The 44,132-nt window shown below is 61.0% G+C and carries 45 protein-coding genes (1 of these 45 running past the window's edge); 26 read left to right on the top strand and 19 right to left on the bottom strand.

The features are described 5' to 3' along the window. Positions 1-81: 81 nt before the first annotated feature. The 3 genes from E4P00_RS13450 to E4P00_RS13440 all read right to left on the bottom strand — a co-directional run bounded on the left by E4P00_RS13450 (position 82) and on the right by E4P00_RS13440 (position 3,032). Positions 82-723, bottom strand: a complete 642-nt coding sequence (locus E4P00_RS13450; protein ID WP_032879283.1) for an oxidoreductase — start codon at positions 721-723, stop codon at positions 82-84. A gap of 29 nt (positions 724-752) precedes the next feature. Continuing rightward, the gene (locus E4P00_RS13445) at positions 753-2,471 is read right to left on the bottom strand and encodes a C13 family peptidase (protein WP_248131710.1); all 1,719 of its coding nucleotides are present in this window, start codon (positions 2,469-2,471) and stop codon (positions 753-755) included. A 105-nt stretch (positions 2,472-2,576) separates the two neighbouring features. After that, the gene (locus E4P00_RS13440; protein ID WP_005791783.1) at positions 2,577-3,032 is read right to left on the bottom strand and encodes a MaoC family dehydratase; all 456 of its coding nucleotides are present in this window, start codon (positions 3,030-3,032) and stop codon (positions 2,577-2,579) included. A 185-nt stretch (positions 3,033-3,217) separates the two neighbouring features. Between E4P00_RS13440 and E4P00_RS13435 the strand changes: the two genes are divergently transcribed. From E4P00_RS13435 to E4P00_RS13420, 4 genes are all read left to right on the top strand, one after another. Continuing rightward, positions 3,218-3,571, top strand: coding sequence for a CidA/LrgA family protein (locus E4P00_RS13435; RefSeq protein ID WP_005791782.1), 354 nt, complete (start codon positions 3,218-3,220; stop codon positions 3,569-3,571). After that, complete coding sequence (locus E4P00_RS13430) at positions 3,568-4,284, top strand: LrgB family protein (RefSeq protein WP_005791780.1); 717 nt, start codon at positions 3,568-3,570, stop codon at positions 4,282-4,284. Before E4P00_RS13435 ends, E4P00_RS13430 begins: the two co-directional genes overlap by 4 nt. Positions 4,285-4,306: 22 nt before the next feature. After that, a complete protein-coding gene (locus E4P00_RS13425; protein ID WP_032879285.1) occupies positions 4,307-4,897 on the top strand; it encodes an LON peptidase substrate-binding domain-containing protein in 591 nt (196 codons plus the stop codon). Positions 4,898-4,997: 100 nt separating this feature from the next. After that, positions 4,998-5,213 (top strand): hypothetical protein, encoded by a 216-nt coding sequence (locus tag E4P00_RS13420; RefSeq protein ID WP_032881203.1) that lies wholly within the window; start codon positions 4,998-5,000, stop codon positions 5,211-5,213. Here the strand turns inward: E4P00_RS13420 and E4P00_RS13415 are convergent. Together E4P00_RS13415 and E4P00_RS13410 are read right to left on the bottom strand one after the other, a co-directional pair. Next, a complete protein-coding gene (locus E4P00_RS13415; protein ID WP_032879286.1) occupies positions 5,207-6,523 on the bottom strand; it encodes a bifunctional DedA family/phosphatase PAP2 family protein in 1,317 nt (438 codons plus the stop codon). The two genes, E4P00_RS13420 and E4P00_RS13415, sit on opposite strands and share 7 nt — an antisense overlap. 141 nt (positions 6,524-6,664) lie before the next feature. Then, entirely contained in the window at positions 6,665-7,348 is a 684-nt protein-coding gene (locus E4P00_RS13410; protein WP_005791771.1) for a DNA-3-methyladenine glycosylase, read from the bottom strand. Between the two features lie 174 nt (positions 7,349-7,522). Here E4P00_RS13410 and E4P00_RS13405 point away from each other — a divergent pair, with 174 nt between their 5' ends. The 13 genes from E4P00_RS13405 (at position 7,523) to E4P00_RS13345 (ending at position 20,004) form a co-directional block, all read left to right on the top strand. Continuing rightward, positions 7,523-8,788, top strand: coding sequence for a glutamate-5-semialdehyde dehydrogenase (locus E4P00_RS13405; RefSeq protein WP_005791769.1), 1,266 nt, complete (start codon positions 7,523-7,525; stop codon positions 8,786-8,788). Beyond that, positions 8,788-9,432 carry a nicotinate-nucleotide adenylyltransferase gene (nadD, locus tag E4P00_RS13400; RefSeq protein WP_032879289.1) on the top strand — a complete coding sequence of 215 codons (645 nt, stop codon included), beginning with the start codon at positions 8,788-8,790 and terminating at the stop codon, positions 9,430-9,432. Before E4P00_RS13405 ends, nadD begins: the two co-directional genes overlap by 1 nt. 66 nt (positions 9,433-9,498) lie before the next feature. Then, positions 9,499-9,993, top strand: a complete 495-nt coding sequence (rsfS, locus tag E4P00_RS13395) for a ribosome silencing factor (protein WP_003176298.1) — start codon at positions 9,499-9,501, stop codon at positions 9,991-9,993. Positions 9,994-10,002: 9 nt separating this feature from the next. After that, positions 10,003-10,470, top strand: coding sequence for a 23S rRNA (pseudouridine(1915)-N(3))-methyltransferase RlmH (rlmH, locus tag E4P00_RS13390; RefSeq protein WP_003176297.1), 468 nt, complete (start codon positions 10,003-10,005; stop codon positions 10,468-10,470). 15 nt (positions 10,471-10,485) lie between these two features. Beyond that, positions 10,486-12,384, top strand: a complete 1,899-nt coding sequence (gene mrdA, locus E4P00_RS13385) for a penicillin-binding protein 2 (protein WP_032879291.1) — start codon at positions 10,486-10,488, stop codon at positions 12,382-12,384. Positions 12,385-12,415: 31 nt separating this feature from the next. Continuing rightward, a complete protein-coding gene (rodA, locus tag E4P00_RS13380) occupies positions 12,416-13,519 on the top strand; it encodes a rod shape-determining protein RodA (protein WP_050549432.1) in 1,104 nt (367 codons plus the stop codon). Between the two features lie 17 nt (positions 13,520-13,536). After that, complete coding sequence (gene mltB, locus E4P00_RS13375; protein ID WP_005791758.1) at positions 13,537-14,547, top strand: lytic murein transglycosylase B; 1,011 nt, start codon at positions 13,537-13,539, stop codon at positions 14,545-14,547. After that, positions 14,547-15,551, top strand: coding sequence for a septal ring lytic transglycosylase RlpA family protein (locus E4P00_RS13370; protein WP_103734857.1), 1,005 nt, complete (start codon positions 14,547-14,549; stop codon positions 15,549-15,551). The genes mltB and E4P00_RS13370 overlap by 1 nt, the downstream gene beginning before the upstream one ends. A 180-nt stretch (positions 15,552-15,731) precedes the next feature. Then, the gene (locus E4P00_RS13365) at positions 15,732-16,889 is read left to right on the top strand and encodes a D-alanyl-D-alanine carboxypeptidase family protein (protein ID WP_005791754.1); all 1,158 of its coding nucleotides are present in this window, start codon (positions 15,732-15,734) and stop codon (positions 16,887-16,889) included. A gap of 85 nt (positions 16,890-16,974) precedes the next feature. After that, positions 16,975-17,256 (top strand): DUF493 domain-containing protein, encoded by a 282-nt coding sequence (locus tag E4P00_RS13360; protein ID WP_005791752.1) that lies wholly within the window; start codon positions 16,975-16,977, stop codon positions 17,254-17,256. Next, the gene (gene lipB, locus E4P00_RS13355) at positions 17,256-17,903 is read left to right on the top strand and encodes a lipoyl(octanoyl) transferase LipB (protein ID WP_032879294.1); all 648 of its coding nucleotides are present in this window, start codon (positions 17,256-17,258) and stop codon (positions 17,901-17,903) included. The genes E4P00_RS13360 and lipB overlap by 1 nt, the downstream gene beginning before the upstream one ends. A gap of 25 nt (positions 17,904-17,928) precedes the next feature. Continuing rightward, complete coding sequence (gene lipA, locus E4P00_RS13350; RefSeq protein ID WP_164699560.1) at positions 17,929-18,930, top strand: lipoyl synthase; 1,002 nt, start codon at positions 17,929-17,931, stop codon at positions 18,928-18,930. 153 nt (positions 18,931-19,083) lie between these two features. Beyond that, positions 19,084-20,004, top strand: a complete 921-nt coding sequence (locus tag E4P00_RS13345) for an LD-carboxypeptidase (protein WP_248131707.1) — start codon at positions 19,084-19,086, stop codon at positions 20,002-20,004. Positions 20,005-20,072: 68 nt separating this feature from the next. On the opposite strand, the gene E4P00_RS13340 is transcribed toward E4P00_RS13345, so the two are convergent. The 5 genes from E4P00_RS13340 to leuS form a co-directional block, all read right to left on the bottom strand. Beyond that, a complete protein-coding gene (locus E4P00_RS13340) occupies positions 20,073-21,398 on the bottom strand; it encodes a lytic murein transglycosylase (RefSeq protein ID WP_032879301.1) in 1,326 nt (441 codons plus the stop codon). A 62-nt stretch (positions 21,399-21,460) separates the two neighbouring features. Beyond that, positions 21,461-21,625 carry an alternative ribosome rescue factor ArfA gene (gene arfA / locus E4P00_RS13335; RefSeq protein WP_003176285.1) on the bottom strand — a complete coding sequence of 55 codons (165 nt, stop codon included), beginning with the start codon at positions 21,623-21,625 and terminating at the stop codon, positions 21,461-21,463. A 214-nt stretch (positions 21,626-21,839) separates the two neighbouring features. Next, positions 21,840-22,877: a DNA polymerase III subunit delta gene (gene holA, locus E4P00_RS13330; protein WP_005791737.1), complete on the bottom strand. Its 1,038-nt coding sequence runs from the start codon at positions 22,875-22,877 to the stop codon at positions 21,840-21,842. Positions 22,878-22,916: 39 nt separating this feature from the next. Next, a complete protein-coding gene (gene lptE / locus E4P00_RS13325; RefSeq protein WP_078822416.1) occupies positions 22,917-23,522 on the bottom strand; it encodes an LPS assembly lipoprotein LptE in 606 nt (201 codons plus the stop codon). Between the two features lie 89 nt (positions 23,523-23,611). Continuing rightward, positions 23,612-26,218 (bottom strand): leucine--tRNA ligase, encoded by a 2,607-nt coding sequence (leuS, locus tag E4P00_RS13320; RefSeq protein WP_005791732.1) that lies wholly within the window; start codon positions 26,216-26,218, stop codon positions 23,612-23,614. Positions 26,219-26,479: 261 nt separating this feature from the next. Here leuS and E4P00_RS13315 point away from each other — a divergent pair, with 261 nt between their 5' ends. Together E4P00_RS13315 and E4P00_RS13310 are read left to right on the top strand one after the other, a co-directional pair. Next, positions 26,480-26,797 carry a hypothetical protein gene (locus tag E4P00_RS13315; RefSeq protein ID WP_005791730.1) on the top strand — a complete coding sequence of 106 codons (318 nt, stop codon included), beginning with the start codon at positions 26,480-26,482 and terminating at the stop codon, positions 26,795-26,797. 97 nt (positions 26,798-26,894) lie between these two features. Beyond that, the gene (locus tag E4P00_RS13310) at positions 26,895-27,656 is read left to right on the top strand and encodes a YdcF family protein (RefSeq protein WP_005791728.1); all 762 of its coding nucleotides are present in this window, start codon (positions 26,895-26,897) and stop codon (positions 27,654-27,656) included. Between the two features lie 111 nt (positions 27,657-27,767). Here the strand turns inward: E4P00_RS13310 and lnt are convergent, their stop codons facing one another. From lnt to miaB, 5 genes are all read right to left on the bottom strand, one after another. Beyond that, the gene (lnt, locus tag E4P00_RS13305) at positions 27,768-29,291 is read right to left on the bottom strand and encodes an apolipoprotein N-acyltransferase (protein WP_032881204.1); all 1,524 of its coding nucleotides are present in this window, start codon (positions 29,289-29,291) and stop codon (positions 27,768-27,770) included. A 273-nt stretch (positions 29,292-29,564) separates the two neighbouring features. Beyond that, positions 29,565-30,404 (bottom strand): HlyC/CorC family transporter, encoded by an 840-nt coding sequence (locus E4P00_RS13300; RefSeq protein ID WP_005791724.1) that lies wholly within the window; start codon positions 30,402-30,404, stop codon positions 29,565-29,567. A 42-nt stretch (positions 30,405-30,446) separates the two neighbouring features. Then, positions 30,447-30,905 (bottom strand): rRNA maturation RNase YbeY, encoded by a 459-nt coding sequence (gene ybeY, locus E4P00_RS13295; protein ID WP_078822414.1) that lies wholly within the window; start codon positions 30,903-30,905, stop codon positions 30,447-30,449. Beyond that, a complete protein-coding gene (locus E4P00_RS13290) occupies positions 30,898-31,902 on the bottom strand; it encodes a PhoH family protein (protein WP_248131705.1) in 1,005 nt (334 codons plus the stop codon). Before E4P00_RS13290 ends, ybeY begins: the two co-directional genes overlap by 8 nt. Positions 31,903-32,132: 230 nt before the next feature. Beyond that, positions 32,133-33,461 carry a tRNA (N6-isopentenyl adenosine(37)-C2)-methylthiotransferase MiaB gene (gene miaB / locus E4P00_RS13285; protein WP_005791718.1) on the bottom strand — a complete coding sequence of 443 codons (1,329 nt, stop codon included), beginning with the start codon at positions 33,459-33,461 and terminating at the stop codon, positions 32,133-32,135. A gap of 130 nt (positions 33,462-33,591) precedes the next feature. Between miaB and E4P00_RS13280 the strand changes: the two genes are divergently transcribed. The 6 genes from E4P00_RS13280 to E4P00_RS13255 all read left to right on the top strand — a co-directional run bounded on the left by E4P00_RS13280 (position 33,592) and on the right by E4P00_RS13255 (position 39,569). After that, positions 33,592-33,918, top strand: a complete 327-nt coding sequence (locus tag E4P00_RS13280; protein WP_003194436.1) for a DUF1820 family protein — start codon at positions 33,592-33,594, stop codon at positions 33,916-33,918. Positions 33,919-34,141: 223 nt separating this feature from the next. Continuing rightward, positions 34,142-36,196, top strand: a complete 2,055-nt coding sequence (locus tag E4P00_RS13275; protein ID WP_216092152.1) for an NAD(P)-binding protein — start codon at positions 34,142-34,144, stop codon at positions 36,194-36,196. A 38-nt stretch (positions 36,197-36,234) separates the two neighbouring features. Continuing rightward, on the top strand, positions 36,235-36,993 hold the full coding sequence (locus tag E4P00_RS13270; RefSeq protein WP_032879309.1) for a transporter substrate-binding domain-containing protein: 759 nt from the start codon (positions 36,235-36,237) through the stop codon (positions 36,991-36,993). 30 nt (positions 36,994-37,023) lie between these two features. Then, entirely contained in the window at positions 37,024-37,740 is a 717-nt protein-coding gene (locus E4P00_RS13265; RefSeq protein WP_005791712.1) for an ABC transporter permease subunit, read from the top strand. Next, positions 37,737-38,447 carry an ABC transporter permease gene (locus E4P00_RS13260; RefSeq protein WP_032879313.1) on the top strand — a complete coding sequence of 237 codons (711 nt, stop codon included), beginning with the start codon at positions 37,737-37,739 and terminating at the stop codon, positions 38,445-38,447. The genes E4P00_RS13265 and E4P00_RS13260 overlap by 4 nt, the downstream gene beginning before the upstream one ends. Positions 38,448-38,456: 9 nt before the next feature. Next, complete coding sequence (locus tag E4P00_RS13255) at positions 38,457-39,569, top strand: succinylglutamate desuccinylase/aspartoacylase family protein (protein ID WP_032879315.1); 1,113 nt, start codon at positions 38,457-38,459, stop codon at positions 39,567-39,569. On the opposite strand, the gene E4P00_RS13250 is transcribed toward E4P00_RS13255, so the two are convergent. The 4 genes from E4P00_RS13250 to E4P00_RS13235 all read right to left on the bottom strand — a co-directional run bounded on the left by E4P00_RS13250 (position 39,570) and on the right by E4P00_RS13235 (position 43,107). Beyond that, on the bottom strand, positions 39,570-40,124 hold the full coding sequence (locus tag E4P00_RS13250; RefSeq protein ID WP_124379558.1) for a tetratricopeptide repeat protein: 555 nt from the start codon (positions 40,122-40,124) through the stop codon (positions 39,570-39,572). A gap of 226 nt (positions 40,125-40,350) precedes the next feature. Further along, entirely contained in the window at positions 40,351-41,634 is a 1,284-nt protein-coding gene (hemL, locus tag E4P00_RS13245; protein ID WP_057012857.1) for a glutamate-1-semialdehyde 2,1-aminomutase, read from the bottom strand. 19 nt (positions 41,635-41,653) lie between these two features. Next, positions 41,654-42,277, bottom strand: coding sequence for a thiamine phosphate synthase (gene thiE, locus E4P00_RS13240; RefSeq protein WP_032879317.1), 624 nt, complete (start codon positions 42,275-42,277; stop codon positions 41,654-41,656). A 32-nt stretch (positions 42,278-42,309) separates the two neighbouring features. Further along, the gene (locus tag E4P00_RS13235; protein WP_216092149.1) at positions 42,310-43,107 is read right to left on the bottom strand and encodes a hydroxymethylpyrimidine/phosphomethylpyrimidine kinase; all 798 of its coding nucleotides are present in this window, start codon (positions 43,105-43,107) and stop codon (positions 42,310-42,312) included. A 275-nt stretch (positions 43,108-43,382) separates the two neighbouring features. Between E4P00_RS13235 and E4P00_RS13230 the strand changes: the two genes are divergently transcribed. Next, on the top strand, positions 43,383-44,132 hold the 5' portion of the coding sequence (locus tag E4P00_RS13230) for a hybrid sensor histidine kinase/response regulator (protein ID WP_103734848.1). The gene runs 1,650 nt beyond the window's last position; 750 of the gene's 2,400 nt are visible here — the first part of the coding sequence; its start codon is at positions 43,383-43,385; the stop codon falls past the right edge of the window.

The following is a 44,132-nucleotide window of genomic DNA, read 5'->3' as shown; positions in this document are numbered from 1 at the left end:
GGGCGCCATCATAGCGCCCTATTGATGTGTCCAAATTCATTAGGCCAGTTCAAGCCCCCTCCCACATTTGGATTGGCGTTCTTACTTGCCGAGCTTGCGCAGCTCATCCGACTCCACCACCCGTACGCCATCCTGTTCTTCCAGCGCCAGGCGCCACATGGCGCGAGCCAGTTCGCAGACTTCGATGCCGTGGTACTTGCCCGGAATCAAACGCGACAACGGCCCGGCCAGCTGTTCGGCCAGACGCGGTTCCAGCCGCTCCCCCAGCAGCAAGGAAGGTCGCACGATGGTCAGTTGCGGCCAGTCCTGGGCTTTGAGTGCCTGCTCCATTTCGCCCTTGACTCGGTTGTAGAACACTGAGGATTTCGGGTCGGCGCCGATCGCACTGATCACGATCAGATGCCGCGCACCCAGTTCCCGAGCGCGCTTGGCGAAGGCCACCACCATGTCCAGATCGACCGCACGGAACGCCGTTTCCGAGCCGGCTTTCTTGATCGTGGTGCCCAGGCAGCAAAAGGCAATGTCCACCCGGCCGCTCAGTTGCGGCAGGAACACTGCAGGGTCGCCCACCGGGTTTTCCAGGCGTGGGTGTTCAGCCAGCGGCTTGCGGCTCGGCGCCAGTACACGGGTCACGGTGGGTTCGTTGAGCAGGCGATCAAGCAGGTGTTCGCCGGTGAGGCCAGAGGCCCCGGCCAGCAAGATATGCTGAGGTGTCAGGTACATGATGTTTCCCCCTTGTTACACGTTACAGCTTAGTTGCCTTTGGCTTCCTTGCTATTCATTGAGACGCTTTCGAGCGCCTTTCGTGCCTGCTGTTTGCGTAATAGTTGCCAATGGGCGATCACGCCTTTGGGCGCCCATATCTGCGGTTCTGAGGCTTCGAAGTTGTTCGCCTGTTCGCGTTCGGCCACATGCAGTTGTGCCAGTTTGAACGCGTGTTGCAAATCGTCCGTTTGGTTGAAGGCTTGTGCGAAAAGGGCATCGCCAAAGTAGGTAAAGTCCGCCTCTTCTGAACAGCCAAAGGACACGCGATCCGCACGGGATGCCGTCATGATCAGCGTGCGCTCATCTTTCAGGGCCGGAATGAAACCGCCGGAGTAGCAGGCGGAAATCACGATGATCTTGTCGCGGTTTTTCAACGGCGCCAGCACGGCGGCCAGTTCATCGGCGGGCAGGTCGGCCAGTTCCATGCGCGGCTGGTCGAGCACCAACTCATGTTCATGGGTGCCGTGGCTGGTCAAGTAGATGAACACCAGGTCTTCGGGCCCGGTACGTTCGGCCAGGGTTTGCACGGAACGCCGCAGGCTTTCGCGGGTGGCCAGCGGACGGTCGGCGATGTGGTCACGGTGGTTGACCAGGCGGACCTGCCCGCGCGCGCCGAAGCGGGTGGTGAGCAGGTTGCTGACGTAATCGGCTTCGCGCAGAAACACGCTTTGCTTGCCGTCACCTGCCAACGCCAACGTATAAAGCTCGACGGCAGGTGTCGAGGCCGGAACGGCGGCCAGGGCCTCGTCGAGCAAGCGGCCTTGGGCCAATAGGCCGGTTTCCAGTGGGTCGGGCAGCAACTTGCCATCGGCATCGCGCACGCGCAGGCCATTGACCCAGGTGCCGGCCTGCACGGTGCCGTCGGTGAGCACGAGGGTGCCACGCCCCTGATAGTTGTCGCTGTCGAAGCCACCGATATAGAAGCTGCCATCGGTGAGGTTCAGGCGCCCCTCACCGGTAAAGCGCCAGTCACTGAACTGACCGACGTAGTGGCTGCCATCGGCGCCAATCAATTCGCCTTTGCCACTGAGGGCGCCTTCCTTGAACTGGCCGACCCATACGTCGCCGTCGGCGTTTTCATAGCGGCCTTTGCCGTTGAGTTGGTTCTGCTTGAATTGGCCGATATAGATATCGCCCTCAGCGCTATTGAAGGTGCCATTGCCTTCCAGTTGGCCATCGACAAAGTGGCCGCTGAACTGATTGCCGCTGTCGTCATTGCGCTGGCCTTCACCATTGGGCTTGCCGTGGGCAAATTGGCCCTGGTACTGGCTGCCATCGGCCAATTCCAGGCGACCGAGGCCTGCGTACTGGTCGTCCTTGAACTCGCCGCGATAGGTCATCTGCCCTTCTTTGAGGGTGCCTTCGCCATCGCGTCGACCGTTCTTGAAGCTGCCGACATAGCTGCTGCCCGTGGTAGTCAAGCTGCCCTGGCCATCAAACAGGCCCTGCTGGAACTGGCCTTTATAGACTTCGCCATTGCTGCCATGCCATTCGCCCTGGCCGTGCCACTGGCCTTTATCGAACTGGCCGGCGTACCAACTGCCGTTGGGGTAGTCCACGCGGCCCTGGCCTTGCAGCAGGCCGTTGACCACATCGCCACGGTAGCGGCCGCCATCGGGCAGGCGCGCATCGGGCGGCAACAGCGATTCGCCGTCTCCGCAAGCGGTCAGCAACAGGGCAAGGGCAAGGGGAGCGAGTGGGCGCATAGCGGGATCCGGATAATTGAGCGCCGAGTATGCCGCAGCCGCGAGATTCATACATAAATTTACATACACTGTGGCAAGGTTTATTGCCTCGCCACAGGGTCGGCCTTACACGAAGCAGAGTGACAGCGACTCGGCAATATAGGCAGGTTTCTCCTGGCCTTCGATTTCCAGGGTGGCGGTGGCCTTGAACAGCCATTGGCCGGGTTTTTTCTCGGTGACGTCGGTGAGCGTGACGTTCAGGCGCACCTTGGAGTCGACCTTCACCGGCTGGATGAAGCGCACACTGTCCAGGCCGTAGTTGACGGCCATTTTCAAGCCCTCGGGCATGATCAGGATGTCTTCCATCAGCTTGGGCATCAGTGACAGTGACAGGAAACCGTGGGCGATGGTGCTGCCGAACGGGGTTTGTGCGGCCTTGACCGGGTCGACGTGGATGAACTGATGATCGCCGGTGGCCTCTGCGAACAGGTTGATGCGCGCCTGGTCGATGGTGAGCCATTCGGAACGTCCCAGTTCCTTGCCGACATAATCTTTGAGCTGCGCTACGGGTACATAGGGCATTGCGTCTCTCCTGGGTTCATCATTTTTATCCCCCGTTGATAAGGGGTTTTATATGGGATACAGAGAACCAATGTAGATCATCATGGGCAAATGGCCCGGTCAACCCAACATGCTTTTGGCGAATGCCTGGGCATAGGGCGGGCGTGCTTATAATGCGCATGGGCTTTGAGGGGGGAGAGAGCGGGATGCTGTTACGTGGCCTGACTTGGCTGGTGCTGTTTCAATTGATCGGTACGGCGATCAATCATTTGCTGTTGCCGGTACTGCCGGGGCCGATCATCGGGCTGCTGCTGATGCTGGGCTTTCTGGTCTGGCGCGGTGAAGTCGGCGAGCCGCTGAGCCTGGCGGCTGGCAGCCTGTTGCGTTATCTGCCGTTGCTGTTGGTGCCGCCCGCCGTGGGAGTGATGGTCTACGCCAAGGACATTGTCGCGGACTTCTGGGCTATCGTCGGGGCGCTGGTGTTGTCGCTGGTGATCGCCATGGGCTTTGTCGGTGTGCTGATGCAGCAGATGGTCAGGCGCAAGGAGAAGGACCAATGATGCTTGACTGGCAGGGCGCCTGGACGGCGGTCATTCATCATCCGTTGTTCGGCATCGGTATCACCCTGGGCGCCTATCAGCTGGTGCTGGCGGGGTATGAGAAAACCCGCTGGATCTTCCTGCAACCGGTGCTGGTGTCGATGTTGCTGGTGATCGGTGTGTTGCTCGCCTGTGGCCTGAGTTACGCCGAGTACCGCGAAAGCACCGAGATCATGGGGATCCTGCTGGGGCCTGCGACGGTGGCATTGGCGGTACCGCTTTATCTCAACCTGCGGCGGATTCGCCAATTGTTCTGGCCGATTTTTACTACGCTGGTGGTAGGCGGGGTGTTGGCTACCGGCTTGTGTGTGCTGTTGGGGTGGTGGTTTGGTGCCGAACACAGGGTGCTGATGACCATGGCACCCAAGTCGGTGACGTCGCCGATTGCCATGCTGGTCGCCGAACAGATTGGTGGCGTGGCGGCATTGGCGGCAGTGTTTGTACTGATCACCGGGGTGGTCGGCGCGATGATCGGCCCGGCGTATCTGTCGCGCCTGGGCGTGCACAGCCCTGAAGCGCGGGGCATGGCGCTGGGCATGACCGCCCATGCGGTCGGCACCTCGGTGGCCCTGCAGGAAAGCGAAGAGTGCGGCGCCTTTGCGGCGCTGGCCATGAGCCTGATGGGCGTGGCGACGGCGGTGTTTCTGCCGTTGGCCGTGTCGGTAATTGTTTAACCCGGGTTTTAAGGAAACCGTTATGAGTCTGGCGCTGTTCCCACTCAACACTGTGCTGTTCCCAGGCTGCACCCTCGACCTGCAGATATTCGAGGCGCGCTACCTGGACATGATCAGTCGCTGCATGAAAAAGGGCGAAAGCTTTGGTGTGGTGTGCATCTTCAATGACCAGGAAGTGGGCATAGCCCCGGACGGCTACGCGCTGATCGGCTGCGAAGCGTTTATTCGCGACTTCAAACAGCAGGACAATGGCCTGCTGGGGATTCGTGTCGAGGGTGGCCGGCGTTTCCGCGTACTAGACGTCACGGTGCAGAAAGATCAATTGCTGGTGGCCGAGGTTAAATGGTTGGAGGAGATGCCGGATCGGCCTCTGGAAGAAGAGGACGCCGACTTGCTGGCGCTGCTGGAGGCCCTGGCGGAGCACCCGATGGTGGCTTCGCTGGAGATGAACGCCCATGCCGAAAGCCAGCAGGCCCTCGGCAACCAACTGGCGTACCTGCTGCCGTTTACCGACGCCGATAAGGTCGACTTGCTGCGAATTGACGATCCGCAGCAGCGGCTGGATGCCATTCAGATGTTGCTGGATGAATTGCAGGGTGAGTTGTTCACCTGAGATACAGAATTTTCTGCGGTTGCTTTCGGATTTTGCTACGTCATTTCAGGCGCGGCGCCTGCAATATTTTCCGATCACACCATAATGATCGGGGATGACCATGATTCGTCTGACACCATCGGAACAAGTCGCCTGGGACACGTATTTTGTCAGCGTGACCACGCAATTGCTCCAGCAGGACGCCACCCGGGGCGCAGAGTACATCGCAGAGCGCGCCGCCGACATTGCCGACGAGATGCTGCTGGAGCGACGCGAGCGTTGCGTGGAGCGTCGCTCTGCTTCAGTGGACTGGATTGGCCCGGCCAAGGGTCAGTAGGCGTACCTGAGCAATGCATGGGAGGTGCCGGTGAATGCAATGAAGCCGAGCACCGCCACCACCGCCGGCAATACCAGCCACCAGGCTTTTTGCGTCATTGCCGGCAGCGGGCTGCGGTACTGGATCACGGTCAGGCTGAATGCACACACCGTCATGGCCAGTAGCGTGCCTGCGAGGATGTCGCTGGGCCAGTGAGCGCCCAGGTAAACCCGCGACAGAGCAATGAATGCGGCGGGTATGCAGCCCAGCAGCATCCAGGTCAGGCGCAATCGCGTGGGTTGGCCGCGACCGGCCAATACCGCGAGCGCCAGGAAGAACGCAAAAGCGCCGGAGGCATGGCCGCTGGGCATACTGAAACTGGTCAACGGGTCGGTCAGAATCTCCGGGCGGCCGCGGGCAAAAAACAGCTTGGTGCCGGTGTTGATCACCGCCGCGCCTGCCAGGGTCGCTCCCACAAACAGCGCGTGGCGCCATTGCCGGGCCACAAACAACAGGGCGGTGAACACCGCGCTGGCGACGAACATTTTCTTGAACTCGCCCAATTGCGTGATCCGCACCATCACCTCATCCAGCCACGGGCTGCGATGCTCCTGCACCAGGGCGCTCAGGCCCTGATCGAAGTCATTGAGATGCGGGTAGCCGATAAACAGCGCGATCAGCAAGGTCAGGCTGGCACAACCGATCCACAACGTTGCGCGACGATGGGCGCGCAGGCTGCTGTTCAAACTTAATCCCAACAGCGCCGCCAGGCACGCCGCGACAATCGCCGCTTCCGGCCAGAAACCTTCCGGCAAGGGCAGGCGGAACGCGGCACCGGCTGCCCAGCCCGGCAGCAGATACGCCACTGACCAACCGGCGGCGGCGATCAGGCTGACGATCGCAAAGCGCGGGAACGGCATGTCGCACATACCGGCGACCATCGGCAGCATGGGGCGCAATGGCCCGATGAAGCGCCCGACCAGCAAGCTGGCGATTCCGTACTTGTGGAAGTAGGTTTCTGCGCCATTCATCCATTCCGGATGATGTCGCAGGCCCGGCAAGCGCCGGATGTTCTGATGGAAATGTCGGCCCAGGTAGTAGGAAACCCCGTCGCCCAATAGACCGCCGAGGAAGCCCAGCAGCAGGGTTTCACTCAGTGACAGCGCACCGCTGCCGGCCAGTGCGGCAATCGCAAACAGCAATACCGTGCCCGGCACGATTAGCCCGGCAATGGCCAGGCACTCCACGCACGCGACAATAAACACCGCGGCTGCCAGCCATTGCGGGTTCAGGGTCAGCCAGCCGGTGATGCTATCGAGCCATTGGCCCATACAATCCACTCCATAATGAGACGGTGAATTTCCACTGTGGGAGCTGGCTTGCCTGCGATGGCTGCGGCATGGCCAGCATGGAAGTTGCCTGGCCCACCGCTATCGCAGGCAAGCCAGCTCCCACATGGGATGTGTCGCCCGTTAGATCAAAAAATAATCGCGGCCTTCGACCTGCCCGCGACGCAGCGGGTTCCGCGTGCAGTACGGCGCATAGCCGGCATCGACGAAGCGGTACATCAAGTGTTCATCGCGCCCGCTGGGAATGCCCAGCCGGGTGGTCTGGATAATCTGTGTGGGCACCTGGCCCACATCTTCGACATACAGCAGTTCCTGATCGAAGCGCTTGGCGTCCCACATCGGCACTTTCAGGCCCAGTGCCTTGCACAACAGGGTCTGCCCGGCGCACAGCTTCTGCGCCGGGCGCGGGCTGCCGTCGGGGTTGGGGTTGTTCAACAGCATTTGCGCCAGGCTCGCCGGCCCGCAGATTTCATCGACCCACGGGTAAGCCGACTTGATCAGCACGGCATTCCCCGGGCCGTGGGCGCTGAAGTTCAGGGAATCACCGCCCCTGGCGTAGTACATATAGATATGACCGCCATCCAGAAACAAAGCCTTACGCTTTTCTGTGTAGCCCAGCGACGCATGGCTGCCTTTTTCGGCCACGTAATAGGCTTCGGTTTCAATAATTCGCGCCGAAAGCCAGAGATCACCAACACGGTGGCGAATGATTTTCCCCAACAGTTCTTGCGCGAGCAGTTGTGCATCGCGGTCGAAGAAGCCGTCGGGCAGGGCGCTTGCGGGGAGTGGGGCGGTAAGTCCGGGCATGGCGTTCAGGGTTATTACGGCTAAATGTGACGGAATAATAACAACTCTCACCTTAATTACCGCTGAACCCCGGGTTTTTACAGTTCATTTCGACCATCCGCCCCTCACCGCTGTCAGTCGAGCGGCGTCACAGCTATAATCTGCCGCTTTCCTCTTTGCCAAGACTCCCTGACCATGACTGAGTCCGTTCTTGACTACATGACCCGCCTGGGTCGCGCTGCCCGTCAGGCCTCGCGGTTGATCGCCCGTGCGAGCACTGCACAGAAGAACCGTGCGCTGCTGGCGGCTGCCGATGCTCTGGATGCTTCGCGCTCCGAGTTGACCGCTGCCAATGAACTGGACTTGGCCAACGGTCGCGCCAATGGCCTGGAACCTGCCTTGCTGGATCGCCTGGCACTGACCCCGGCACGTATCGACGACATGATCGAAGGCCTGCGTCAGGTGGCCAAGCTGCCTGACCCCATCGGTGAAATCCGCGACATGCGCTACCTGCCGTCCGGTATCCAGGTCGGCAAGATGCGCGTGCCGCTGGGTGTGATCGGCATCATCTACGAGTCGCGTCCGAACGTGACCATCGACGCCGCGAGCCTGTGCCTGAAGTCGGGCAACGCTACCATCCTGCGAGGCGGCTCCGAGGCGATCAATTCCAACCGTGCTATCGCCGCCTGCATCCAGCAAGGCCTGGCCGTGGCCGAGTTGCCAGCTGAAGTGGTGCAAGTGGTGGAAACCACCGACCGCGCGGCTGTGGGCGCGTTGATCACCATGCCGGAATTCGTCGACGTGATTGTGCCCCGTGGCGGCAAGAGCCTGATCGAGCGCGTCAGCCGGGATGCCAAGGTGCCAGTCATCAAGCATCTGGACGGCGTGTGCCACGTCTTCATCGACATAGCCGCCGACCTCGACAAGGCGATTCGCATTGCCGACAACGCCAAGACCCACCGCTACGCGCCGTGCAACACCATGGAAACCCTGCTGGTGCACGCCGGCATTGCCGAGCGCGTGCTGCCGCCGCTGGCTGCCATCTACCGTGACAAGGGCGTGGAACTGCGTGGCTGCGAGCGTACCCGTGCACTGCTCGGCAGCGATGTGATCGAAGCGACTGAACAAGACTGGTACACCGAATACACGGCGCCGATCCTGTCGATTCGCATCGTCGACGACCTGGATCAGGCCATCGAACACATCAATAAATACGGCTCCAAGCACACCGACGCCATTGTTTCCGAGCATTTCAGCGATGCCCGGCGTTTCCTCAATGAAGTGGACTCCGCTTCGGTGATGATCAACGCCTCGACACGTTTTGCCGACGGCTTCGAGTATGGCCTGGGGGCGGAGATCGGTATCTCCACCGACAAGCTCCATGCACGCGGCCCGGTTGGCCTTGAAGGGCTGACCAGCGAGAAGTACGTAGTGTTCGGCGACGGTCATGTGCGCACTTGATGGCTAAACGCATCGGGCTGCTCGGCGGTACTTTCGACCCCGTGCACATCGGCCATTTGCGCAGTGCCCTGGAAGTCGCCGATGCCCTGGCGCTGGACGAGGTGCGGCTGCTGCCCAATTTTCGGCCGCCGCATCGCGATACGCCGCAGGTGTCAGCGCAACAGCGCCTGGAAATGGTGCAGGTGGCCGTAGAGGGCATACAGCCGTTGATGGTGGACGACCGCGAGCTCAAGCGCGATAAACCGTCCTACACTGTCGACACCCTGGAGCTGATGCGCGCCGAGATGGCCGCAGATGACCAGTTGTTTCTGCTTTTGGGCTGGGACGCATTTTGCGGCCTGCCCTCTTGGCACCGCTGGGAGGAGCTCCTCCAGCATTGCCACATCCTGGTTTTGCAACGCCCGGATGCCGACAGCGAACCGCCGGATGCCTTGCGCAACCTGCTGGCCGCGCGGTCGGTGAGTGACCCCTTGGCCCTGACCGGGCCGAACGGGAATATTGCATTCGTCTGGCAGACCCCGCTTGCGGTGTCCGCCACCCAGATCCGTCAACTGCTGGCCAGCGGTAAGTCGGTACGTTTCCTGGTGCCTGACGCGGTCCTGGCCTACATCGATGCGCACGGGCTTTACCGTGCGTCGAACTGAAAAGGCGCGCTTGAACGCACGAACCGTGCAGCAAGCGCCCGAACATACGAGCAAAACGAGTTTTATATGACGAACAAAGACGTAAGCAAAGTTAAGCGCAAAGGCACCTTCAAAAGCGCACCGCTGCCGGTTGAAGCCCACGTGGGCCCGGAACTGGCTGGCGAAGAGCTGGTGAAAGTGGCCGTGGCCGCCCTGGAAGACGTTAAGGCCCAGGACATCCAGGTGCTGGACGTACGCGACAAGCAAAGCATCACCGACTTCATGATCATCGCCACCGGTACCTCCAACCGCCAGATCGGCGCGATGCTGGACAAGGTTCGCGAAGCCGTCAAAGCCCAGGGCGTGAAGCCTTTGGGTGAAGAAGGCAAGGGCGACAGCGACTGGGTACTGCTGGACATGGACGATGTGATCGTTCACATGATGACCTCCAACGCCCGCCAGTTCTACGACCTGGAACGTCTGTGGAAAGGCGCCGAGCAGAGCCGTGCCGCCGATGGCAAGCACCACAGCCCGGAAGTGGGCCACGCGCACTTCGACAAGCTCAACAAAGACCAGGAATAAGGAACGGCTGTGCGCCTGCGTCTGATCGCTGTCGGTTCACGCATGCCCAAGTGGGTGGAAGAAGGCTGGCACGAGTATGCCAAGCGTCTGCCCGCTGAGCTGTCGCTTGAACTGGTGGAAATACCGCTCAATACCCGGGGCAAGAACGCCGATGTGGCGCGCTTTATTCGCCAGGAAGGCGAAGCCATGCTGGCCAAGGTCGGCCCCAACGAGCGTATCGTCACTCTCGAAGTGCACGGCAAGCCCTGGAGCACCGAGCAGTTGGCGGTGGAACTGGATCGCTGGCGCCTGGATTCGCGTACGGTCAACTTCATGGTCGGTGGCCCCGAGGGGCTGGCGCCGGAAGTCTGCGCGCGAGCCGATCAGCGCTGGTCGTTGTCGGCGCTGACATTGCCGCACCCGTTGGTAAGGATTCTGATCGGTGAACAGCTGTATCGCGCCTGGACAGTTCTGTCCGGGCACCCTTACCACAAATAGTCTGCGCTGCCCCCGATGACCCAGCCGATCCGCATCAAGGACCACGAGAAAGACGCACGTCTGGTACGCGCGCGGGTGGTGTTCGGTGCGATTTTGGTGGTGGCGTTGATGTGCGTGCTGATTGCGCGTCTGTATTTCCTGCAGGTGATCCAGTACGACTATCACTCCACGCTGTCGGAAAACAACCGGGTGCATGTGCAGCCGATTCCGCCGACCCGTGGGCTGATCTTCGACCGCAATGGCGTGGTGGTCGCGGATAACCGCCCCAGCTTCAGCCTGAGCATGACCCGTGAGCGTTCCGGCGACTGGCAGCAGGTGCTCGATGTGATTGTCGAGGTGCTGCAACTGACGCCGGAAGACCGGGTGATCTTCGAGAAACGCATGAAGCAGGGGCGCCGGCCGTTCGAGCCGGTGCCGATCCTGTTCGAGCTGACCGAAGAGCAGATCGCCCGAATCGCCGTGAACCAGTTCCGCCTGCCGGGTGTGGAAGTGGTGGCGCAGTTGGTGCGCCACTATCCGCAGGGGGCGCACTTTGCCCACTCGGTCGGCTATATGGGGCGGATCAACGAGAAAGAGCTTAAAACCCTCGACCCGGTCAATTACAGCGGCACCCATCATATCGGCAAGACCGGCATCGAGCGTTTCTACGAGCCCGAGCTGCACGGCCAGGTGGGTTACGAAGAAGTCGAGACCAACGCCCGCGGCCGCGTCTTGCGCGTGCTCAAGCGCACCGACCCGATACCGGGCAAGGACATTGTGCTGAGCCTGGACATCAAGTTGCAGGAAGCGGCCGAGATGGCCCTGGGTGGCCGGCGTGGCGCCGTGGTGGCGCTGGACCCGAAAACCGGCGAAGTGCTGGCGATGGTCAGTCAGCCGAGTTTCGACCCTAACCTGTTCGTCACCGGCATCAGCTTCAAGGCCTACGCCGAGCTGCGCGACTCCATCGATCGACCGCTGTTCAACCGCGTATTGCGCGGCCTGTATCCACCGGGTTCGACCATCAAGCCGGCGGTGGCGATTGCCGGCCTGGACTCCGGTGTAGTCACGGCCTCCAGCCGGGTCTATGACCCCGGCTACTACATGCTGCCCAACTATGATCACAAATACCGTAACTGGAACCGCTCCGGTGACGGCTATGTCGACCTGGACACCGCGATCATGCGCTCCAACGACACCTATTTTTACGACCTGGCCCACAAGCTGGGGATCGATCGCCTGTCTGCCTACATGGGCAAGTTCGGCCTCGGTCAGAAAGTCTCTCTGGACATGTTCGAAGAGTCTCCCGGCCTGATGCCGTCGCGGGAATGGAAGCGTGCGACGCGCCGTCAGGCATGGTTCCCGGGTGAAACCCTGATCCTGGGAATCGGCCAGGGCTATATGCAGGCCACGCCGCTGCAACTGGCCCAGGCCACGGCGCTGGTGGCCAATAAAGGCATCTGGAATCGGCCGCACCTGGCCAAGACCATCGAAGGCGAAAAGCCGGTAGACGACAACCCGATTCCCGATATTGTGCTGCGCGACCCGTCGGACTGGGCCAAGGTCAACCACGGCATGCAGCAAGTCATGCACGGCGCACGGGGTACCGCACGCAAGGCGGCAGCCGGCGCGCAATACCGCATCGCCGGCAAGAGTGGTACGGCCCAGGTGGTCGCGATCAAGCAGGGCGAAAAATATGACCGTTCCAAGGTTCAGGAGCGTCACCGCGACCACGCCTTGTTTGTCGGCTTCGCCCCGGCTGACGACCCGAAAATCGTGGTCTCGGTGATGGTCGAGAACGGTGAGTCCGGCTCTGGCGTCGCGGCGCCCGTGGTGCGGCAGATCATGGATGCCTGGCTGTTGGCCGAGGATGGCAAGCTCAAGCCCGAGTATGGCGGCCCCCCATCAAGCCCCGAGGTTACGGCCCGTGAAGAGTAATTTTGACCGCATCCTCTCCAGCGAGGATGTGATGCGTCGCCGTGCGACGTTGCTGCAACGCATGCACATTGATGGGCCGCTGCTGATCCTGCTGCTGACCTTGGCGGCCGGCAGCCTGTTCGTGCTGTATTCGGCCAGCGGCAAGAACTGGGACCTGCTGATCAAACAGGCGTCCTCGTTTGGCCTGGGCCTGTTGTCGATGGTGGTGATCGCCCAGCTTGAACCACGCTTCATGGCGCGTTGGGTGCCGCTGGGGTATGTCGCCGGCGTGTTGCTGCTGGTGGTGGTGGATGTCATGGGCCATAACGCCATGGGAGCCACGCGCTGGATCAACATTCCCGGGGTGATTCGCTTCCAACCGTCGGAATTCATGAAGATCCTGATGCCGGCCACCATCGCCTGGTACTTGTCCAAGCGCACCTTGCCGCCACAGCTCAAGCACGTGGTGATCAGCCTGCTTCTAATCGGCGTGCCGTTTATTCTGATCGTGCGCCAGCCTGACCTTGGCACCTCATTGCTGATTCTGGCCGGTGGCGCGTTCGTGCTGTTTATGGGCGGCTTGCGCTGGCGCTGGATCCTCAGCGTGCTGGCCGCTGCCGTCCCCGTGGCCGTGGCCATGTGGTTCTTCTTCATGCACGACTATCAGAAGCAACGGATCCTGACGTTCCTCGACCCGGAGAGCGACCCGTTGGGCACCGGCTGGAACATCATCCAGTCCAAGGCGGCCATCGGTTCCGGCGGCGTATTCGGCAAAGGCTGGTTGCTGGGCACCCAGTCCCATCTGGACTTCTTGCCCGAAAGTCATACCGACTTCATCATCGCGGTGATGGGCGAAGAGTTCGGCCTGGTGGGCATTTGCGCCTTATTGTTGATCTATCTGCTGTTGATTGGTCGCGGCCTGGTGATTACCGCCCAGGCGCAGACGCTGTTCGGTAAATTGCTTGCCGGCAGCCTGACCATGACTTTTTTTGTTTACGTTTTCGTCAACATCGGTATGGTCAGTGGCCTGCTGCCGGTGGTTGGGGTGCCGTTGCCATTCATTAGCTACGGCGGAACTTCGCTGGTGACATTGCTGTCAGCGTTTGGGGTTTTGATGTCGATTCATACGCATCGCAAGTGGATCGCACAGGTTTGAATAAGGTGAAGATGTCAATGCAAGTAATGCGCGGCTGGGCGACTCGGCATGCGACCTGGATGGGCCTGATTGGGCTGCTGGGGGCAACGCAAGAGGCGCAGGCCGGTGACTACGATGGTTCACCCCAGGTCGCCGAATTTGTCGGTGAGATGACCCGCGACTACGGTTTTGCTGGCGAGCAACTGATGGGCGTGTTCCGCGAAGCCCAGAAAAAGCAGGCGATCCTCGACGCCATTTCCCGCCCCGCCGAACGCGTGAAGCAGTGGAAGGAATATCGCCCGATGTTCCTTACTGACGCACGTATTGCCCGCGGCGTGGACTTCTGGCGCCAGCATGAAGCCGTCCTGGCCCGCGCCGAGCAGGAATACGGCGTGCCGGCCCAGGTCATCGTCTCGATCATCGGCATTGAAACGTTCTACGGCCGCAATACCGGCAGCTACCGGGTGATCGACGCCTTGTCGACCCTGGGCTTCGATTACCCGCCGCGTGCCGAATTCTTCCGCAAGGAGCTGCGCGAATTCCTGCTGCTGGCCCGCGAAGAACAGGTCGACCCGATGACACTCAAGGGCTCGTACGCCGGCGCGATGGGCTTGCCGCAGTTCATGCCGAGCAGCTTTCGCGCCTATGCGGTGGACTTTGACGGCGACGGCCATATCAATATCTGGAGCAACCCCGACGACGCCATCGGCAGCGTGGCCAGCTACTTCAAGCGTCACGGCTGGGTTGGCGGCGAACCGGTGGTTATCCGCGCCGATGTCACAGGTGAGCGCGCCGATGAAGGCTTGACCCAGGGTATCGAGCCGGTCAAGACCGTCGGGGAGTTGCGAGCGCTGGGCTGGTCGAGTCAGAATGCGCCACGCGACGACATGCCGGTGACGGCATTCCGCCTGGAAGGTGCAAACGGCCCGGAATACTGGATGGGCCTGAAGAATTTCTACGCAATCACGCGTTATAACCGCAGTGTGATGTACGCCATGGCCGTGCATCAGCTGTCAGATGAGCTGGTTCAAGCACGGGGCAACAAGTAATGCGGGTATCGCCGTTCAAAAAACCGCTCAAGCTGGTGGCGTTCGCCGCGTTGTCCTTGCTGGTTGCCAGTTGCTCCACCACCCCTAACCGTGCGCCTGCCAAGAAGGCCGGCGGCACGGTGGTGCGCGCCCAGCCGGGCCTGGACATCAACCGTGCGCACAAAGATGGCGCGCCGTGGTGGGATGTGGATGTCTCGAAAATCCCGGATGCCACGCCGACCCTGCACACCGGCCCCTACAAGGCCAACCCCTACACCGTGCTGGGCAAGAATTACTTCCCGCTGCAGGAATCCAAGACCTACGTGCAGTCCGGCACCGCGTCCTGGTACGGCACCAAGTTTCATGGCCAGAACACCGCCAACGGCGAAGTGTATGACCTGTACGGCATGAGCGCGGCCCACAAGACCCTGCCGCTTCCCAGCTATGTTCGCGTTACCAACCTGGACAACAACCGTACGGTAATCCTGCGGGTCAACGACCGCGGGCCGTTCTATTCGGACCGGATCATCGACTTGTCCTACGCCGCGGCCAAGAAGCTTGGCTACGCCGAAACCGGCACTGCACGGGTGAAAGTCGAGGGCATCGACCCGGCGCAGTATTGGGCCCAGCGTGGCAAGCCGGCGCCGTTGATGCTTAACGAACCGGCAACCCCCCAACCGCAAGTGACGGCCTCGACCGGCAAGATCGAGCAGTGGACGCCGCCGCCGGCGCAACATGCTCCGGATACCGTCGTCGTCCCTCACGCAGCACCGGGCGCCTCGATGGCGGGCGGGCAATACCTTCAGGTCGGCGCTTTCGCCAACCCGGATGCGGCAGAACTGTTAAGGTCCAAGCTCAGCGGTATGGTCAGCGCGCCGGTCTTCATCAGTTCCATCGTGCGTAACCAGCAAACGTTGCACCGTGTACGCATGGGCCCGATCGGTTCGCCAAGTGAAGTGGCGCAAGTGCAGAACAGCGTCCGCCTGGCCAACCTGGGGCAACCCAGCGTGGTCACCGCAGAATAAGTAACGGATTGATGGCTCAGGTGCGCCTGCGCGCTTGAGTCCAGGTTGTTGGCTCGTTGAACAATAAAAACCCAGGGGCAAGGGGTGAGCGGGCAACCGAACACGTGACAGTCTGGAAGCGGGCTGTCTGAATAGTTTTGCCCGCGAGGGCAAGTTTCCATAAGCAATTTCGAGAGACGGATGAACATCACCACCTTAGCCAAACGCACGTGCCTGCTTATCTCGCTGATCATCACCCCGGCCGCCTGGGCGGTTGAAATGGTGCCGGCCTCCCCGCAACTGGCCGCCAAGTCGTGGGTCCTCATGGACGCCGCCAGTGGCAACGTGCTGGTCGAAAACGGCGGTGATGTACGCCTGCCGCCAGCCAGCCTGACCAAGCTGATGACTGCCTATATCGCGACCCTGGAAATCCGTCGCGGCCAGATCGGCGAGAACGATCCGGTCACCGTCAGCGAAAACGCCTGGCGTACCGGTGGTTCGCGGATGTTCATCAAGGTCGGCTCGCAAGTCACCGTCAGTGACCTGTTGCACGGCATCATCATCCAGTCCGGCAACGACGCCAGCGTCGCCCTGGCCGAGCACATCGCCGGCAGCGAAGATGCGTTCGCCGACGTGATGAACAAGACTGCCGCCGACCTGGGCATGACCAACAGCCACTTCATGAACCCGACCGGCCTGCCGAACCCAGAGCACTATTCGTCGGCTCACGACATGGCGATCCTGGCGCGCGCGATCATCCGCGTTGACCCGGTGCACTACGCGATCTACTCCCAGAAGGAGTTCTTCTGGAACAACATCAAGCAGCCTAACCGCAACCTGCTGCTGTGGCGCGACAAGACCGTCGACGGCCTGAAAACCGGCCACACCGACGAAGCCGGTTACTGCATGGTGTCGTCCGCTGTGCGTGATGGCCAGCGCCTGATCGCCGTGGTATTCGGCACCAACAGCGAACAGGCCCGTGCGGCCGAGACGCAAAAACTGCTGACCTACGGCTTCCGCTTCTTCGAAACCCAGACCTTCTACCAGAAGGGTGCCGAGCTTGCGACCGCGCCGGTATGGAAAGGCGCCACCTCCCAAGTCAAGGCCGGCCTGGCTGACGACCTGACCCTGACCATGCCTAAAGGCCAGCTGAAAAAGCTCGCCGCCAGCATGACCCTGAACCCGCAATTGGTCGCCCCAATCGCCAAGGGCGACGTGATCGGTAAAGTCGAAGTCAAGCTGGACGACAAGGTGGTGCATAGCGCCGACCTGATCGCGCTGGACGCTGTCGAGGAAGGTGGTATCTTCCGCCGCGTATGGGATAGCATCCGTCTATTCTTCTACGGCTTGTTCAACTGATTGTGTGCACCTGCAAAGCCCCGCGTTGATCCAGCGCGGGGCTTTGCCCGTCGCCACGGCTTAGCGCTTACGAGGCTGTTCTGCCATGACCGATAAAGACGTAGAAGTAAAGGCGCCAAAGATCGAATTCCCTGTGACGGATTATCCCGTCAAGGTGATCAGCGATACCGGTGTCGGCCGCAAGGACAAGATTCTCGAAATCGTCAGGAAACACGCGACGATCAACGACAACCGCGTGGACGAGCGTCAAAGCTCCACCGGCAAGTACACCACGATTCAGTTGCACATCGTTGCGACCGATCAGGACCAGCTCTACAACATCAACAGCGAACTGCGGGCCACCGGCTTCGTGCACATGGTGCTGTGATGTCGCACGTTCTGGGCTTTCGCGAGCTCGGCCAGATGGCCTACGAGCCGGTCTGGCATGCCATGCAGCGCTTTACCAACGAGCGCGGCACCTCGGCTCCGGATGAAATCTGGCTGGTGGAACACCCGCCGGTATTCACCCAGGGGCAGGCCGGCAAGGCCGAGCATCTGTTGCTTCCGGGTGATATTCCGGTGGTGCAGGTCGACCGGGGTGGCCAAGTGACTTACCATGGCCCAGGGCAATTGGTGGCTTACCTGTTGCTGGATGTGCGCAAGCTGGGTTTTGGCGTGCGCGACCTGGTCAGCCGCATGGAGGCTTGCCTGATCGAGCTGCTGGCCAGTTATGGCGTGACCGCCGCGGCCAAGCCCGATGCACCCGGTGTGTATGTAGACGGCGCGAAAATCGCCTCCCTGGGGCTGCGTATTCGCCACGGTTGTTCCTTTCATGGCCTGGCCTTGAACGTGGACATGGACCTGGCGCCGTTCCGGCGGATCAACCCGTGCGGTTATGCCGGGCTGGCGATGACCCAACTGAGCGATCATGCCACACCGATTAAATTTGCCGAGGTTAGTGCCCGGCTGCGCGCGCAGCTCGTCAAACACCTCGACTATGCAGAGCAGACGACCCTGACGGGCGGAATCGATTGATATGACTACTGATGTTGTGCAAACCATGATCCCGACGCTGGACATCACTGAGCGTCCAGCCCCGGCCCCGCGTGCCAAGGTGGAAGCCGGCGTCAAGCTGCGCGGCGCCGAGAAGGTTGCACGCATCCCGGTCAAGATCATCCCGACTACCGAACTGCCGAAGAAACCCGACTGGATTCGCGTGCGCATCCCGGTTTCGCCGGAAGTCGACCGTATCAAGTCCCTGCTGCGCAAACACAAACTGCACAGCGTATGCGAAGAAGCGTCCTGCCCGAACCTGGGTGAATGCTTCTCTGGCGGCACCGCCACGTTCATGATCATGGGCGACATCTGCACCCGTCGTTGCCCATTCTGCGACGTAGGCCACGGCCGTCCGAAACCTCTGGACGTCAACGAGCCGCAAAGCCTGGCCATCGCCATCGCCGACCTGAAACTCAAGTACGTGGTGATCACGTCGGTCGACCGTGACGACCTGCGCGACGGCGGTGCCCAGCACTTCGCCGACTGCATCCGTGAGATCCGCAAGCTGTCACCCAACGTGATGCTCGAAACCCTGGTGCCGGACTACCGTGGCCGTATGGACGTGGCTCTGGAAATCACCGCCGCCGAGCCGCCAGATGTGTTCAACCACAACCTGGAAACCGTACCGCGCCTGTACAAGGCTGCGCGTCCGGGTTCGGACTACCAGTGGTCGCTGACCCTGCTGCAGAAATTCAAGCAGATGATGCCGCACATCCCGACCAAATCCGGCTTGATGCTGGGCCTGGGCGAGACCGACGAAGAAGTCATCGAAGTCATGAAGCGCATGCGCGAACACGACATCGACATGCTGACCCTGGGCCAGTACCTGCAACCATCGCGCAGCCATTTGCCGGTGCAGCGTTTCGTGCACCCGGACACCTTCGCCTGGTTCGCCGAGGAAGGTTACAAGATGGGCTTCAAGAACGTGGCGTCGGGCCCGTTGGTGCGTTCTTCGTACCACGCCGACGAGCAGGCCAAGCTGGTCAAGGCAAGCCTGGTTTCGTAAGCCGCCCCCAGAATCAATGTGAAATGCTGGCTTGTGTGGGAGCTGGCTTGCCTGCGATAGCATCACCTCGGTGTCACTGATACACCGAGGCGCTTGCATCGCAGGCAAGCCAGCTCCCACATTTCGTTCTGCGTCATATAGGGAGAACCATAGATGACCGCCGCCGTACCTGCACTGCGCCCCGAAGGCACCATCGGCCTGATCGCCCCCGCTGGCCCTGCCGCGCTGGACGTTGAAAAAGCCGGGCAATGGATGCGTGCCCGCGGTTACGACCTGCGCATTTACCCCGGTGTATACGAGCGCGACGGCTACCTGGCCGGCAGCGATGAAGTGCGCCTGCGCGACCTGCACGCCGCCTTCGCCAATCCCGACGTCGATGCCATCTTCTGCCTGCGCGGCGGCTACGGCACGCCACGCTTGCTCGACGCGCTGGACTACGACCTGCTGCGTGCCAACCCCAAACCATTCGTGGGTTACAGCGATATCACCGCCTTGCACCTGGCGATCAACCGTTACGCCGGCTTTGTCACATTCCACGGGCCGATGCTCAATGCCGACCTGCTGGGCGATAAGCAACAGCCAACCGAATCCTCCCTGTTCAGCCTGCTGCGTGGCCAACTGGGCGCCGGCAGTGTGCTTGCGCACCCGGTGGCCTACCCGTTGACCACGATCGAGCCAGGCGTTGCCTGTGGGCGCTTGCTGGGCGGTAATCTGTCGATGATTGCTGCAACAATGGGCACGCCGTATGAGATAGACGCCGAAGGCATCATCCTGTTTATCGAGGACGTCAACGAGCCGCTTTATCGTATCGACCGCCTGCTGACTCACCTGCGCCTGGCCGGCAAGCTGGCCCAGGTCGCCGGTGTGCTGGTAGGGGATGTGGCGGGTGTGGATAACGGTGCGCTGGAGCGGTTGCTGAAGCAGACCTTCGAACCCCTGTGCGTTCCGGTGCTGGCTGGCTGGCGCAGTGGGCATTGCGACCCCAACCTGACGTTGCCGATGGGTGCTTTGGTGCGCTTGGATGCGGGGGAGCGGCGGGTGGTGTTGGAGCAGGATGTAGTGTTCAACCCCTGAGTTTTTTACAGTCTGCTAAACCGCAATCGGGGGCTTGCCCCCGATTGTGGTAGTCGCCATACAACTATTTACCGGCCTTGCAGCGATTCCAGCAACTTCACCGTCGGATACCCATCCGCCGGCCAGCCCAACGCCTGCTGCGCCGCGCGAATCGCCTTGCGCGTATTGGCGCCGATAATCCCATCCGGGTTACCGGCGTCATAGCCTTTGGCGCTGAGTGCCGTTTGCAGGTCGATACGCTGGGAGCGGCTCAGCGGCAGCTCATCTTTGGGCCAACTGCCACGAATCACACCGCCGCCGCCAAATCGCTCCGACAATAGGCCAACCGCCAGCGCATAGGACGACGAATTGTTGTACTTGAGGATTGCGCGGAAGTTATCCAATACCAGGAATGCCGGGCCACGGTAGCCAGCCGGTAACAGCAGGGCGGCGGACAACTGGTCGACATTGGCCGGCAGGCTCACGCCAGGGGGGAGTTGGATGCCCAGTTGCAGCCATTGCGCCACGGTCTTGCGCACGCCGCCATCGGCCAGGCTGTAGTCGAAGCCCGACGGCAGCGGCTGCACTTCAACGCCCCATGGCTGGCCTTTCTGCCACCCGGAGCTTTGCAGGTAATGCGCCGTGGAGGCGAGGGCGTCGGACGGGCTGTTCCAGATATCGCGACGACCATCACCGTCAAAGTCCACCGCATGGGTGTTATAGGTGGTCGGGATAAACTGCGTCTGGCCCATCGCACCGGCCCAGGAACCTTTCATCTGGTCGGCTTGAATATCACCATGCTGGATGATCTGCAGCGCTGCCAGCAGCTGCGCCTGGGCAAAGGCCGGGCGACGGCCTTCATAGGCCAGGGTGGCCAGGGAGCGGATCACCGAATTATTGCCCTGGAACGCGCCGAAGTTGCTCTCCATGCCCCACACCGAGACCAGTGCCTGGCGGTCGACGCCATAGCGCTGTTCGATGCTTTGCAGAATATCAGCGTATTTGACCAGCAGCGCCTGACCATTGCGCACGCGCACCGGTGACAGGGCGCCGTCGAGGTATTCCCACACCGGGCGGGAAAATTCCGGTTGGCTGCGGTCGGCGCGAATCACCGCCATATCAGGGGTGACGCCGGCAAAAGCGTTATCGAACACAGCCGCAGTGATCCCGGCTTGCAGCGCTTGCGCACGGAAGCCAGCCTGCCATTCGGCAAAGGTCTGGGTCGGTTGGATATCAAGATTATCCACTGCCAAGGGGGCAACCACAGCCGGTGCGATAGCCGGTGCCGTCTGGAGCTTGGGCAGGGGCTGAGCGTCCGCGGCGGTAGGTTTTTCCGCGCAGGCGACAAGCAGAATGAGGCTGGAGGCAGCGATCAATTGGCGTAGGTGCCAACGACGAGAAAGACTAGAGGGCATGCACAGGTCCAGGGGGTTACAAATCAGGTACAGACCTTATCATGCCAGAGGGGCGCTTGCCTTCAGGCAGCCAGAAAGTAAGAAGCCTCCCAGCTATTAGACTGGAAGGCTTCGCGGCGGTAGCTGCCTTTGCCCTTGCCGGCGCGTTCCTGACGGCTGCGGAACAGTGGCTGGGCGATGATGGATTTGGCCTTGTTGGGGCCATGCTTGGATGGCTTTTTGCTCATGGTGTCTAGTCTCTGTGGGTGGTGGAGCGGGCAAATAATCTGCCTAAGTTGAGCGGCTGTAAAGCCCCGCGAAGTGTAGGAAAGGTACGCAGGTCAAATGTGGGAGGGGGCTTGCTCCCGATAGCGGTACATCAGTGAAACATAAATTCCTGACACACTGCCATCGGGAGCAAGCCCCCTCCCACATTGGATCTATGGTGTTTTCAAGAGAGGGTTATTCGGCTGGCAGGGTGAGGCGCTGGCCGGCCATCAATAGCGACAAACGGCTCAGGCTCATCCACGGCGAGCCGGCTGCCTGGCCCTTGATCTGCGCATCGATGCGCTGCGCTTCCAGCAACAGTTGCGCCCAGCGTTGCGCCGAGTGCCGTTGCAGAGCTTTGCTCATCAGCGGTTTGCGCTTGTCCCACACCGGTGGCCTGGCCTGGCTGAAGCATTTGTCCAGCGGTGTGCCCTGGCTGTATTGCAAGGCGATATTCGCCAGTACTCGCAGCTCCCGGGCCAGGGCCCAGAGGATCACCGGCGGTTCCACCCCTTCGCCACGCAAGCCTTCAAGCATACGCAGCGCGTGGGCGGGCTCACCGTTGAGGATCGCATCGACCAGGCCGAACACATCAAAGCGAGCGCTATCGGCCACTGCGCCTTGTACGGTTTCGACGGTGATCTGCCCATCCTCGGCCATCAGCTTGAGCTTTTCGATCTCCTGGGCGGCGGCAAGCAGGTTGCCCTCGACCCGGGCGGCGATCAGCTCCACGGCATCTTGTGTCGCCGCCAGCCCCGATTGTGACAGGCGCTGACGAATCCACTGCGGCAACTGGTTGCTGTCCACAGGCCAGATCTGGATGAACTGGGTTTGCGCACCTTCTACCAGTGCCTTGCCCCACTTGGTTTTCTGCGCGCTGCCGTCGAGCTTGGGCAGGCTGATCAGCAGCACGGTGTCTTCGGCAGGGCGCGAGCAGTACTCCATCAGCGCCGCCGCACCTTTGTCGCCGGGCTTGCCCGAGGGCAGGCGCAGCTCCAGCAGGCGCTTTTCGGCAAACAGCGACATGCTCGCGCCGGCTTGCAGCAGGGTACCCCAGTCGAAACTGGCGTCAGCACTGAACACCTGGCGTTCATCGAAACCTTGCTGGCGCGCGGCAGTGCGGATAGCGTCGGCCGCTTCCTGGCACAGCAGCGGGTCATCACCGCTGACGATATAGACAGGCGCGAGGCCACCTTGCAGGTGTTTGGCGAGTTGGGCGGGGGCGAGTTTCATAGGCAGGGCGAACGGGGCGCCAGGGGCGCCCCGTCTGGCTTACTCGACAGGAACTTCAACAGGCGATTGTTTCGGCGTGTTGTCTTCATACTCTTGCGCGGCTTTCAGGGCATCGGCGTCAGCCTTGGCCTTGTTGTCGGCGGTTTGCTGCAGGGCGGCGAGCTTTTCCGGGGTCAGCATTTGCAGGCGAGTCATCATGCGCTGGATCAGCTCACGACGCATTTCCTTGCGCACCTGGAGGGTCTCGGAGTCCGAACCCACCAGGTTATTGCCATCGTGGCTCACGACTTTCTGCACCTGGATCTTGTCACCCATCAGCGGCAACTGATCGCGACCCTGTACTTCGAAGTAGAGCGCAGTGTTCAACTCCACATCGGACGCACGGCCGGCACTGGCGTAGCTGATATTGCGCTGGGTTTCTTTCTCGTCTACCAGCACCAGCTTGTAGGTCGCGCCGTTGTACACGTGCACGCCGCTGTTCTCCAGGGTCTGGCGCAGCTGGGTGACGGTTTCGCCATAGGCGTTGCGGGCGCTGACGTCGAGTTCCTTGAGCGACAGCTCGTTGGTGCCGGTGCCGCGCAGCTGGAAGCCGCAAGCGCTCAGCAGCACGGCAAGGCCCATAACCAGCAGATTGCGTTTGATCATTTTGTTGCTCCCCTTGAAACCAGGTGGGCCTTATCCAGGCCCTAAAGGTTTAGTTCGGCGCAGGGCCCAAGCCCCGCGCCCGATCCGATTTAGCTGGCGACGATGTTGACCAGTTTGCCGGGCACCACGATCACTTTGCGGATCGTCAAGCCTTCGGTAAAGCGCAGCACGTTTTCGTTGATGCGCGCAGCCGCTTCGACCTCTTCACGGCTGGCACTGGCCGGCATGTCGATCTGGCCGCGCAGTTTACCGTTAACCTGGATGACCAGTTGCAGCGTGTCCTGAACCAGGGCGCTGTCATCCTGTACCGGCCAGGCGGCATCGATGACGGCGCCGCTGTGGCCCAGGCGGTTCCACAGGTCGTGGCTGATATGCGGCGTGATCGGTGCGAGCAGCAGGGTAACCGTTTCCAGGCCCTCGTGAATCAGCGCGCGATCAAGTTCGGTGGCCTGCGGGGCTTTTTCCAGCACGTTCATCAGCGTCATCACCTGGGCGATGGCGGTGTTGAACTTGTGGTTCTGCCCTACGTCCAGGCTCGCCTGGCGGATGGCCAGGTGAGTGCTGCGGCGAATGGCTTTCTGCTCGTCGTTCAAGGCCGCGACGTCCAGCTTGCCCGGCAAGCCCTGACTGACATGGGCATGGGCCAGGCGCCAGACGCGCTTGAGGAAGCGGTGCGAGCCTTCGACGCCGGAGTCGGACCATTCGGCGCTCATGTCGGGCGGCGAGGCGAACATCATGAACAGACGGCAGGTATCGGCGCCGAACTGGTCGATCATCGACTGTGGGTCGACGCCGTTGTTCTTGGACTTGGCCATCTTCTCGGTGCCACCGATTTCCACCGGCAGGCCGTCGGCTTTCAGTTTGGCGCTGATCACCTTGGCTTTGCTGTCACGCTCAAGTTCGACGTCCGCCGGGTTGAACCAGGTGTAGGCGCCATTGGCTTCGCGACGATAGTAGGTATCGGCGATCACCATGCCCTGGGTCAGCAGGTTCTTGAACGGCTCATCGGAGCTCACCAGGCCTTCGTCGCGCATCAGCTTGTGGAAGAAGCGCGCGTACAGCAGGTGGAGAATGGCGTGTTCGATACCGCCGATGTACTGATCCACCGGCAGCCAATGGTCGGCTGCGGATTTCTCCACCAGGCCACCTTCATAGTGCGGCGAGGCGTAACGGGCGTAGTACCAGGAGGACTCCACGAAGGTGTCCATGGTGTCGGTTTCACGCTTGGCCGGTGCGCCGCATTTCGGGCAGTTGCACTCGTAGAACTCGGGCATGCGCGCCAATGGCGAGCCAGCACCATCTGGCACTACATCTTCAGGCAGCACGACGGGCAGTTGGTCTTCCGGTACCGGTACATCGCCGCAGGTTTGGCAGTGAATGATCGGGATCGGGCAGCCCCAGTAGCGCTGGCGGCTGATACCCCAGTCGCGCAAGCGGAACTGGGTGCGCGAAGCACCGAGGTTCTTCTTGATCAGCGCGACTTCGATGGCGTCGAAGGCGCCCTGGAAGTCCAGGCCGTCAAATTCGCCGGAGTTGATCAGGGTGCCGTGCTCGCCGTAGGCGTCTTGCCACGGGGCTGGGTTGGTGTCGCCCGAGCTGGTACGTACTACCGACTTGATCGGCAGGCTGTATTTGGTGGCGAATTCGAAATCGCGCTCGTCGTGGGCCGGCACGGCCATGACGGCGCCGTCGCCGTAGTGCATCAGCACATAGTTGGCGACCCATACCGGCAGTTTCTCGCCGGTCAGCGGGTGCTCGACGAACAGGCCGGTCGGCAGGCCTTTTTTCTCCTGGGTGGCGACGTCGGCTTCCGCCACGCTGCCGCCCTTGCATTCGGCGATGAACGCCTGCAGCTCGGGGTTGTTCTGTGCCGCCTGGGTGGCCAGCGGGTGTTCGGCGGCGACCGCGACGTAAGTCGCGCCCATCAGCGTATCCGGACGGGTGGTGAAGACTTTCAGGGCGCCCGCTTCGCCGATGGAATCGACGTTATACGGGAACTGCACTTCCATGCCCTTGGATTTGCCGATCCAGTTGCGCTGCATGGTCTTGACCTGTTCAGGCCAGCCCGGCAGATCGTCGAGGCTCGACAACAGTTCATCCGCGTAGGCGGTGATCTTGAAGTAGTACATCGGGATTTCGCGCTTTTCGATCAGCGCGCCGGAGCGCCAGCCGCGACCGTCGATGACCTGCTCGTTGGCCAGTACGGTCTGGTCGATCGGGTCCCAGTTCACGGTACCGCTCTTTTTGTAGATCACACCTTTTTCGAACAGGCGCGTGAACAGCCATTGTTCCCAACGGTAGTAATCGGGCTTGCAGGTGGTGACCTCGCGGGACCAGTCCACCGCCAGGCCCAGGCTGCGCAGCTGGGTCTTCATGTAGGCGATGTTTTCGTAGGTCCACTTGGCGGGCGCCACGTTGTTTTTCATCGCGGCGTTTTCCGCCGGCATACCGAAGGCGTCCCAACCCATGGGTTGCAGGACGTTTTTGCCGAGCATGCGCTGGTAGCGGGAAATCACGTCGCCGATGGTGTAGTTACGCACGTGCCCCATGTGTAGCTTGCCGCTGGGGTAAGGGAACATCGATAGGCAGTAGTAAGTCTCCTTGCCTGGCTGTTCGCTGACTTCAAAGGACTTTTGCTCGTCCCAGAAGGTTTGTGCGGCATTTTCTATTTCACGGGGCTGATATTGTTCGTGCATGGCTACTTTTGAACTGAATAGGGGTGGCCTAATCCTCTTCGGTGCATAGTCCGGGTTGTTCGACACCAGAAAGTGGCGCGTCCGTGCCCAAACCCTGCGGGAAGTGGAGTTACAGGAAGCGCCGTAGCATACATGACCCCACTCTATCGAGGGAAACCCTGATTGCGCGGCAAGGGCCGTCTGTCGCGGCACCGGGCAGGTGCAGCAACGGGGGCTACGCTGTTTATTGGGGAGCAAGTATTTCTTCAATGAGGTGAGGGGATGGTTGAATCGCAGCGAACTCTAACGAAACCGCAATTGTATGAAGGACTGATCGACCGTTTGGGTCGGGCATTGGATGCTGCAAGAACCGCAGGCCGATTGCGTGATGAGCGGCCTCTGGAGCTGGAGTTGCGAGGCTTGAGCCAGGCAGAGCTTGAATTGATCAGGACTTACCTGGAGTTGAATCAACACCGCGCCTCTCATGGGCAGGCCTCCCCGCCAGCCCAGGAGCCTCCTCGTTCGGCCAAGGTCATTTGGCTCAAAGACTTGGCGGCCGGTCGCGGCCCGGAAAGGTCCCGGTCCGTACGGTGCAAGTGAAGCACAGTACTATCCATTAACGTTGTCGAAACAGGCTGGTAAAGATTGTCGCTTGATCGCGTTGCATTTAGGCTTCGGGCATCTTTGGAGATGCCCGATGCCTTTTCGTTATTTCATCAAACAATTGCTGTTGCCGCCCGGCATTTTTTTGTTGTTGTTGGCGTGTGCCTGGTGGTTTCGCCGTAGCCGCCCGCGCCTGGCCGGGGTGTGCTTTGCCCTGGGGCTGGGCGGGATGTGGTTGATCAGCCTGCCGGTGATGGTGCAATGGGGCGCCCGTGCGCTTGAGACAGCGCCGCCATTGGCTCGCGAAGACTGGGCCACGCTCGCCCAGCGCGCCGATGCGATTGTGGTGTTGGGCTCCGGGCGCGAGCGTGGGGACATCGCCTGGGGCAGCGACCAGCCCACCGGCGTTGGTCTTGAGCGTGAGCGTTATGCGGCGCGACTGGCCAAGGCGTCAGGCTTGCCGGTGCTGACCAGTGGCGGCTTGCATTACGGCACGCCGCCCAGTGAAGCCGAACTGATGGCCGTTTCGATGCAGGATGATTTTGGCGTCAGCGTGCGCTGGAAGGAAGAGCGCAGCCGTACCACCTGGGAAAACGCCCAGATGAGCGCCGAGATTCTGCTGCCCCAAGGCATCAAGCGTGTGGTGGTGGTGACGCAGGCCTGGCATATGCCGCGTTCGGTGTGGAGTTTTGAGAAAGCCGGTTTCACCGTGGTGCCTGGGCCGGTGGGCTTTCTGGGGGTGGACCATGGCCGGCCGCTGGGCGGCTGGATGCCCGAGGTCAAGGCGGTGTGGCAGAGCGGGCAGTTGATCAACGAAGCGGTGGGGCAGGTGGGGTATCGGCTGTTCTACCGATAGGTGCAACACAGGAAATCAATTGTGGGAGCTGGCTTGCCTGCGATGGCGGTGGGTCAGTGAGCACTCAGCGCACTGATACACCGCCATCGCAGGCAAGCCAGCTCCCACAGGTCATAGCGTTTTGGACATCCGGCCAGCCAGCAGCGCCCAGCCAAACAACCCCAGGCACACAATGATCAACGGCCACGAACGCCATTGCAGGTATGGCGTGAGGTTATGCATCGGCACCACCTCCCCATAGAGAATGCCGCGCTCGAACTGCGGGATCTGTGCGGTGATCTGCCCAAACGGGTTGATCAGCCCGGTCACGCCGTTGTTGGTGGCGCGGATCATCCAGCGCCCGGCTTCCAGTGCACGCATCTGCGCCATTTGCAGGTGCTGCAATGGGCCGATGGAGCGGCCGAACCAGGTGTCGTTGCTGATGGTCAGCAGCAGGTCGCTCTGGGCCGACAGGCCGGCAGCGAATTCCGGGTACACCACTTCATAGCAAATGAACGGCGCAATCTGATAGCCCTTGGCCTGAAGCATGGCCTGGTCTGAAGGGCCACGGGCGAAGTCCGACATCGGCAGGTCGAAGAACGCAATCAGCCCGCGCAGCATGTCCTGCAACGGCACGTATTCGCCAAACGGCACCAGCTTTTGCTTGAGATAGGTGCCGTCACCTTCGCCGACTACGGTAATGCCATTGAAGTAGCGCTTTTCATGGTGCACTTCCTGGCGAATCGGTACCCCGGTAATCAGCGCGGTGTTCCGGTCGGCGGCAAACTTGCCCATCATGCCCAGGTAGCCCTCGACCGACTCCTTGAGTACCGGCACGGCGGTTTCCGGCCATACCAGCAGGTCGACACGCTTGGAGCTCAGGCTCATGTCGCGATACAGCGCCAACTGTGCATTAAGCTGCTCGGGGTCCCACTTCATGCTTTGCTCGACGTTGCCCTGGATGGCGGCGACGCTCAGGGGGGCGCCGGAGGGCGAGGTCCAGGCGTGGTGCTTGAGCGCCAGGCCGATGGCCCAGGGGGCGACCAGCAACACCAGGCCCGCACCAATGAAGGCGTTGCGCTTGCTTGCCAGCAGGCGCGGCAGGTTGCACAGCAGGGCTGCCGTGAGTGCAAGCGCGAAGGAAATCAGCCACATTCCGCCCAGCGGCGCGAGGCCGGTCAGCGGGCCGTCGAGTTGGCTGTAACCGGAGTACAACCAGGGGAAACCGGTGAGGAACCAGCCACGAAACGCTTCCTGGCCAACCCATAACGCGGCGAAGGTCAGGGCATCCGCCAACGGTGCTTCATTGCGGCGCAGCCAGCGCGCCCACAACCAGGCGGGCAGGGCAAAGAACCAGGCAATGGCGGCGGTGAACAGCAGCATCAGGAACCCCGCCAGCAGCACCGAAGCGCCGCCGAAGTGGTGGATGCTGTAGTAGATCCAGCTGGTGCCGGCGCCAAACAGGCCGAAACCGAAACACCAGCCGCGGCCCAGGGCCTGGCGGGGTGTCAGCTCCCGCAGGCCGATATAGAACAGGCCGACCGCTACCAGAGCCAACGGCCAGATATCGAACGGCGCCAGCGCCAGGGTAGTGATGGCGCCGGCCACCACGGCCAGCAGGTTACCGGGCCAGCCGGGGCGGTTCAGGCGCTGCATGTAGGGGTGGGTCATCAGCTATTTCCTGTATCGCGCCGGGCCTGCTGCGGCACAGGGCAAGGCGCGAGGAGTGTGGTTTGGTTTTTCCAAATGAACGACGAGTAACGCAGCCCTGTGTCGCAGCAGGCCCGGCCCTTCGGGTTGTCCCTGAGAGCGGGCCATACTGCGTTGCAGGCCTTGAAAAGGGAATGCCATTCCCTGCGGCCTGCGCCTTGCCTGGCCCGCTCTCAGGGGCAACGCGACACAGGAAATAGCTGATGCCCCACCCCTTCCTTAGCGGGCAATAGGTGTCAAACGGATCAGATGGATACGACGACTATCGGCATTCAAAATGCGGAAGCGATAGGCGCCAATCTCGGTGGTTTCGTTACGCTTGGGCAGATGCCCGAACGCACTCATCACCAGGCCGCCGACCGTGTCGAACTCATCGTCGGAGAATTCGCTGTCGAAGAACTCGTTGAAGTTCTCGATCGGCGTCAGCGCCTTGACCAGGAAGTCACCGCTGGGCAGCGGCTTGATGTAGCTGTCCTCTTCGACGTCGTGCTCGTCTTCGATATCGCCGACGATCTGTTCCAGCACGTCTTCGATGGTCACCAGGCCAGCCACGCCGCCGTATTCGTCGATCACAATGGCCATGTGATTGTGGTTGGCGCGAAATTCGCGCAGCAGCACATTCAGGCGCTTGGATTCAGGTACGAAGGTGGCCGGACGCAGCAGGTCCTTGATGTTGAAGCTGTCGCCATTCTCCTTGAGGATCAGCGGCAACAGGTCCTTGGCCAGCAGGACACCCATGACGTCGTCATGGCTTTCACCGATCACCGGGTAGCGCGAGTGCGCCGAGTCGATCACGGCCGGGAGGAATTCCCGTGGGGTCTGGGTCGCCTTGATGCTGATCATCTGCGAGCGCGGGACCATGATGTCCCGTACTTGCAGGTCAGCCACCTGGATGGCGCCTTCCACGATGGCCAGCGCTTCGCTGTCCAGCAACTTGTTCTGGTGGGCCTCGCGCAGCAGCTCCAGCAGCTCCTGGCGGTTTTTCGGCTCGTGGGCAAAAGCCTGGGTCAGTTTACCCAGCCATGACTTCTGCCCGTTGCTCGATCGGTCTTCGCTCATAGCGATTACTCTAAATCCTTTGATATGACAGTTGAGTGTTGATCAGCTTTCGTCGTCTGCGTAAGGGTCGCGGTGACCCAGTTCAGCAAGCAACGTTCGTTCCAGTGCTTCCATTTCCTCGGCTTCATCATCGTCTATATGGTCGTAGCCCAAGAGATGCAAGCAGCCGTGGATGACTAGATGGGCCCAATGGGCTTCAAGTTCCTTGCCTTGTTCCTTTGCCTCGCGCTCGACCACCCCGACGCAGATCACCAGATCGCCCAGCAGCGGGATATCCAGCAACTCGTCGGGTACGTCGGCGGGGAAGGACAGCACGTTGGTCGCGTAGTCTTTTTGACGCCAGGTGTGGTTCAGCTCGCGGCCTTCGGGCTCATCCACCAGACGAATGGTCAGCTCCGAGTCTGCGGTGCGCTGGCGCAGGGCCAGGGTGCACCAGTGCCGGAACTGTGCTTCGCTGGGGGCGGGCGCTTCGGTGGCAAGCTGCAGGTCTAGCTCAAGCATCGCCGCGAACGTCCCTGGCCGGTGCGTCATCCTTGTGATCGAAACGCTCATAGGCTTCTACGATGCGCTGCACCAGCGGGTGACGCACCACGTCCTTGGGCATGAAATGCGTGAAGCTGATGCCCGGTATATCCTTGAGTACCTCGATCACCTGCGCCAGCCCCGACTTGGTGCCCTTGGGCAGGTCGACCTGGGTGACGTCACCGGTGATCACGGCGGTAGAGCCGAAACCGATGCGGGTGAGGAACATCTTCATCTGCTCGACGGTGGTGTTCTGGCTTTCGTCGAGGATGATGAAGCTGTTGTTCAAGGTGCGGCCACGCATGTAGGCCAGCGGGGCGATTTCGATCACCTGGCGCTCGATCAGCTTGGCCACGTATTCAAAGCCGAGCATCTCGTACAGCGCGTCGTAGAGCGGGCGCAGGTACGGGTCGATCTTCTGGGCCAGGTCGCCGGGCAGGAAGCCGAGCTTTTCGCCCGCTTCGACCGCCGGGCGCACCAGCAGGATGCGCCGCACTTGCTCGCGCTCCAGGGCATCCACCGCACAGGCGACGGCCAGGTAGGTCTTGCCGGTACCGGCCGGGCCGATGCCGAAGTTGATGTCGTTGCCGAGGATTTCCTTGACGTACTTCTGCTGATTCAAGCCGCGTGGGCGAATCATGCCTTTTTTGGTACGCAGGGCCACGCTGGCTTCGGACACCGGGTTGTTGGCCAGGTCTTGCACCGCAGATTCCTGCAGGTACAGGTGTACCGTCTCTGGCGACAGCTCACTACCCTTGGTTTCGCGGTAGAGGCGACGCAGCAGGTTTTCGGCAGACGTGGTGTGTTGGGGTTCACCAATGAGCTCGAACTGATTGCCGCGGTTGCGGATCTCGATGCTCAGGCGTTGTTCGATCAGGCGCAGGTGCTCGTCGAACTGTCCGCACAGGTTGGCGAAACGGCGAGCCTCAAACGGCTCGAGGAGAAAACGATGGGGTTCTGCTATGGGTGCGTTCAAGGTTGCTTTTAGCCGCCCTTTGGCTGATGAGGTGAGAGAGAGAATAACGCCAGGCGCCGGTGTGCGAAAGCACTTAAATAGCCTGGCCCCACTCTCGATAACCATGAAGAACTCCTGTGGGAGCTGGCTTGCCTGCGATAGCGGTGGGTCAGTTGGCACATAGGGCACTGATACATCGTTATCGCAGGCAAGCCAGCTCCCACATTTTGATCTTCATCCGGTCCGCGAGATCAGTTGATCAGCGAGCCGCGCAACGAGTGTGGCTGCGCCGCATCGATGTGCACATCGGCAAATTGGCCGATCAGGGTCGGGTTGTCGCAGCGGAAGTTGACGATGCGGTTGTTCTCGGTGCGCCCCTGCAACTCACCCGGGTCTTTCTTCGAGTAATCGGTGACCAGGATGCGCTGGGTCGAGCCGACCATTTGTCGGCTGATTTCGAAACCCTGTTGGTTGAGGCGATGTTGCAGTGCGTTCAACCGCTCCTTTTTCAACGCCTCCGGGGTTTCGTCCAGCAGGTCCGCCGCCGGGGTGCCCGGGCGCTGGCTGTACACAAACGAGTAGGAAAAGTCGAAACCGACGTCTTCAATCAGCTTCATGGTCTGCTGGAAATCTTTCTCGGTTTCGCCCGGGAAGCCGACGATAAAGTCCGAACTGATGCAGATGCCCGGTACGGCGGCGCGCAATTTGCGCAGCTTGGATTTGTATTCCAGCGCCGTGTGGTTGCGCTTCATCGCCGACAGGATGCGGTCCGAGCCCGATTGCACCGGCAAGTGCAGGTGCTTGACCAGCTCCGGCACTTCGGCGTGGGCCTGGATCAGACTGTCGGAGAATTCCAGCGGGTGCGAAGTGGTATAGCGGATACGTTCGATGCCATCGACGGCGGCGACCACGCGGATCAGCTCCGCCAGGTCGGCCAGGCGCCCGTCGTGGGTCAGGCCGCGGTAGCCGTTGACGTTCTGGCCCAGTAGGGTCACTTCGCGCACGCCGTTTTCAGCCAGGTGGATGATTTCTGCCAGTACATCGTCAAACGGCCGGCTGACTTCTTCACCGCGTGTGTAGGGCACCACGCAGAAAGTGCAGTACTTGCTGCAACCTTCCATCACCGACACGTAGGCGCTCGGGCCGTCGATGCGCGGCTCGGGCAAATGGTCGAATTTCTCGATTTCCGGGAACGATACGTCCACCTGCGGCAGCTTGGTGACGCGTGCGGCGTCGATCATTTCCGGCAGGCGGTGCAAGGTCTGCGGGCCGAACACCACGTCGACATACGGGGCGCGGTCGCGGATCGCAGCACCTTCCTGGCTGGCCACGCAACCGCCGACGGCGATCACCATGTCCGGGTTGGCCAGTTTCAATTCACGCCAGCGGCCCAGCTGGGAGTACACACGGTCCTGGGCCCGTTCGCGGATCGAGCAGGTATTGAGCAGGATCACGTCGGCATCTTCGGCGCGGGCGGTGACTTCCAGGGCCTGGTGTTCGCCCAGCAGGTCGACCATGCGCGAGCTGTCGTACTCGTTCATCTGGCAACCGTGGGTTTCGATATAAAGCTTCTTGGCCATGGGAATCGTCAACTGGTGGTAAAGAACCGCGCATTATAGGGGTCATGCCCATCGGTTCCTAGCGCTGTGCATCGGGTGCCATGCTATAGTTCGCGCCCTCTTTTATATCCCCATGTGTTCCCCGCCCACCATGACCAAACGTGAAGCTCCAATCTACAAGGTGATTTTCCTCAACCAGGGCCAGGTGTTCGAAATGTACGCCAAGCAGATCTATCAAAGTGATCTGTGGGGCTTCCTGGAAGTGGAAGAGTTCGTCTTTGGCGAGCGCACCCAGTTGGTCGTCGATCCGGGCGAAGAAAAGCTCAAGGCCCAGTTCGAAGGCGTGGTGCGCAGCTTTGTGCCGATGCATTCGATTGTGCGCATCGATGAAGTCGAACGCCTGGGTACGCCGAAGATCAGCGAAGCACGGGGCACGAGCAATGTGATGCCGTTTCCGATGCCGATGCCCGAGAAATGATCTGCAATTAATTTGTAGGGCGTTTCCGAAACTGCCTCTCAATGGATGGACATTTTGTTTGAAAGATAGCAAATTTTGTTTATTCAGAGAGGGCATCATGAATATACCAATAATAAGAAAACCTCGAAGTTTCCCCCGTTCAACTGCGTTTAATCACGCCACTCATTAGCGCCAAGTTCCATCACGCCGTCATTAACGAACTGACTTGTTCGGGAGTAGCCCTGTGCGCGATCCTCGCTATGACATTCTGTTTGAGCCGGTACAAATAGGCCCGGTCCGTACTTGCAATCGCTTTTATCAAGTTCCCCACTGTAATGGCATGGGCCATGTACATCCCTCGGCCATGGCCCGGATGCGCGCAGTGAAAGCCGAGGGCGGCTGGGGCGTGGTGTGCACTGAAGAGTGCGAAATCAGCCCGCTGAGCGAGTTCTCCCCTTATATCGAGGCGCGTTTGTGGGATGAGCGCGACATTCCTGCATTGGCCCGCATGTGTGAGGCGGTACACCAGCACGGGTCGTTGGCAGGGGTAGAGCTGGCATTCAACGGTTACTCGGCGCCCAACCGCTACAGTCGCGAAATTCCCTGGGCGCCTTCCAATACCCCGGTGCGCAGTTACGACCCGGTGCAGGCCCGGGCCATGAGCCATGCCGATATCCGGCAATTGCGCGCCCTGCATCGAGCCGCCGCATTGCGCGCCCGGGAGGCGGGTTTCGACATCATCTATGTGTACGCCGGCCACGACCTGAGCGTGCCGTTCCATTTCCTCACGCCACGCAATAACCGGCGTACCGACGAATACGGCGGTGTGTTGGAAAACCGTGTGCGTTTGCTCCGCGAATTGATTGAAGACACTCGCGACGCAGTCGGTGATCGGTGTGCCGTAGCGGTCCGCCTGGCGGTGGATGAACAAATGGCCGACGGCTTGAGTCGCGAGGGCGAAGGTGCCGAAATCTTCTCGATGCTGGCGGACCTGCCGGACTTGTGGGACGTCAATGTCGCCGATTGGTCCAATGACAGCGTGACGGCGCGCTTTGCCGGGGAGGGTTACCAGGAGACCTTCCTGCTGGGGCTCAAGGCGCTGACCAGCAAGCCCGTGGTGGGCGTCGGCCGCTTCACTTCGCCAGACACCATGGTGTCTTTGGTTCGTCGTGGCGTGCTGGACCTGATCGGGGCGGCCCGCCCTTCGATTGCCGATCCCTTCTTGCCCAAGAAGATTGAAGAGGGGCGCGCCGAGGAAATTCGCGAGTGTATCGGCTGCAATGTATGCGTCAGTGGCGATCACACCAGCACGCCCCTGCGCTGTACACAGAACCCGACCATGGGTGAGGAATGGCGACGTGGCTGGCATCCCGAGTCGGTCAACCATACGCAGCAACCCGGCCGGGCGCTGGTGGTCGGCGCCGGGCCATCCGGGCTTGAGTGTTCACGGATCCTGGGTGCGCGAGGGATGGAAGTGGCCCTGGTCGACAGCCTGCGCACCCTGGGCGGACGTGTAGCGCTGGAAGCCCGGCTGCCGGGGCTGGCGAGTTGGGCGCGGGTGATTGACTATCGACTGGATGCGTTGAGCCGTATGCCGTCGGTGGAGATCTATCGGGAAAGCCACTTGCAGGCCCAGGACGTGCTGGATTTAGCCGCTGAGCATGTGTTCATTGCTACGGGTTCCCACTGGCGACGTGATGGATTGGGGCGCGCCTTGCGCCGATCCTTAACGGGCCTGGACAGCCTGCCTGTGCTGACGCCTGATGACCTGATGGCAGGGGCGTTGCCCGCTTCGCCGGTGCTGCTGTTCGATGACGATCACTATTACATGGGCAGCGTGCTGGCCGAACATCTGGTGGCGCGTGGCGTGGAGGTGATATTCGTCACCCCCGCGGCGGACGTGGCGGCCTGGACCCATAACACCCTTGAGCAGCATCGCATTCAGCGTCGTCTGATGCAGCTGAATGTCACGATCGTGCCGTCCCATACGCTGGTCAGCGTTAAGCCAGAGGGCGTGGTAGCGGGCTGCATCTACACCGAACGTACGCGGTTGATCCCAGCTGCAGCCTTGCTGCTGGTCACTTCCCGGGAGCCTGAGCAGGCGCTGTATCAGGCCTTGAACAACTCACCCGAACAGTTACAGGCGGCAGGCATCCGAACGCTCACGCTGATCGGCGACTGTGTGGCGCCCGGCACCATTGCGGCGGCGGTGTATTCAGGGCATCGCATCGCGCGTGAGTTCGATGCGCCGGAGGGCTCGCTGGTAGTGCGCAGAGAAATTCCATTTATAGAGGTGTAGTCAGTCCAACTGTTCAATCAATAACGAGGAATACAATAATGAAAAAAATACTCCTGATGTTATTCACCGCGCTCCTGATTAATACATCGTTGTTTGCCAACGATTACAACGTGATCCGTTTCGCTGCCGATCCCAACTATGCGCCCTTTGCTTATAAAGACAGCACGGGGACTTTGACCGGTTTTGAAATAGATATCGGCAATGCAATTTGTGCACGTTTGAATGTTCGCTGCCAATGGGTCGAGAGTGACTTTGACGGCATGATTCCCAGCCTCAACGCCGGCAAGATCGACGCCATCTTCGCTTCAATGACCATCACTGCCGCTCGGCAAAAGGTCATCGACTTCTCCTCGGAGGTGTTTTCCAGCCCCACTGCCATGGTGATGCGCCCTGGCACTGAGCTTTCCACAGGCATGGCCGTCGGCTATTTGCAGGGCAGTACTCAGGAAGTTTATGCCCGGCAAGTGCTCGCTGGGCAGGGTATGAAGGTGGTGGCTTATGCCGATCAGGAGCAAGTGTACGCGGACCTGCTGACAGGGCGTTTGCAGGCATCGCTGCAGGATGCTCAGCAAGCACAGAGCGGATTTTTGCGTTCACCCCAAGGCGTCGGGTTTGTACTGGGGCCGCTGATTGACAGCGAGTTGATGCCGTCCAAAAGCGGCATCGGCCTCGCCAAGGGCAACCACACGCTGAAAGCGCTGTTGGATAAGGGGCTGGCTGCCCTGCACGCCGATGGCACCTACGCTCGCCTGCAAGAGCAGTACTTCCCCGGTGTGAACATGTTCAGCGGCCAATAACCGCCTTCAACGGCCAGCGAGGACACGATCATGCTACCTGCCTTCACTCAATTCGCCGCGTCCCTGGGTGGTTTTTTACCGATGTTACTGCACGGGGTCTGGGTCACCCTGCAACTGGCACTGTTGTCATTGCTGCTGGGGCTGATCCTGGGCCTGCTGGGGGCAGGCGCCAAGCTGTCCAGGGTGAGGGCATGGCGCCTGTGCGCACAGGTGTACACCACCTTGATTCGCGGGGTACCGGACCTGCTGTTAATGCTGTTGATTTTCTACGGGTTGCAGACAGGCCTGAGTCGTCTGACCAGCGAATTGGGCTGGGCCTACATCGATATCGACCCTTTCAGCGCCGGCGTGATCACTCTGGGGTTTATCTACGGCGCTTATTTCACCGAAACCTTTCGCGGCGCGTTGCTGGCTGTACCCCGTGGGCAGTTCCAGGCAGCCAAGGCCCTTGGCCTGAGCTTCAGGCAGAGCTTTTTGCATGTGATATTCCCGCAGATGATGCGATTCGCCCTGCCGGGTCTGGGCAATAACTGGATGGTCTTGCTCAAGGCTACGGCGCTGGTGTCGATCATCGGCCTGGCAGACCTGGTGAAAGTGGCGCAGATGGCGGGCAAGAGCAGTCAGCAATTACTGGCTTTTCTGCTGCTGGCGGCGCTGGTCTACCTGTTGCTCAGCAGCGTTTCAAACGCAGCGTTGCGCTGGCTGGAGCGTCGGTATGGTGAAGGTGTGCAGGGATCATCATCATGATCGAGCTTATCCAGGAGTATTGGCGGCCGTTTATTTATTCCGACGGTCAACAAATCACCGGTCTGGCCATGACCTTGTGGCTGACCAGCGCCTCTTTGTGCCTGGGCCTGCTGTTGGCGTTGCCACTGTCCATCGCCAGGACGTCCAGCCGACGCTGGCTGCGCTGGCCGGTGCAAAGCTTTACCTACGTGTTTCGCGGCACACCGCTGTATATCCAGTTACTGATCTTCTACACCGGCATCTACAGCATTGGCGCTGTTCGCGAGCAACCGTTGCTGGATGCCTTTTTTCGCGAAGCGCTCAATTGCACGCTTCTGGCGTTTGCCCTCAATACCGCGGCCTACACCACGGAAATACTGGCGGGCGCAATTCGGGCAATGCCACGCGGTGAAATCGAGGCTGCTCGTTCCCTGGGCTTCGACGGCTGGAAGTTGTACGTGCACTTGATCATGCCCTCGGCCCTGCGCCGGTCGTTGCCCTACTACAGCAATGAAGTGATCTTCATGTTGCATTCCACCACCCTGGCGTTCACGGCAACGGTGCCGGATATCCTGAAAGTCGCAAGGGATGCCAACGCTGCAACCTTCCTCACCTTCCAATCCTTTGGCCTGGCCGCGGCGCTTTACTTGTGTATTACGTTCGCGTTGGTCGGCTTGTTCCATCTGGCTGAACGACGTTGGCTGAGCTTTCTTGATTCGAGTCGATAGGGGGGCAATATGCAGACTCACAGGCATGAACTGTTAACGGCTGTGCCAGGTACCACGCGGCATATTCATAGTTTTCATTACGGTCCGGCCAATGCGCCGAGCAAGGTTTACATCCAGGCGTCCCTGCACGCCGATGAATTACCGGGGATGCTGGTGTTGTGGCATCTCAAACAGCGTCTGGCGCACCTGGAGGCGACAGGTGCGTTGCGTTGGCAAGTGGTGCTGGTGCCGGTGGCCAATCCGTTGGGGTTGGAGCAGGTGCTGATGGACGTACCGCAGGGGCGTTTCGATAACGACAGTCGAGAGAACTTCAACCGCTTCTTCGTTGACGTCAGCGAGCAGGTCGGCGACCAGGTACAGGATGTTCTGACCGATGATCCTGCGCATAACCTGCATCTGATCCGTGCGGCCCTGCGGCGAACCCTTGTCAGCCAGGTACCGGCGACCCAGCTGCACTCTCTGCGTTTGGTCCTGCAAACGCTGGCCTGTGACGCCGACAGGGTGCTGGACCTGCATTGTGATTTCGAGGCAGTGCAGCACCTGTACCTGGCGCCCGATGCCTGGCCCCAGGTGGAGCCGCTGGCGCGGTACCTGGGCGCTCGGGCCTGCTTTATGAGCCCGGACGCGGGCGGGCATTCGTTCGACGATTGCTACACCTTGTTCTGGGCACGGATGCAGGCGCGTTTTCCTGGGGCCTTTTCGGCGCCGGGTTTTGCCGTGACCGTGGAGTTGCGCGGCGTTGCCGATGTGGACCACGGGCTGGCGCGGCAGGATTGTCAGGCGTTGATCAACTATCTGATGTTACAGGGAGGCATTGAGGGGCAAGCGCCGCCACTGCCGGCGCTATTGAGCCCGCCAACACCCTTGGCGGGGGTCGAGCCGGTGGTGAGCCCGGTGGGAGGCTTGATGGTCTTTTGCGCGCAGGTGGGGGACTACCTCGAAGCAGGACAGATCGTGGCGCAAGTCATCGACCCGATCACGGACCGAGTGATTGAGGTCGCGTGTGAGCATGAAGGGCTGTTGTATGTGCGATCAGTACGCCGCATGGCAAGCGCCGGTATGACGATTGCCCATGTAGCGGGGTCCACGGCATATCGACAGGGCTACCTGTTATCGCCGTGATCAGGGCAGGGGTGAGAAGGGCGAGCGCCCATCGGCGCTCTGCAATTCCTGCAGGTAATTACGGAAAATCTGCCCCAGTACCTGGGTCGCCACTTCCAGTTCATCGCGCTGCATGTGCTCGGCGACCTCATCGGCGGTGTCCAGCGCGTCTTCAGCACCGTTGACCGCGGCCATTTTCAGCACGATGTAGGCCTGCACGTTATTGGCCGGCACGCCTTCACCCTTGAAGAACATATTGCCGAGCTGGAATTGCGCCTGGGCGTGGCCTTGTAGCGAAGCCTTTTCGAAGTAGCTCAACGCTTTGTTGAGGTCGACGGCCGGGTTCTTGCTGTCGTGGTAGAACTCGCCCAACTCGTATTGCGCTTGCGCATCCCCGTCATCAGCCTGTTTCTGGCACGCGCTCAGGGCTTCGGCCTGGCTGTCTGGCTGGGTATTGAGGGTGCAACGACCCATCGCTGGGATTAACAACGAGTTGCCGCCTGCCTGGGCATGTGCCAGCAGCGGCTGAAGGAGCAACAGGCAGCCCAGAACCAGGGTGCGGCCGGTGCGTTTCATGGGAATCGACTTACCTCTGACGGGGCGCGCGGACCCTCGGGGAGTCCAATAAGCGCGCATTATGAAATAAGCAGGCCTCTGCTTACAAAGTCTTTACTCGTTTTTCTGCTGCTTGGGCAAGTTATCTGCCGGATTGCAGGGCAATTCTCGAAAAAACCAGGAAACTTCTGTAAGCAAAGTAGCAAATCTGACGCTGCCTGGGGGGCAACGTCAGAACGTGGGTCACTTATTTCAGGGCCGCGAAGGCGCGTTCGGCAGCATCCAGGGTCAGTTTCAGCTCGGCTTCGCCATGGGCGATCGAGGTGAAGCCGGCTTCGAAGGCGCTCGGCGCCAGGTACACGCCGCCTTCAAGCATCAGGTGGAAGAAGCGCTTGAACAGGTCGGCATCGCTGCCCATCACGTCATCAAAGGTGACGATGTCGTCGGCGCCGCTGAAGTACAGGCCGAACATGCCACCGGCCTGGGTGGTGACAAACGGGATACCCGCGGCGTCGGCGCGCTGCTGCAGGCCATCAAGCAGGCGGGTGGTGTAGTCGGTCAGCTCGGCGTGGAAGCCCGGGCGGCTGATCAGGCGCAGGGTGGTCAGGCCAGCGGCCATTGCCAGCGGGTTACCCGACAAGGTGCCAGCCTGGTAGACCGGGCCCAGCGGGGCGATGTGCTGCATGATTTCGCGCTTGCCGCCGAAGCAGCCTACTGGCATACCGCCACCGATGATCTTGCCGAAGGTGCTCAGGTCCGGCGTGACGCCGTAGTGTGCCTGGGCGCCGCCGAGGGCGACGCGGAAACCGGTCATCACTTCGTCAAAGATCAGCACCACGCCGTGCTTGTCGCACTGCTCGCGCAGGCCTTCGAGGAAACCCGGTGCCGGCGGTACGCAGTTCATGTTGCCGGCCACCGGTTCGACGATGATGCAGGCCACGTCCTGGCCGACTTCGCTGAGCATTTGCTCGACGGCGGCGATGTCGTTGAACGGCAGGGTCAGGGTGTGTTTGGCGAATGCCGCCGGTACACCGGCAGAGTTGGGTACGCCTTGGGTCAGCGCGCCGGAGCCGGCCTTGACCAACAGGCTGTCGGAGTGGCCGTGGTAGCAACCCTCGAACTTGATGATGTTGTCGCGGCCGGTGAAACCGCGGGCCAGGCGGATCGCGCTCATGGTGGCTTCGGTACCGGAGCTGACCATGCGCACCATTTCCATCGACGGCACGATGGCGCAAACCAGGTCGGCCATCTCGGTTTCCATGGCGGTCGGCGCGCCATAGGACAAGCCGTGTTGCAGCTGCTGGCGCACCGCGTCGAGTACGTCCGGGTGGCTATGGCCGAGAATCATCGGGCCCCAGGAGCCGACGTAGTCGACGTAGCGCTTGTCATCTTCGTCGGTGACGTAGGCGCCTTCGGCATGTTTGAAGAACAGCGGCGTGCCGCCCACGCTCTTGAACGCACGCACGGGTGAGTTCACACCGCCGGGGATGTGTTTCTGGGCATTGGCAAACAGGGTTTCGGAACGGGACATGATGGACGTCTCTCTGAAATCAGATTTTAAGAAGGGCATTGAAAGCACGGGCGCGTCGCGTGACTTCCTGAGTACTGTCGGCGCCGAATAAACCGTGCACCACGGCCAGCAGGTCGGCACCGTGGGCCACCAGCGGTTCGGCGTTGTCCAGGGTCACGCCGCCGATCACGCAGATCGGCAACTGCAAGCGCGTGCGGGCCTCGGCCAGCATTTCAACGGTGGCGGCAGGTGCGCCGGGCTTGGTGGTGGAATTGAAGAAGCGCCCGAAGGCGACATAGCTGGCGCCTTCCTTGGCGGCCTGTTCGGCCAGTTCGATCTGGCTGTGGCAGGTAGCACCGATGATCGCCTTGGAACCGAGCAGCGCACGGGCCGGGGTCAGCGGACCATCGGTCTGCCCCAGATGCACGCCCACGCCCAGGCGCGCGGCGAGTTCGGCATCATCGTTGATGATCAATTGAGTCTTGTAGCGCGAGCACAGTTCATACAGCTTTTCGGCTTCACGCAGGCGCCGTGCCTCGTCGCTGCTTTTGTCGCGGTACTGCAACAGTGTCACGCCGCCGTCCAGCGCCGCTTGGACGTAGGCGAGGAACTTGCCGGCCAGGAGCTGGCTGTCGGTAATGGCGTAAAGGCCACGTAGTTTCATCGGGCAAGCCCCTTGCTGTGACGAGCGATAAGTTACGAGCAGAAATCCAGCGGCAGCCGGCGCGGCACGAACTGGCCATGGCCCAGTTGCTCGGCGTCACGCAGGGTGCGCCAGGTGTAGTTGAGGGCCGATTGCACCGCGCTGGTCAAACCTTCGCCCTGGGCGATGCGCCCGGCCAGGGCGCTGGCCAAGGTGCAGCCCGAACCGTGATAACTGCCAGGCAAGCGCTGGCAGGTAAAGGTATGGCGCGTGCCGTCGCGGCTGTACAGGCGGTTGTGCACTTCGTGTTCGTCGCCATGGCCGCCGGTGATCAGCAGGTGCTTGATGTACGGCAACAGTTTCTCGGCGCACTCGTCGGCAGTGCCGTCTGGCAGTTCGGCCAGGATGCGCGCTTCCGGCAGGTTGGGCGTGGCGATCAGCGACAAGGGCAACAGCCGCTCGCGCATCGCATAGCCGACTTCGTCCTTGCCCAGGCTACCGCCGCCGCCGGCGCGCAGCACTGGGTCGCAGACCACCGGCAGATGCGGGTGCGCCTGCAGCAGTTCAACCACCGTATCGACCATGGCGGTGGAACCGAGCATGCCCAGTTTGACGGCCGCGACTTCGGAGTCGCCGAGCACGGCATTGGCCTGGGCCATCACCCACTCACGGTCGAGCACGCGGAAGTCGCTGACATTGACGGTGTTCTGCACGGTCAACGCTGTGACGGCCGGGGCCGCGTGGCAGCCCTGGGCGAGCAGGGCTTCGATATCTGCCTGCAAGCCGGCGCCACCACTGGGATCGTGGCCGGAGAGACAGAGGACAACGGGGCGAGAGCTGTAGATATTCATGGTGCGCGAGCTTACCACCAAACGCTTTTTGCGTGGCCGTCTGACGATGGTTGAAGTGTGAGCGCTGGAGCAGCGCTTTTCTGGCGAGTGAAACAGCATGAAAATCCTCTGAAGGCCTTGATGTAGAGCCTTTCAAAAAAATAGTTCAATGGTGTCCAATGGCCTTTAATGGCTATGCTAAAGTGCATTCAAACAACTTACTGTATCGCCGGTGTACGTCTTCTCAAAAGGATGGGGGGCTTTTGACATAACCGGACAGGCCACGCTGGGGCTCTATGCGCTATTTGCTGATCTTTATATTGTGCGGGCTACCCTTGCTCGCCGGCGCCGTCGAGTTCAACCAGGACACGCGAAGCCTGCCGCTGGGCCAGGTCATGCAAGTGCTCGAAGACCCAACCGATGCCCTCACCATTGCCGATGTCAGTTCCCCCGCCTACGCCGCCCAGTTCAAGACCCATGACAAAGCCACTCTCAACGCCGGCTATTCGCGCTCGGTGTTCTGGCTCAAGGTCAACCTGCATTACAGCGCAACAGATCCCCGTGCACCGCGCACCTGGTTTCTGGAGTTGGCTTATCCGCCGCTCAATCGCCTGGACCTGTATCAGAGCGACGGCACCGGTCACTACCGCCTGACCGCCCGCACCGGCAGTGCATTACCGTTTTCCAGCCGTGAGGTGAGCCAGAGCAATTACCTGTTCAAGCTCAATTTTGCGCCCGATCAGCAGCAGACCCTGTACCTGCGCTTGCAAAGCCAGGGCTCGATCCAGGCGCCGCTGACCCTGTGGGCGGGCACGGCGTACCTGGAAGAACAACCGCTGCGCTTGTATGTACTCGGGGCTATTTATGGTGTGCTGCTGGGCATGCTGATCTACAACCTGTTCATTTACCTCAGCGTGCGCGACACCAGCTACCTCTATTACATCCTCTATATTGCATCGTTCGGCTTGTACCAGCTGTCGGTCAATGGCGTCGCGGTGCAGTACTTCTGGCCGAACAACCCGTGGTGGGCGAATGCGGCGGTGCCG

Source organism: Pseudomonas sp. B329 (assembly GCF_023127835.1).
Taxonomy (GTDB): Bacteria; Pseudomonadota; Gammaproteobacteria; order Pseudomonadales; family Pseudomonadaceae; genus Aquipseudomonas; species Aquipseudomonas synxantha_A.
Note: the sequence above shows the minus strand (reverse complement) of the source record. Positions and strands in the feature narration are given on the sequence as shown.

Coding starts and splice junctions, on each gene's coding strand:
- E4P00_RS13450 (WP_032879283.1), bottom strand. CDS start 723: ATGTACCTGACACCTCAGCATATCTTGCTGGCCGGGGCCTCTGGCCTC.
- E4P00_RS13445 (WP_248131710.1), bottom strand. CDS start 2,471: ATGCGCCCACTCGCTCCCCTTGCCCTTGCCCTGTTGCTGACCGCTTGC.
- E4P00_RS13440 (WP_005791783.1), bottom strand. CDS start 3,032: ATGCCCTATGTACCCGTAGCGCAGCTCAAAGATTATGTCGGCAAGGAA.
- E4P00_RS13435 (WP_005791782.1), top strand. CDS start 3,218: ATGCTGTTACGTGGCCTGACTTGGCTGGTGCTGTTTCAATTGATCGGT.
- E4P00_RS13430 (WP_005791780.1), top strand. CDS start 3,568: ATGATGCTTGACTGGCAGGGCGCCTGGACGGCGGTCATTCATCATCCG.
- E4P00_RS13425 (WP_032879285.1), top strand. CDS start 4,307: ATGAGTCTGGCGCTGTTCCCACTCAACACTGTGCTGTTCCCAGGCTGC.
- E4P00_RS13420 (WP_032881203.1), top strand. CDS start 4,998: ATGATTCGTCTGACACCATCGGAACAAGTCGCCTGGGACACGTATTTT.
- E4P00_RS13415 (WP_032879286.1), bottom strand. CDS start 6,523: ATGGGCCAATGGCTCGATAGCATCACCGGCTGGCTGACCCTGAACCCG.
- E4P00_RS13410 (WP_005791771.1), bottom strand. CDS start 7,348: ATGCCCGGACTTACCGCCCCACTCCCCGCAAGCGCCCTGCCCGACGGC.
- E4P00_RS13405 (WP_005791769.1), top strand. CDS start 7,523: ATGACTGAGTCCGTTCTTGACTACATGACCCGCCTGGGTCGCGCTGCC.
- nadD (WP_032879289.1), top strand. CDS start 8,788: ATGGCTAAACGCATCGGGCTGCTCGGCGGTACTTTCGACCCCGTGCAC.
- rsfS (WP_003176298.1), top strand. CDS start 9,499: ATGACGAACAAAGACGTAAGCAAAGTTAAGCGCAAAGGCACCTTCAAA.
- mrdA (WP_032879291.1), top strand. CDS start 10,486: ATGACCCAGCCGATCCGCATCAAGGACCACGAGAAAGACGCACGTCTG.
- rodA (WP_050549432.1), top strand. CDS start 12,416: ATGCGTCGCCGTGCGACGTTGCTGCAACGCATGCACATTGATGGGCCG.
- mltB (WP_005791758.1), top strand. CDS start 13,537: ATGCAAGTAATGCGCGGCTGGGCGACTCGGCATGCGACCTGGATGGGC.
- E4P00_RS13370 (WP_103734857.1), top strand. CDS start 14,547: ATGCGGGTATCGCCGTTCAAAAAACCGCTCAAGCTGGTGGCGTTCGCC.
- E4P00_RS13365 (WP_005791754.1), top strand. CDS start 15,732: ATGAACATCACCACCTTAGCCAAACGCACGTGCCTGCTTATCTCGCTG.
- E4P00_RS13360 (WP_005791752.1), top strand. CDS start 16,975: ATGACCGATAAAGACGTAGAAGTAAAGGCGCCAAAGATCGAATTCCCT.
- lipB (WP_032879294.1), top strand. CDS start 17,256: ATGTCGCACGTTCTGGGCTTTCGCGAGCTCGGCCAGATGGCCTACGAG.
- lipA (WP_164699560.1), top strand. CDS start 17,929: ATGATCCCGACGCTGGACATCACTGAGCGTCCAGCCCCGGCCCCGCGT.
- E4P00_RS13345 (WP_248131707.1), top strand. CDS start 19,084: ATGACCGCCGCCGTACCTGCACTGCGCCCCGAAGGCACCATCGGCCTG.
- E4P00_RS13340 (WP_032879301.1), bottom strand. CDS start 21,398: ATGCCCTCTAGTCTTTCTCGTCGTTGGCACCTACGCCAATTGATCGCT.
- arfA (WP_003176285.1), bottom strand. CDS start 21,625: ATGAGCAAAAAGCCATCCAAGCATGGCCCCAACAAGGCCAAATCCATC.
- holA (WP_005791737.1), bottom strand. CDS start 22,877: ATGAAACTCGCCCCCGCCCAACTCGCCAAACACCTGCAAGGTGGCCTC.
- lptE (WP_078822416.1), bottom strand. CDS start 23,522: ATGATCAAACGCAATCTGCTGGTTATGGGCCTTGCCGTGCTGCTGAGC.
- leuS (WP_005791732.1), bottom strand. CDS start 26,218: ATGCACGAACAATATCAGCCCCGTGAAATAGAAAATGCCGCACAAACC.
- E4P00_RS13315 (WP_005791730.1), top strand. CDS start 26,480: ATGGTTGAATCGCAGCGAACTCTAACGAAACCGCAATTGTATGAAGGA.
- E4P00_RS13310 (WP_005791728.1), top strand. CDS start 26,895: ATGCCTTTTCGTTATTTCATCAAACAATTGCTGTTGCCGCCCGGCATT.
- lnt (WP_032881204.1), bottom strand. CDS start 29,291: ATGCAGCGCCTGAACCGCCCCGGCTGGCCCGGTAACCTGCTGGCCGTG.
- E4P00_RS13300 (WP_005791724.1), bottom strand. CDS start 30,404: ATGAGCGAAGACCGATCGAGCAACGGGCAGAAGTCATGGCTGGGTAAA.
- ybeY (WP_078822414.1), bottom strand. CDS start 30,905: ATGCTTGAGCTAGACCTGCAGCTTGCCACCGAAGCGCCCGCCCCCAGC.
- miaB (WP_005791718.1), bottom strand. CDS start 33,461: ATGGCCAAGAAGCTTTATATCGAAACCCACGGTTGCCAGATGAACGAG.
- E4P00_RS13280 (WP_003194436.1), top strand. CDS start 33,592: ATGACCAAACGTGAAGCTCCAATCTACAAGGTGATTTTCCTCAACCAG.
- E4P00_RS13270 (WP_032879309.1), top strand. CDS start 36,235: ATGAAAAAAATACTCCTGATGTTATTCACCGCGCTCCTGATTAATACA.
- E4P00_RS13265 (WP_005791712.1), top strand. CDS start 37,024: ATGCTACCTGCCTTCACTCAATTCGCCGCGTCCCTGGGTGGTTTTTTA.
- E4P00_RS13260 (WP_032879313.1), top strand. CDS start 37,737: ATGATCGAGCTTATCCAGGAGTATTGGCGGCCGTTTATTTATTCCGAC.
- E4P00_RS13255 (WP_032879315.1), top strand. CDS start 38,457: ATGCAGACTCACAGGCATGAACTGTTAACGGCTGTGCCAGGTACCACG.
- E4P00_RS13250 (WP_124379558.1), bottom strand. CDS start 40,124: ATGAAACGCACCGGCCGCACCCTGGTTCTGGGCTGCCTGTTGCTCCTT.
- hemL (WP_057012857.1), bottom strand. CDS start 41,634: ATGTCCCGTTCCGAAACCCTGTTTGCCAATGCCCAGAAACACATCCCC.
- thiE (WP_032879317.1), bottom strand. CDS start 42,277: ATGAAACTACGTGGCCTTTACGCCATTACCGACAGCCAGCTCCTGGCC.
- E4P00_RS13235 (WP_216092149.1), bottom strand. CDS start 43,107: ATGAATATCTACAGCTCTCGCCCCGTTGTCCTCTGTCTCTCCGGCCAC.